Annotated in this window: 53 protein-coding genes, 2 tRNA genes and 1 other RNA gene (2 of these 56 only partly in view); 34 read left to right on the top strand and 22 right to left on the bottom strand. The window is 53.6% G+C overall.

The annotated features are described in order from the left end of the window. Together RZA33_RS02720 and folE are read right to left on the bottom strand one after the other, a co-directional pair. A protein-coding gene (locus RZA33_RS02720) for an NAD-dependent succinate-semialdehyde dehydrogenase (RefSeq protein ID WP_317506313.1) crosses the window boundary here: on the bottom strand, positions 1-515 show its 5' end (the start). The gene continues 943 nt to the left of window position 1, outside the view; 515 of the gene's 1,458 nt are visible here — the first part of the coding sequence; it begins with the start codon at positions 513-515; its stop codon lies beyond the left edge, outside the window. Between the two features lie 118 nt (positions 516-633). Beyond that, on the bottom strand, positions 634-1,185 hold the full coding sequence (folE, locus tag RZA33_RS02715) for a GTP cyclohydrolase I FolE (RefSeq protein ID WP_317506312.1): 552 nt from the start codon (positions 1,183-1,185) through the stop codon (positions 634-636). A gap of 284 nt (positions 1,186-1,469) precedes the next feature. Between folE and RZA33_RS02710 the strand changes: the two genes are divergently transcribed. Then, on the top strand, positions 1,470-2,024 hold the full coding sequence (locus tag RZA33_RS02710; protein ID WP_317506311.1) for a hypothetical protein: 555 nt from the start codon (positions 1,470-1,472) through the stop codon (positions 2,022-2,024). A 62-nt stretch (positions 2,025-2,086) separates the two neighbouring features. Here the strand turns inward: RZA33_RS02710 and RZA33_RS02705 are convergent, their stop codons facing one another. Together RZA33_RS02705 and RZA33_RS02700 are read right to left on the bottom strand one after the other, a co-directional pair. Further along, positions 2,087-3,061, bottom strand: coding sequence for a serine/threonine protein kinase (locus tag RZA33_RS02705; protein WP_317506310.1), 975 nt, complete (start codon positions 3,059-3,061; stop codon positions 2,087-2,089). 54 nt (positions 3,062-3,115) lie between these two features. Then, positions 3,116-3,820 carry a ComF family protein gene (locus RZA33_RS02700; protein WP_317506309.1) on the bottom strand — a complete coding sequence of 235 codons (705 nt, stop codon included), beginning with the start codon at positions 3,818-3,820 and terminating at the stop codon, positions 3,116-3,118. 97 nt (positions 3,821-3,917) lie between these two features. Between RZA33_RS02700 and RZA33_RS02695 the strand changes: the two genes are divergently transcribed. From RZA33_RS02695 to RZA33_RS02685, 3 genes are all read left to right on the top strand, one after another. Further along, positions 3,918-4,002 (top strand) — tRNA-Leu (locus RZA33_RS02695). A 303-nt stretch (positions 4,003-4,305) separates the two neighbouring features. Beyond that, entirely contained in the window at positions 4,306-4,935 is a 630-nt protein-coding gene (locus RZA33_RS02690; protein WP_317506308.1) for a hypothetical protein, read from the top strand. Between the two features lie 96 nt (positions 4,936-5,031). Then, complete coding sequence (locus RZA33_RS02685; RefSeq protein ID WP_416337836.1) at positions 5,032-5,973, top strand: hypothetical protein; 942 nt, start codon at positions 5,032-5,034, stop codon at positions 5,971-5,973. A gap of 158 nt (positions 5,974-6,131) precedes the next feature. Here RZA33_RS02685 and RZA33_RS02680 read toward each other — a convergent pair whose 3' ends face one another. Continuing rightward, positions 6,132-6,893 (bottom strand): SDR family oxidoreductase, encoded by a 762-nt coding sequence (locus RZA33_RS02680; protein ID WP_317506306.1) that lies wholly within the window; start codon positions 6,891-6,893, stop codon positions 6,132-6,134. Positions 6,894-7,084: 191 nt separating this feature from the next. Here RZA33_RS02680 and RZA33_RS02675 point away from each other — a divergent pair, with 191 nt between their 5' ends. The 4 genes from RZA33_RS02675 (at position 7,085) to RZA33_RS02660 (ending at position 10,800) form a co-directional block, all read left to right on the top strand. Beyond that, entirely contained in the window at positions 7,085-7,594 is a 510-nt protein-coding gene (locus RZA33_RS02675; protein ID WP_317506305.1) for an FxsA family protein, read from the top strand. A 235-nt stretch (positions 7,595-7,829) separates the two neighbouring features. After that, the gene (locus RZA33_RS02670; protein WP_008956441.1) at positions 7,830-8,123 is read left to right on the top strand and encodes a co-chaperone GroES; all 294 of its coding nucleotides are present in this window, start codon (positions 7,830-7,832) and stop codon (positions 8,121-8,123) included. A gap of 84 nt (positions 8,124-8,207) precedes the next feature. Beyond that, positions 8,208-9,851 (top strand): chaperonin GroEL, encoded by a 1,644-nt coding sequence (groL, locus tag RZA33_RS02665; RefSeq protein WP_317506304.1) that lies wholly within the window; start codon positions 8,208-8,210, stop codon positions 9,849-9,851. 217 nt (positions 9,852-10,068) lie between these two features. Then, positions 10,069-10,800 carry an RNA methyltransferase gene (locus tag RZA33_RS02660; protein ID WP_317506303.1) on the top strand — a complete coding sequence of 244 codons (732 nt, stop codon included), beginning with the start codon at positions 10,069-10,071 and terminating at the stop codon, positions 10,798-10,800. A 68-nt stretch (positions 10,801-10,868) separates the two neighbouring features. Here the strand turns inward: RZA33_RS02660 and RZA33_RS02655 are convergent, their stop codons facing one another. Further along, positions 10,869-12,218 carry a Na+/H+ antiporter family protein gene (locus RZA33_RS02655; RefSeq protein WP_317506302.1) on the bottom strand — a complete coding sequence of 450 codons (1,350 nt, stop codon included), beginning with the start codon at positions 12,216-12,218 and terminating at the stop codon, positions 10,869-10,871. 249 nt (positions 12,219-12,467) lie between these two features. Between RZA33_RS02655 and RZA33_RS02650 the strand changes: the two genes are divergently transcribed. Then, a complete protein-coding gene (locus RZA33_RS02650; RefSeq protein ID WP_317506301.1) occupies positions 12,468-12,917 on the top strand; it encodes a potassium channel family protein in 450 nt (149 codons plus the stop codon). 31 nt (positions 12,918-12,948) lie between these two features. Next, the gene (locus tag RZA33_RS02645) at positions 12,949-14,490 is read left to right on the top strand and encodes a cation:proton antiporter (RefSeq protein ID WP_317506300.1); all 1,542 of its coding nucleotides are present in this window, start codon (positions 12,949-12,951) and stop codon (positions 14,488-14,490) included. Here the strand turns inward: RZA33_RS02645 and RZA33_RS02640 are convergent. After that, positions 14,415-14,732: a metal ABC transporter permease gene (locus RZA33_RS02640; protein ID WP_317506299.1), complete on the bottom strand. Its 318-nt coding sequence runs from the start codon at positions 14,730-14,732 to the stop codon at positions 14,415-14,417. The genes RZA33_RS02645 and RZA33_RS02640 overlap by 76 nt on opposite strands. 159 nt (positions 14,733-14,891) lie before the next feature. Here RZA33_RS02640 and mntR point away from each other — a divergent pair, with 159 nt between their 5' ends. Beyond that, complete coding sequence (gene mntR / locus RZA33_RS02635; protein WP_317506298.1) at positions 14,892-15,371, top strand: manganese-binding transcriptional regulator MntR; 480 nt, start codon at positions 14,892-14,894, stop codon at positions 15,369-15,371. Between the two features lie 12 nt (positions 15,372-15,383). Here mntR and RZA33_RS02630 read toward each other — a convergent pair whose 3' ends face one another. From RZA33_RS02630 to RZA33_RS02600, 7 genes are all read right to left on the bottom strand, one after another. Next, positions 15,384-16,061: an RES family NAD+ phosphorylase gene (locus RZA33_RS02630; RefSeq protein WP_317506297.1), complete on the bottom strand. Its 678-nt coding sequence runs from the start codon at positions 16,059-16,061 to the stop codon at positions 15,384-15,386. 11 nt (positions 16,062-16,072) lie between these two features. Beyond that, entirely contained in the window at positions 16,073-16,471 is a 399-nt protein-coding gene (locus RZA33_RS02625) for a hypothetical protein (RefSeq protein WP_317506296.1), read from the bottom strand. A 92-nt stretch (positions 16,472-16,563) separates the two neighbouring features. After that, positions 16,564-17,322, bottom strand: a complete 759-nt coding sequence (locus RZA33_RS02620) for a DUF3750 domain-containing protein (protein WP_317506295.1) — start codon at positions 17,320-17,322, stop codon at positions 16,564-16,566. A 195-nt stretch (positions 17,323-17,517) separates the two neighbouring features. Then, positions 17,518-18,018 carry a hypothetical protein gene (locus RZA33_RS02615; protein WP_317506294.1) on the bottom strand — a complete coding sequence of 167 codons (501 nt, stop codon included), beginning with the start codon at positions 18,016-18,018 and terminating at the stop codon, positions 17,518-17,520. 489 nt (positions 18,019-18,507) lie between these two features. Beyond that, positions 18,508-18,604, bottom strand: an RNA gene (gene ffs, locus RZA33_RS02610) — signal recognition particle sRNA small type. 52 nt (positions 18,605-18,656) lie between these two features. Beyond that, a tRNA-Met gene (locus RZA33_RS02605) sits at positions 18,657-18,733 on the bottom strand. An 89-nt stretch (positions 18,734-18,822) separates the two neighbouring features. Further along, the gene (locus tag RZA33_RS02600; RefSeq protein WP_416337835.1) at positions 18,823-19,758 is read right to left on the bottom strand and encodes a choline ABC transporter substrate-binding protein; all 936 of its coding nucleotides are present in this window, start codon (positions 19,756-19,758) and stop codon (positions 18,823-18,825) included. 193 nt (positions 19,759-19,951) lie between these two features. Between RZA33_RS02600 and betI the strand changes: the two genes are divergently transcribed. From betI to RZA33_RS02545, 11 genes are all read left to right on the top strand, one after another. Next, complete coding sequence (gene betI, locus RZA33_RS02595) at positions 19,952-20,569, top strand: transcriptional regulator BetI (protein ID WP_317506292.1); 618 nt, start codon at positions 19,952-19,954, stop codon at positions 20,567-20,569. Positions 20,570-20,601: 32 nt separating this feature from the next. Next, positions 20,602-22,071 (top strand): betaine-aldehyde dehydrogenase, encoded by a 1,470-nt coding sequence (gene betB / locus RZA33_RS02590; RefSeq protein WP_317506291.1) that lies wholly within the window; start codon positions 20,602-20,604, stop codon positions 22,069-22,071. A gap of 9 nt (positions 22,072-22,080) precedes the next feature. Then, positions 22,081-23,754 carry a choline dehydrogenase gene (gene betA / locus RZA33_RS02585; RefSeq protein WP_317506290.1) on the top strand — a complete coding sequence of 558 codons (1,674 nt, stop codon included), beginning with the start codon at positions 22,081-22,083 and terminating at the stop codon, positions 23,752-23,754. Between the two features lie 229 nt (positions 23,755-23,983). After that, positions 23,984-26,470, top strand: a complete 2,487-nt coding sequence (locus RZA33_RS02580; RefSeq protein WP_317506289.1) for an acyl-CoA dehydrogenase — start codon at positions 23,984-23,986, stop codon at positions 26,468-26,470. A 223-nt stretch (positions 26,471-26,693) separates the two neighbouring features. Next, positions 26,694-27,791, top strand: a complete 1,098-nt coding sequence (locus tag RZA33_RS02575; RefSeq protein WP_317506288.1) for an ABC transporter ATP-binding protein — start codon at positions 26,694-26,696, stop codon at positions 27,789-27,791. Beyond that, positions 27,784-28,884, top strand: coding sequence for an ABC transporter ATP-binding protein (locus RZA33_RS02570; protein WP_317506287.1), 1,101 nt, complete (start codon positions 27,784-27,786; stop codon positions 28,882-28,884). Before RZA33_RS02575 ends, RZA33_RS02570 begins: the two co-directional genes overlap by 8 nt. After that, positions 28,877-29,764 carry a sugar ABC transporter permease gene (locus RZA33_RS02565; protein WP_317506286.1) on the top strand — a complete coding sequence of 296 codons (888 nt, stop codon included), beginning with the start codon at positions 28,877-28,879 and terminating at the stop codon, positions 29,762-29,764. The genes RZA33_RS02570 and RZA33_RS02565 overlap by 8 nt, the downstream gene beginning before the upstream one ends. 1 nt (position 29,765) lies before the next feature. After that, positions 29,766-30,662 (top strand): carbohydrate ABC transporter permease, encoded by an 897-nt coding sequence (locus tag RZA33_RS02560; protein ID WP_317506285.1) that lies wholly within the window; start codon positions 29,766-29,768, stop codon positions 30,660-30,662. Between the two features lie 11 nt (positions 30,663-30,673). Beyond that, entirely contained in the window at positions 30,674-30,946 is a 273-nt protein-coding gene (locus tag RZA33_RS02555; protein ID WP_317506284.1) for a DUF2160 domain-containing protein, read from the top strand. 99 nt (positions 30,947-31,045) lie between these two features. After that, positions 31,046-32,791: an ABC transporter substrate-binding protein gene (locus RZA33_RS02550; RefSeq protein ID WP_317506283.1), complete on the top strand. Its 1,746-nt coding sequence runs from the start codon at positions 31,046-31,048 to the stop codon at positions 32,789-32,791. A 116-nt stretch (positions 32,792-32,907) separates the two neighbouring features. Next, complete coding sequence (locus RZA33_RS02545; protein ID WP_317506282.1) at positions 32,908-34,551, top strand: glycerol-3-phosphate dehydrogenase/oxidase; 1,644 nt, start codon at positions 32,908-32,910, stop codon at positions 34,549-34,551. A gap of 133 nt (positions 34,552-34,684) precedes the next feature. Here the strand turns inward: RZA33_RS02545 and RZA33_RS02540 are convergent, their stop codons facing one another. The 4 genes from RZA33_RS02540 to RZA33_RS02525 all read right to left on the bottom strand — a co-directional run bounded on the left by RZA33_RS02540 (position 34,685) and on the right by RZA33_RS02525 (position 39,627). Beyond that, positions 34,685-34,909 (bottom strand): hypothetical protein, encoded by a 225-nt coding sequence (locus tag RZA33_RS02540; protein WP_317506281.1) that lies wholly within the window; start codon positions 34,907-34,909, stop codon positions 34,685-34,687. Between the two features lie 387 nt (positions 34,910-35,296). Then, complete coding sequence (glpK, locus tag RZA33_RS02535) at positions 35,297-36,784, bottom strand: glycerol kinase GlpK (protein WP_317506280.1); 1,488 nt, start codon at positions 36,782-36,784, stop codon at positions 35,297-35,299. 110 nt (positions 36,785-36,894) lie between these two features. Further along, positions 36,895-37,653: a DeoR/GlpR family transcriptional regulator gene (locus tag RZA33_RS02530; protein WP_317506279.1), complete on the bottom strand. Its 759-nt coding sequence runs from the start codon at positions 37,651-37,653 to the stop codon at positions 36,895-36,897. A 111-nt stretch (positions 37,654-37,764) separates the two neighbouring features. Then, positions 37,765-39,627 carry an SLC13 family permease gene (locus RZA33_RS02525; protein WP_317506278.1) on the bottom strand — a complete coding sequence of 621 codons (1,863 nt, stop codon included), beginning with the start codon at positions 39,625-39,627 and terminating at the stop codon, positions 37,765-37,767. A gap of 309 nt (positions 39,628-39,936) precedes the next feature. On the opposite strand from RZA33_RS02525, the gene dctP reads away from it, so the two are divergent. Beyond that, entirely contained in the window at positions 39,937-41,112 is a 1,176-nt protein-coding gene (dctP, locus tag RZA33_RS02520; protein ID WP_317506277.1) for a TRAP transporter substrate-binding protein DctP, read from the top strand. Positions 41,113-41,269: 157 nt separating this feature from the next. Beyond that, positions 41,270-43,468 carry a TRAP transporter large permease subunit gene (locus tag RZA33_RS02515; RefSeq protein WP_317506276.1) on the top strand — a complete coding sequence of 733 codons (2,199 nt, stop codon included), beginning with the start codon at positions 41,270-41,272 and terminating at the stop codon, positions 43,466-43,468. Between the two features lie 143 nt (positions 43,469-43,611). Here RZA33_RS02515 and RZA33_RS02510 read toward each other — a convergent pair whose 3' ends face one another. Then, on the bottom strand, positions 43,612-44,589 hold the full coding sequence (locus tag RZA33_RS02510) for an NADPH:quinone reductase (RefSeq protein ID WP_317506275.1): 978 nt from the start codon (positions 44,587-44,589) through the stop codon (positions 43,612-43,614). Between the two features lie 285 nt (positions 44,590-44,874). On the opposite strand from RZA33_RS02510, the gene RZA33_RS02505 reads away from it, so the two are divergent. From RZA33_RS02505 to RZA33_RS02495, 3 genes are all read left to right on the top strand, one after another. Continuing rightward, a complete protein-coding gene (locus RZA33_RS02505; protein ID WP_317506274.1) occupies positions 44,875-45,633 on the top strand; it encodes a glycerophosphodiester phosphodiesterase family protein in 759 nt (252 codons plus the stop codon). A gap of 14 nt (positions 45,634-45,647) precedes the next feature. Next, entirely contained in the window at positions 45,648-46,505 is an 858-nt protein-coding gene (gene nfo / locus RZA33_RS02500) for a deoxyribonuclease IV (RefSeq protein WP_317506273.1), read from the top strand. Between the two features lie 89 nt (positions 46,506-46,594). Then, positions 46,595-48,010, top strand: coding sequence for an amidase (locus RZA33_RS02495; RefSeq protein ID WP_317506272.1), 1,416 nt, complete (start codon positions 46,595-46,597; stop codon positions 48,008-48,010). Positions 48,011-48,140: 130 nt separating this feature from the next. On the opposite strand, the gene RZA33_RS02490 is transcribed toward RZA33_RS02495, so the two are convergent. Then, on the bottom strand, positions 48,141-48,575 hold the full coding sequence (locus RZA33_RS02490; RefSeq protein ID WP_317506271.1) for a hypothetical protein: 435 nt from the start codon (positions 48,573-48,575) through the stop codon (positions 48,141-48,143). 251 nt (positions 48,576-48,826) lie between these two features. On the opposite strand from RZA33_RS02490, the gene RZA33_RS02485 reads away from it, so the two are divergent. The 6 genes from RZA33_RS02485 (at position 48,827) to RZA33_RS02460 (ending at position 55,746) form a co-directional block, all read left to right on the top strand. Then, complete coding sequence (locus tag RZA33_RS02485) at positions 48,827-50,545, top strand: proline--tRNA ligase (protein WP_317506270.1); 1,719 nt, start codon at positions 48,827-48,829, stop codon at positions 50,543-50,545. Between the two features lie 55 nt (positions 50,546-50,600). Further along, positions 50,601-51,119 carry a transglycosylase SLT domain-containing protein gene (locus RZA33_RS02480; RefSeq protein ID WP_317506269.1) on the top strand — a complete coding sequence of 173 codons (519 nt, stop codon included), beginning with the start codon at positions 50,601-50,603 and terminating at the stop codon, positions 51,117-51,119. 173 nt (positions 51,120-51,292) lie between these two features. After that, the gene (locus RZA33_RS02475; protein ID WP_317506268.1) at positions 51,293-51,964 is read left to right on the top strand and encodes a Cupredoxin; all 672 of its coding nucleotides are present in this window, start codon (positions 51,293-51,295) and stop codon (positions 51,962-51,964) included. Positions 51,965-52,011: 47 nt separating this feature from the next. Beyond that, positions 52,012-54,381: a putative bifunctional diguanylate cyclase/phosphodiesterase gene (locus tag RZA33_RS02470; RefSeq protein ID WP_317506267.1), complete on the top strand. Its 2,370-nt coding sequence runs from the start codon at positions 52,012-52,014 to the stop codon at positions 54,379-54,381. Then, complete coding sequence (locus tag RZA33_RS02465) at positions 54,378-55,274, top strand: DUF3034 family protein (protein ID WP_317506266.1); 897 nt, start codon at positions 54,378-54,380, stop codon at positions 55,272-55,274. Before RZA33_RS02470 ends, RZA33_RS02465 begins: the two co-directional genes overlap by 4 nt. A gap of 10 nt (positions 55,275-55,284) precedes the next feature. Continuing rightward, entirely contained in the window at positions 55,285-55,746 is a 462-nt protein-coding gene (locus RZA33_RS02460) for a group 1 truncated hemoglobin (protein ID WP_317506265.1), read from the top strand. A 162-nt stretch (positions 55,747-55,908) separates the two neighbouring features. Here the strand turns inward: RZA33_RS02460 and ccoM are convergent, their stop codons facing one another. Both ccoM and RZA33_RS02450 read right to left on the bottom strand, forming a co-directional pair. Then, positions 55,909-56,034, bottom strand: coding sequence for a cytochrome c oxidase subunit CcoM (gene ccoM, locus RZA33_RS02455; protein WP_317506264.1), 126 nt, complete (start codon positions 56,032-56,034; stop codon positions 55,909-55,911). Positions 56,035-56,186: 152 nt separating this feature from the next. After that, complete coding sequence (locus RZA33_RS02450; protein ID WP_317506263.1) at positions 56,187-56,705, bottom strand: peptidylprolyl isomerase; 519 nt, start codon at positions 56,703-56,705, stop codon at positions 56,187-56,189. A gap of 98 nt (positions 56,706-56,803) precedes the next feature. Here RZA33_RS02450 and RZA33_RS02445 point away from each other — a divergent pair, with 98 nt between their 5' ends. Then, positions 56,804-57,244: the beginning of an AmpG family muropeptide MFS transporter gene (locus RZA33_RS02445; RefSeq protein ID WP_317506262.1), read on the top strand. Its footprint extends 921 nt past the window's final position; 441 of the gene's 1,362 nt are visible here — the first part of the coding sequence; its start codon is at positions 56,804-56,806; its stop codon lies beyond the right edge, outside the window.

Below are 57,244 nucleotides of genomic sequence, written 5' to 3'. Positions count from 1 at the left end.
AATGCTGCCCCTGCTTTACGGGTAATCATCGCTGCGGGGAAATTCCACGGCGTAATCGCACCCACTACGCCCACCGGCTGCTTAGTCACCACGATGCGCTGATTGGCCTTTGCAGCCGGAATCGTTTCACCGTAAACACGCCGCGCTTCTTCGGCAAACCAGCGTAAGAAGCTGGCCGCATAAGCAATTTCGCCCGCTGCTTCTTTTAGCGGCTTGCCCTGCTCAAACGTCATTAGCATGGCAAGATCGTCTTGATGCTCCAGCATCAAATCGTGCCATTTTAACAACAAATCAGCACGTTCTTGAGCGGTAAGGGCACGCCATGCCGGTAAGGCGGCATCCGCAGCGTCGATCGCACGTTCGGTTTCGGCCTTACCCAAGCGGGGAATATCGCCAATTGCTTCACCGGTCGCTGGGTTCAGTACCTTGATCTGCTCACCGCTATCTGCTGCTACCCAACTCCCATCAATGTAGGCGAAGGGGCAATACAGCTGTGTCTCTTGAAGCGCTTCCATGACGGACTCCTGACCAAATGATGGCCTTATGGGCTCATTAACACCTTCATGCTAAGACGAAATCCCCCTTTACACCAAGTTTGTGACCTGTGTTATTGGTCAACAACCAACGTCTGGATTAATTAATCAGCGTTAAAAACTCTTGCCGAGTCGCTTGGTTGCTGCGAAATCCGCCTAACATCACCGACGACGTCATACTCGAATTCTGTTTCTCTACACCACGCATCATCATACATAGGTGGCGTGCCTCAATGACCACTGCCACCCCCTTGGCCTGAGTCACTTCCTGCACTGCCTCGGCAATCTCGCGGGTTAGGTTCTCTTGTATCTGCATACGACGGGCAAACATATCGACGATGCGAGCAAATTTAGACAGCCCTAACACCTTACCGTTGGGCAAATAGGCGATATGACACTTACCAATAAACGGCAATAGGTGGTGTTCACACATTGAATAAAGCTCAATGTCTTTTACCAGTACCATTTCATCAGTTTGCGACTCGAATACCGCACCGTTGACAATTCCTTCCAGCGACTGGGAGTAGCCGGCATTCAAAAACTGCATGGCTTTGGCGGCACGTTGGGGGGTATCTCTCAACCCTTCACGATCGGGATCTTCCCCAAGCGCTGAAATTATCTGGCGGTAGTGATGGGCGATATCGTCGGACATGTTAAGCCTCTTCAAAATCTATGCGCAGTCGCGTTCAGTTATTTCTTAGCACAACTACTTTTTGCGTAGTGGGTAATTTAAGCCTATTTAGAAGGAGCGCACTCAATGCCCTCCGATCACAACTGTACAAAAACTATACTTAAATAAAAATATGCACAACAATTATTAAGCTGAAAACGTATCTTAACCTACCTGCCCGGCCTGTGGCAGAGCGCCGCGTCGCCCTCTTCGCAAATAGGTACCCTGTGATATGATAAATTAATTACCAACATTGAGAGTTCGCCATGTCATTTAAACACTCAGCGCTGCGGCTGACCGCCCTCGTGGCTCCCTTGTTTGCCACAGCAATTTACGCCTCAGATGCCACGCTTTCATTGCCCAACGAAGCCACTGTAGGCGTTGAAGTCGTTGAAGAGTTGACCTTCGATTCGGGCCAGGCGCGGCTAAGCGAAATTTTGTTGCACCCCACTCAAGCCGCTGACGCTACGCATTCGTTGCCCGAATATTGTGTGATTATCGGCAATGCGCAACTGACCGATGAGCGAATTCGCATAACCACGCAAGAAGCTACCTGTATCGAAACCCATGATGCAGACAGTAATATTTTTTCAGGTGAATTTAGCGCAGGCGCTTACGGTGAAGACGGGCGTTACGGCATCGCCTGCGAAGGGTCCCCCTGCACGCTTGCTCCTGGGCAGACTTTCCTGCTCACCCTGAATGACAAGGTTGAAATCGAGGAGCTTGAGAACCCCTCTGCAGAACTCAACCGCCAACGCCGTGAGGTAAATGGAGAAGGCGTTGCCAACCCCGTGCCGCGTGAAGAAGCCGTTCCCGATTAAGCCAGTCGCTCGATTAAGTCCCGCCACATAAGTCAGTCACATTCGTCCCGGCTTGGCTAGCTCTACGCTAGCCAGCGGGGGTTGTCTAACAGCAGACACTGCTGCTCTAACTGACGGATATGTTGGTCCCAATAGCCGCTATCGTCCAGCCATGGAAACGCACGCGGAAAGGCGGGGTCATCCCAGCGTGAAACCAGCCACGCTGTGTGCCGAATCAGCCGATAGCTTCTCAACGGCTCGATTAAGGCCATCTGCTCAGTAGGAAACGGACGCGTTTCTTCATATCCTTCAGTGATTTCATTTAAATACGCCCGCCAGCCCTGAGGGTCGTCGGTGGGCAGTAGCATCCAGATATCCTGGATGGCGGGCGCCATGGTGCAATCGTCAAAGTCGACCAGCGTAAACTGCTCATCGCGCCCCAGTACATTGCCCAAGTGGCAGTCCCCGTGGCAACGGATAATGCTGCTATCAGGCACATCGTGTTTTATAAGCTGCCGATGCACTTTTTGAATCACCTGCTCATAGGCCCGGCGCTGATGGCGGCTTAACCTTTCACTAGTCAACACGCGCTGCTGAGCCTCAAGGACACCGCTCGCCATTGCTAACCGCGGGCGATGCTGAAAGGCTTTTTTAGCCGAAACTTGATGTAAACGTCCAAGCACCTCCCCCATGGCAAACAGGTGGGCTGGGTTATCCAACTCAGGCGCCTGCCCAGGACAATGGGGGAAAAGGGCAAAACTAAACGCTTTATAGTGATGCAGTGATAGCCCTTGATTATTACGCCAAGGCGCAACGACCGGCACCTGCTGGTTAACTAGCTCTTGCAAAAAATCGTGTTCTTCTTGAATGACCGCATCTGACCAGCGGTCGGGCCGGTAAAACTTAACAATCCAGTTTTTGCCATCGTCATCGCGAAACATCAGCACACGGTTCTCATAACTATTGAGTGCGAAGGGCTCGCCTGCCGGCCAAATATCCAGTGATTCGATGGCAGACATCACTAAATCAGGCGAAAGCAAGCTAAACGGGTGTGACATCGGTCACTCCTGGGTTGGCTAAACAACGATGGGATTCATTAGGCGACTAGTCTATCAATCCTTGCCCAACGGTGTCCGCGCTATCGCCCAGATGTCGACTCTTTCAGCACCAGCTTCTAAAGCAGCACTGGCTAGCGCATGCCCTGTGGCGCCAGTGGTGACCACATCATCAATGATAACGATATGCTCTGGAGGCTGAGCTTCCAATCTAAACGCACCGGCCAGGTTTGCTGCCCGCTCGCGACGGTTCAAGGCGCGCTGGGAAAAACTATCCTTAACACGCTTTGCGTTAACCAATGGCACACCAAGCGTCTCACTCAACTGCTTTGCAAGCCAGTACGATTGATTAAAGCCCCGCTCGCGGGCATGGCTAGGATGCATGGGCACCGCAAGCAACGTCGCGCCATTCAAATAGAGAGGCGTCTTTAGCATCAGCTCGTATAGCAGTATTCCTGCTCGCGGAGATGCCTGAAATTTAAAATCGCGCAGCAACTCTTTAATAGCGCCCTGATACAGCAATCCCGCCTGCGTACGCGTAAAGGCCGGGGGGTCAGTAAGACAATGCCCGCACAGTGGTTGCCCTTGAGAGACAGGATCGCCGCACTGCTCGCAGGCGTGGCGATTCCAGGGCAGGTCCCCTAGGCAGCTGGCGCACCATCCTTGCCCTGGCTCTGTAGGCGCTAAACAAAAAGCGCAATAGCCAGGCATGGCTCGCTTTAACCAGAGACTGCCCTGCTGCAACCATCGCTTTCGTGGCATACTGATTCCTTACTGATAGGCCATACAAATTCAGTGCACAAATGCCCAATCGCTTATTGACTTCTCCGCAAAAAATGATAACATACGTCTCGTCTTTGCGGATGTGGTGGAATTGGTAGACACGCTAGATTTAGGTTCTAGTGCCGTAAGGTGTGGGAGTTCGAGTCTCCCCATCCGCACCAATGACTTGTTAACTTCAGCTTCTTTTTAGCCTATTTTTTTCCCTCCTGTTTTTGAAACCATCCTGTCTCTGCACATAATGCAGCTAATCTATATGATTGACCACGGTTGGCCACTAGCGTTAATTTCCTCTCTTCACTAAAATCATCCAAATTGTGAATATGTAAAGCCATCAGCCTATTGCTGTTGTTTTACTGCGTCTGGCATTTTGTCTTTTAATAGCTATCAGTAAACAGCAATACTGACTTACCTGGGCTTTTTCGATAGATTATCGCTAATCAGAACGATGAGAAGGATCTCAACGAATGGAATGGCTCAACGATAACGCTCAAGCCATCTCAGCTGTAGCGAGCGTTTGTACGCTTTTTATATGGGTATTTTATGCTCAGCTGCTCTACAACGGCTATGTGCGTCAGCGCCGCCCGAGGGTGATCATTAATCGCGGCAAAGGAATCGGCATGGACTCCATCTGCTTAATCAGCAATATGAGCAGCGAAGCGATCTATGTTCAACATCTAGTAGCAGTTCTACACACTTCAAAGCATCGTTACTCACTAGACGTCGTGGAGTACAAACAACACGGCAGTGAACAGCGGGAAAACCGCTTCCACACCCATCAAGGCCCGCTGGCTTCTGGTGATTACCTGAACATTCAATCATTTGGCACCATCGTGAACCAAGTCACAGGGTATTGGGGAATTGATGATAATGTGCTGCACGAGCAAAATATCCAACTTGAAATCCGCGTCATTGCCATTTATGGATCCGAGGACATGCCGACAGGCGCATCGCGCACCTTTAACCTCTCCATAAACGCTTCACCCAATCACCAGCTTATTCCGGCGAGCGTGGATACGAAACGACTCAATAGCCGTGGCCAACGTAAGCGTATACTGGAGTGGGTGAAAGAGATCGAGACCCACAAGGCACGCTGAATCAACTCTGATGCGAAGCAGCGACGCGCCCCATTACCGAGACGACCGACGATGCATAAACTTTTAGCACTCTGCTGGCTTGGCATAATCACGACAATGACGACGAATGTGTATGCCGAAGAGGATGACAGTGACTTACCTAACTGGGCGGAAGAACACGTTGAACCGTTTCGCGCAAGCGTAGGCAATTGGATAGATAATACGTCGCGCCGCATTGACGGGTTCTTTGGTAGCGACGATTATATGCAGATTAACAACGAGTCTTACCTGCGCTTTGGCCAAGAAACAGATTGGATGGAGGGCGACGGTATGCATGGCGACACCACGCTGCGTTACCGTATCGACCTACCCACCTCAGAAGAACGCTTACGCCTAGTGATTGAGAGTGATCCCGAAGAGTCCCAAGGCACGTTAGAAGAGCAAGGTTCTGGTCGTCTTGCTAATGATCAGCGTGACCGGCGCACCTCAACATTAGGCCTTGATTGGCTAGAAAGCCGCGATAAACGCGAAAACTGGAGCAATCGCGTGGGCGCAGGTGTACGCCTACGACTGCCCCTGGACCCTTATGCACGCTTCACCAGCGAGCGACTGTGGCAACTGGGTGAAGGCCCCTGGCAACTTGAGTCAAATAACCGCGTCTCGTGGTTCAATAATGAAGGTTACTCAGCCCGAACTCGCTGGGATATAGGTCGTCCTTTAAGCGACAGTCGGCATTTGCGCTTTATCTCTAATGTTCAGTGGCGCGAAGAAGAAGATACTCTTGAGTACAGTGAAATTGCCGAACTCAACCATCGCATAAACCGACGCAGCGCTCTGCGCTACTCCGCCATTGCGCTGGGGGAAAGCGCCTCTAACCCGCGCATCACGAATTATTACCTGCAAACGCGCTATCGCCGCGATATTCACAAAGGGATTTTATTCGCCGACGTCATTCCTGAGCTGCACTTTCAGCGCGAGGTTAGTTACGACCCCCGCTGGGCTATGACGCTACGCCTGGAAATGTATTTTCAGCGTGAAATTAGCCGCGACTACTTTTAGCGCAATACCCTCCTGCTAACATCGGTGGGAGGCAGCCCTGGCTCGCGAGCACTTAAGTTGCGGTTTGGTTACCTCTGAATGGTGCTTCAAAAGATTTAACCGCTGCTAAAACTGCTTCCCACAAAAAATCAGTTATTGGTGCTCTCATCAAAGCCCCATTAGAGCCGCAATCCCCCATCGCATTCAATGATGCGTCCAGTGAAGTAGTCGTTCTCCATTATGAAAGCAACGCTTTGGGCAATATTATCAGGCTCACCCAAACGTTTAAGCGGCACGCTAGATGAGATGCGTTCTAACATATCGGGCCGCATCGCGGCGGTCATTTCGGTAGCGATAAACCCCGGTGCGACAGTACCCGTACGAATACCATAGCGCACTAGCTCTTCGCTCCACGTCACGGTTAATGCATGAATACCCGCTTTCGCGGCGGCGTAGTTACTCTGCCCCATATTTCCTGCCCGGGAAATGCTGGAAATGTTGACGATCACTCCCTCATGCCCGGCTTCAACCATCTGAGTCGCGGCTTCTCGACCGCACAAGAACACACCAGTTAAGTTCACATTAATGACGTTTTGCCAGTTCTCCAGCGACATGCGTTTTTCCACGCGACCCTCTTTTGCCTTGACCAGCAGCGCATCCTGGGTGATCCCGGCGTTATTCACACAGCCACTAATGGGGCCCATTCTTTCGGCAATATCGGCAAACGCTTGTATGACTGAGCTTTCATCAGTCACGTCAACCACAAACGCCTGGGCCTCTACGCCATCAGCCGATAGCTGAGAAACAGCCTCGTCAAGTGCTTCGGCATTCATGTCTAACAGGGCCATCCGGGCACCCTGCTTACCCAAGCGCAAAGCCATGGCATAACCCAATCCACGCGCCCCGCCAGTGACAGCAATTACTTTATCGGCAACTATCATTATTGACTCCTTACGATGGATAAATTTAGCCTATTGTGCGTTGCAGCATAGAAGAGTTCGCGGCATAAATCGAGCCATAACATCGCATCGAGATGCTTCTTTAGGACTGGATAAGCAGCTTGTTTTTTGCAATTCTGTCACCATATCCAATCGCTTAGTCCGTTACGGAGACGCCTTTCCTGGAGCAAACCATGCCCGTTCTTATTTTTATCTCGCTGTTTACCCTACTTGATTTTGTTATCTTATTTTCTATCGGCAGTCATATTGGTTTGCTGACTACCCTCCTGCTTGTGCTGGGCACGGGTTTTGCTGGACTTCATCTAATTCGCAAAGAAGGGGTTGCTACCCTGGCACGCGCTCGCCAGCGGATGCAGGCAGGCGAACTCCCCTCCAGCGAACTATTCACGGGGGCTGCGCTTATCTTTGGCGGTGCGTTATTGATGGCCCCAGGCTTCTTATCGGATGCGCTCGGCTTGGCTTGCTTGGTGCCTAGCGCCCGGCAATTAATGTTTAAAGCGCTCACCTGGCTGGGCCTCAAAACGGTCGCTGATCAACAGCCAGGGGCCAACCCGTCGTCTAAACGGTCAAGTGAGCACCATGAACGCTTTGAAGAGTCCTTCAAAGACGATCATTCCTCTCGCAAGGAAGGCCCTATCGAGGGCGACTTTATTAGCCGTGATGAAGCATCCCGCCGACGCTAGGTCGAAGAGTTGGCAAGAAATAGGCAAAAAAGCAATTTTTTATTGTCCCCCCCCTTGAAAGGCCATCAGCAGCCCCCATTTTTGAGCCAGCATACAAATTCGGCGGCTAGCTAATTTAGTAGCTGCCATTAACAATGAAGACCGAAAGGTCTTCACCTCTCGCGGGGCTTTCCCACGAGAAAATTTTTAGCTAACCGCCCTTTTCAGGGCTTCAACCATACTCAGGAGAACGTGAATGAATATCCGTCCTTTGCACGATCGTGTCATCGTCCGTCGCGTTGAAGAAGAACAAAAAACCGCAGGCGGCATCGTGCTTCCGGGCAATGCAGCAGAAAAGCCGACGCGTGGCGAAATCCTTGCTGTCGGTAACGGCCGTATTCTCGAAAATGGCGATGTCCGTCCGCTAGACGTAAAAGTCGGCGATAACGTGATCTTTAAAGATGGCTACGGCGTCGAGAAACAAAAAGTCGATGGCGAAGAAGTCTTGATCATGAGTGAAGCCGATATTCTTGCGGTTGTCGAAGGTTAAGTACCCTTGCAGTTCACGCTTATTGAATAAGCGCTTCGACTATTTACTTTCACGTTTTTGCATACAATTTAGGAAGTAGCCATTATGTCAGCTAAACAAGTTAAGTTCTCAGATGATGCCCGTAAACGCATGGCGCGTGGCGTTGACATTCTTGCCAACGCGGTAAAAGTCACTCTCGGCCCGAAAGGCCGTAACGTGGTGCTGGAAAAATCTTTCGGCTCACCTACTGTGACTAAAGACGGCGTTTCTGTCGCCAAAGAGATCGAACTGAAAGACAAGTTTGAAAACATGGGCGCCCAGATGGTGAAAGAAGTTGCTTCTCAAACTTCTGACGTCGCTGGCGACGGCACCACCACTGCCACAGTCTTGGCCCAAGCCATCATCGCTGAAGGCCTGAAAGGCGTGACCGCCGGCATGAACCCGATGGACCTTAAGCGCGGCATCGACCAAGCCGTTGCAGCTGCCGTTAAAGAAATTCAGGCGATGTCAGTGCCCTGCACCGACACAAAATCCATCGCCCAGGTAGGTACGATTTCTGCCAATGGTGACAAGCGCATCGGTGAAATCATCGCTGAAGCGATGGAAAAAGTCGGTAAAGAAGGCGTGATTACCGTCGACGAAGGCCGTGGCTTTGAAGATGAGCTGGAAGTCGTTGAAGGCATGCAGTTCGACCGTGGTTATCTGTCGCCTTACTTCGTGACCAACCAAGACACCATGTCCGTTGAACTGGAAGATCCTTACATCCTGTTAGTGGATAAAAAGATCTCCAACATTCGCGAGCTGCTGCCGGTGCTAGAAGCCGTTGCTAAGCAAGGCAAGCCGCTGGCCATCATCGCTGAAGATATCGAAGGCGAAGCGCTGGCAACACTGGTCGTCAACAACATGCGCGGTATCGTTAAAGTGGCTGCTGTTAAAGCACCTGGCTTTGGCGACCGTCGTAAATCCATGCTGCAGGATATCGCTATCCTGACCAATGGCACGGTCATTTCTGAAGAAGTTGGCCTAACGCTTGAACAAGCAAACCTGGATCACCTGGGTACCGCTAAGCGTATGACCATGTCCAAAGAAAACACCACCATCATTGATGGCGCTGGTGCAGAAGCCGATATCGAAGCGCGCGTTGGCCAGATCCGCACGCAAATCGAAGACACTTCGTCTGATTACGATAAAGAGAAGCTGCAAGAGCGCGTTGCCAAACTGGCAGGCGGTGTTGCCGTTATCCGCGTCGGTGCTGCCACCGAGGTAGAAATGAAAGAGAAGAAAGCCCGCGTTGAAGATGCGCTGCACTCAACTCGCGCCGCCGTTGAAGAAGGCGTTGTGCCTGGTGGTGGTACCGCACTGGTTCGCGTTATGGCGAAAGTACAAGGCCTGACCGGCGATAACGAAGACCAGAACCACGGCATCAACATGGCGCTGCGTGCCCTGCAGGCACCGCTACGTCAAATCGTTTCCAACGCTGGTGTAGAGCCAGCCGTGGTCATCAACCGCGTGAAAGATGAGACCGGCAACTTCGGTTACAACGCACAAACGGGTGAGTACGGCGACCTGTTCGAAATGGGCGTTCTAGACCCAGCGAAAGTAACGCGTAGTGCGCTGCAATCTGCTGGTTCTGTTGCGGGCCTAATGATCACCACCGAGTGCATGATTGCCGAAGACCCGGAAGAGAAAGAAGCCGCACCGGACATGGGTGGCATGGGCGGAATGGGTGGCATGGGCGGCATGATGTAATGCACCCCTGAGCCCTCTGCTCAAGACTGCTGGCTGTTACTAGCTAATAAAAGCAGTCACCAACAACCCCGCCCCGTGCGGGGTTGTTGCGTTTTAAACCCTTGCTCAAGCGCAGGCGCAGCGCTGCAAAGTGTGGCGCCGCCCCATTACGCTGGGCTAACGTGCTATTATCTGCGCGATTTTTTTAAGCTATTTTTTAACTACTGGGCACCGGCGCATGTTGCAGCATATCCGTATCGTACTCGTTCAGACCTACCACCCCGGCAATATCGGCGCTGCGGCACGAGCCATGAAAACCATGGGCTTAACCGAGCTGGTACTGGTAAATCCGCGCCTGTTCCCCGATGAAGAGGCGACCCGACTAGCGGCGGGCGCGACTGATGTGGTGGAGAGTGCGCGTGTGGTTAGCTCGCTGGAGGAAGCCGTTAACGATTGCGTGCAGGTTGTTGGTGCCAGTGCCCGCTTACGCACCCTACCCTTGCCCCACTTTGACGAACCCGATGACATGGCGGCAAACGTCATTCAGAATGCGCAATCGGCGCCAGTGGCGCTGGTGTTTGGGCGTGAACGTTCCGGACTGACTAACGATGAGATTCGCTGCTGCACGCACCAGGTAAGCATTCCTGCCAATCCTGATTACGGCATTCTCAATTTATCCCAGGCGGTACAAATACTGGCTTATGAAGTGCATCGCGCTTGGCGTAAAGGTGAGGATAGTGGCTTTACTTATCAGCGCCCGCTGGAGGCAACGCCGCCCAGCCGCGAACAGTTCTTACACTTTCAGGCGCATCTGGGCCGCTTAATGCAGGAGAGCGGCTTTTTAACCCAACCCCACGCTCGCACCGAAGAGCAACTGCAGGCCCTTTTCGCTCGCGCTCAGCCCAGCCGCAAGGAGCTTTCGCTTCTACGTGGGCTATTAAGCGCGTTTGAAAGCCATCTGCCTAGGTAGCGATACAATCAAGGCCACTCAAAAAGGGACAACCAAGTTGTCCCTTTTTTAATTTGAAGATAGAGCTTTTAGAGCATCATTGCCGCTAGCCAGCCAAAGCCCACTAACGGAATGTTGTAGTGCAGAAACGTCGGCACTACGCTGTCCCACATGTGATCGTGCTGACGGTCAACGTTAAGGCCTGAAGTGGGGCCCAGGGTAGAGTCAGAGGCGGGTGAGCCAGCATCACCCAATGCCGCTGCCGTGCCCACCAGCACTACCGTGGCCATAGGCGAAAAGCCAAACTGTACCGCCAAGGGCACGAAGATAGCGGCGATAATCGGAATGGTTGAGAACGACGAGCCGATCCCCAGAGTAATAAATAGCCCGACCAGTAACATCGCCAGCGCAGCTAAGCCCCGGCTGTCGCCGAATAGCGCAAAGGCACCCGACACCAAAGCATCAATCTCCCCCGTGGTTTTCATCACTTCAGCAAAGCCCGCCGCAGAAATCATGATAAAACCGATCAGCGCCATCATCCGCATACCACTGGTAAATAGATCGTCAGCTTCGCGCCACTTAAAGATGCCGCCCATGGAAAGCAGCCCAATCCCTACCAGGCCACCCAGGATCATTGAGCCACTGTAAAGCTGAAGGCCGAGTGCTGCGACAATAGCCACGCCAGACATCACAAGCCCCAGCCTATGCGGTTTGGCGGGCGTATGACCTTCAGCAGCGTTGACGCTAGCGATATTTTCACCCTGGTAGTCACGCGGACGGCGGTAACTCCAAAACAGCGCAACGATTAGCCCTAACGCCATACCTCCTACCGGTACTGCCATGGCTAACGGCACCATACCACGGGTAATCTCTAACCCTAGCGGTTCCCCAGCGCTGTTTAAGTTGGCCAAGAGAATATCGTTTAGAAAGATTGCCCCAAACCCTACCGGCAGCAGCATGTAGGGGGCCGTTAAACCAAAGGTGAGCGCACAGGCCACCGCGCGTCGATCCAGCTTTAAGCGGTTCATCAAGGTCAACAGCGGCGGAATCAACACCGGTATAAAGGCAATGTGTACCGGAATAGCGTTCTGAGAAGAGATAGCCACCAATAATACAGCCGTTAGTAACAGCATTTTGACCCGCGCCTGGTGCGCAACGGTGGCTTCTTCTTTGCCCAGCAGCTTAATCAAACGATTAGCCAGCATATCCGGTAACCCAGAGCGGGAAATCGCCACCGCAAAAGCCCCCAAGGTAGCGTATGCCAGCGCCACTTGAGCCCCACCGCCAACGCCCTCGTTAAAGGCGTCCAGGGTTTGCTCTAGTGACAACCCGCCCACTAAGCCGCCGACTAAAGCGCCTACCACTAAAGCAAAAACCACTGAGACACGCGCCAGCGATAGTGCCACCATCACCAGCACCGCAAGAATTACTGCATTCATGAAAATCCCTAGAGCAATTGAAAGGTCATTAACGGCAAAGGGGGCGGATTTTAGCAGATTAAACGTGGAAAACTAAAATTACCGGGCTTGGCTAGCCTGACGACGCCCAGATGCTTCTAAAAGCGCCCAGCCCGTGCGATAGTAAACAAACAATAAGTTGGCAAAAAGCTCACTTGGCCCCTACTTTACCGATGATGAACCCCTTGTATGCTAGCGAGCAAAGGCCGATTAAGTTGATGACTGGTTAAGATGACTATTCCCTACCCTGAGCATATCGCTGTTGTGGTAACAACCTTTGTTACCGTGGTCATTGCGGTACTGCTCCACTATGAAGCCTTGTGGCTTATTTCACGCCAAATAGAAAAATCTCGAAGGCCCCACCGTCAACGCATCCTGGGGATGACGTTTGGGGTATTGGTGGCACATATTGTCGAAATTTGGCTGTTCGGGATCACTGGCTGGTGGCTTGTCGAGCAGTTAAGCATTGGTGCTTTAGAAGGATACGACAGCTTCAACGTTTTTGATTATATTTTCTTCTCTGCGGTGACCTATACCACCGTGGGCTATGGCGATATTTATGCCATTGGTCCGGTGCGCTTTTTATACGGCACCCTGGCATTAACAGGCTTCGTACTGATCACTTGGTCAGCATCGTTCACTTTTATAGAAATGCAAAAACACTGGCGGGTTGGAAGATAATCAGCACCGTTATTCGCACAAGGGATTCGGCATGTTTGAAGTGGTTATTCTATCGGTCGCGTTTATCTTTGGCATCGCTGCGCGACAGCTAAGTTTACCGCCACTCGTGGGGTTCTTGGCAGCAGGGTTTGCACTCAATGCCTTTGCCCCCAGCATTGGCCTACCCAGCGATGCGGGCCCGCTACTTGAGCACCTTGCCCATCTAGGTGTGCTACTACTGCTGTTTACTATCGGCCTTAAACTCAATATACGCAGTTTGGCTGAACCCGTTGTGCTGGGAAGCGCTTTTATACACTTGGCGATTACCTGCCTGTTGTTTACGGCAGGTTTTGTTATTTTCCTATCGCTGCCCCTTGATAAAGCGATCCTGCTGGCCATTTCGCTGTCTTTTTCAAGCACAGTATTAGCGGCCAAAGTACTCGAAAGCAAACGCGAATTACGCGCCCTGCACGGTCGAATTGCGATTGGCATATTAATCATTCAGGATCTAGTTGCTTTAGTGGTTCTTAGCGTTTATGGCGGGCATTCCCCCAGCCCCTGGGCCATGCTGGTTTTCCTGCTACCCCTATTAAGGCCAGTCCTTTATTGGCTTATGAACGCGGCACAGCATGATGAGCTATTGGTGCTGTTAGGGGCCGTATTAGCCATTGCCGTTGGCGGTATGGGCTTTGAAGCCGTTGGTTTAAGCTCCGAAGTAGGAGCCCTGGTCATGGGACTACTGCTGGCCAAGCACCCACGTGCGCAAGAGCTATCCAAGGCGCTATGGGGGCTGAAAGAAGTGTTGTTAATCAGCTTTTTTTTACAAATTGGCATGGCAGGCTTACCCGATCAAGACGCACTTTTGTTTGCAGTGTTCCTGGCGATACTGCTACCAATTAAAGGCGTGCTTTTTTTTGCACTACTCATTGCTTTCCGTATCAGAGCACGCAACGCCTTTCTGGGTGGCTTGAGCCTGACGGCCTATAGTGAGTTTGGTCTGATTGTCGCTGCGAGCATTTTGCCAGAGTGGCTTGTTCCGTTGGCGATTACTGTTGCCCTATCCTTTGTTATCGCTGCACCGCTTAACCGCATCGCCCATCAACTTTTTGATCGCTGGGAGAAACACCTGCTCCGTTTTGAGCGGCTTTCTCAGCACCCTGACAAGCAGCCTGTGGATTTAGGTAGCGCCACCATCCTAGTACTGGGCATGGGGCGAACCGGTAAAGCCGCCTACGACTTTTTTACCGACAAAGGCTTGTCTGCCGTAGGCATCGATTCAGACCCCAATAAAATAGACACACAACGACATATGTTTTATGGCGATATCGAAGATGTGGGTTTTTGGCATCACCTAAATATTGCGAAAATAACCGCAGTCACGCTAGCCACCCCGGAGCTTGAAAGCAAGTTAATTGCTACCCGCGAACTGCGCAAAGCAGGTTTCAACAGCCACATTATTGCGGGCATCCACTTCCAGGATGAAGCCGAGCCGCTGCATACCGCTGGGGTAGATCAAACTTATTTGCTGATGACCGGTGCCGGCATCGGTATTGCCGAGAAAACGTGGGAAAGCCTGCAGTCACCACCGTCGTAAACGCTTGAGTAGATGGCGCTAACCAATTTGACCATGGCGCCGCCAGAGGCAACGTCCAGCACCGCCGAAAGCCACCGCCCAATAACTGCCGAGCTAACCCCAACGCCCATGGAAATCAGCATCATGGTTCTAAAACGGTCGGTCAGCATATGCGCGTTGGCACCAGAGGTAATCAGCATGGGCCATTGCATCACCCAGCCAGAGCAGCAGGCTGAAGGCCATACAAAGATTACGCTTGTCATGGTGTCTCTATCCGTTTACTTCACCGCTACTGGAACTGCAGCGCAGAATAAAGCATTGTGCAAATAGTTTAGCCTTAGCTAACAATGTTGTTTTAAGGTACGCTACCATGCCAAGGAGTATCCAATGATTCTTACCACTGCTTTCGATATAATTTACCAATGACTGATTCTAATCCGACCGCTTCATTGTCCGCCCCAAGCATTCACGGTGATGCCCTACCGCCCGTGGAGCAGCATGCTCAGCAGTATGCAACGGTGCGTAATGCCCATGAAACTGAGCTAATTGAAGACTATGTTGAGCTGATCGGCGATTTACTAACGCACCGTGGCGAAGCGCGCGCTGCGGATATTGCCTCCCGCATGGCGGTCAGTCAAGCGACGGTTTCGAAAATGATTCGGCGCCTAAATGAGTTGGAACTGGTGACGAGCAAACCCTACCGCTCTCTATTTTTGACTGAGGCAGGCCAAAAAATGGCGGAAATCTCACGCGCCCGCCACGATATTGTTCTGAATTTTTTACGTACCCTTGGGGTTAGGGATTCCACGGCGCGAATTGACGCCGAAGGCATGGAACACCACGTGAGCGATGAAACACTCGCCATCATGCAGCGCTTTACCGAGCAGCAGCAAAGCAACTAAACCTGCTGCTCGTCACCGGTGGGAAAAACGCAGATGATTCACCTGGGTAATGGCACCATTCCAAATCATTTCCAGATGAGTAGTTTGAATAATGTCAGCCACACAGCTTGGTGTCATTAGTGCCCAACAGTTGGCATTAAACTTGCGCACAGAGTGGTAGCGAAGCCCACCGCCACTCCGGCGTATGTCGGCACCAAAGGGCTGCGAGGCCGAGTAATCATCGGGCGTGTAAATAGCGTGCTCAAGGGGTAAAGCGAGTGCATCGTAAAAGCCGCCCTGACCGAAAGTGGCTTTTAAACCACGAAAGACAAACCGTTCGTAGTGCAATCCTGGCACATTTTGCCAATACACCTGCTGGTGGTGCTTTACTTCGGCAATCGCCGTTTCAAGCGTATCGGCAAAATAGAGCACGCCAAAACTGCCATCGCTAAAGCGCGAACCTTGCGGGTTCACATGGGTAAAAGGCGCTACCGCATAAGAGCAGCCCCGAATTCCAAATGGAATTTGTTCTTGGGATAGAAGCGCTAAATTACCCACTTCATTTTGTAAACGCGGATTGGTTAATGCCTGAAGTGCGTGGAGTGCGGCAAACTCTTCAACGCTCGCCACATCATCGAACAGATCAATCGGCGGAAACTTACTATTGACTAAGCGATAACCGGTGACGTTTTCAGAGGGCAGGGTCTGCAAAGCAGCGGCCTTTACCACTGGCTCCCCCGCAAGCTATTGATACGCTTAAAGGTTTCATAGAGTGCCGCAAAATCACCTGAGCCAATAATTTCGAGCGGCGTGCGGCCATTAAAGTAGGGATTGTGATTCACCAAATTGACGAACCCATAAAGATTCTCTGGGTTATCAAATATCATCCTCAACGCAGCGTGGATGTTGAGTAAGTAGCTGATCCGAGTCAGCTGATCGCTATCTAATTTGATCTCGACAAGATCCCCTCGCCGGGCACGCGCGTAAGTGCTATGCGAAACGCGCAGGATCGCTTCACCCTGCTCGCCAGAAGCTTGCCACTTATCCAGAATGCACACAGCCGCTTTCAAGCCTGCCGCCGCCGCTGCCCTGTTTTGGGAAATATCGTGTGCCGTTTGCATAGCTACCCTCTTAGCGTTCTACTTGCACCTACAGATACTAGTTGAATAAAAAAGTATCTGCAAATATATCAACGCAGCTTTTACTCTTAGGGTCAGCCTCCCAACACTTTTGCGGGCATACCCAACCGTCCTATGCCCGGCAGCTTCAAAGCAGGTCGCATAACGTCGATACCAAAGCTCAAGCCAAGGAGATTGAGTTCAATACCCTCCTCCAGCGCCACCATTAAGCCCACCACCCCACCCAATGAGAGCTGATAACCAGTGCCGCTGGGCGCAGCCGCAAAAACGCCATTAAAAATATAGTCTTTGCCGATAGCAGTGACCGGGAGCGCCACTTCAAAACCGGGTACTTCGCGTATTACCCAAGCGATAAAACTATTGCTGTTAGGGCCTGGCCATAAGCGATAAAGGTCGGCATGGGGGTAGGCGACAGCAGCAGCTTCTATCTGCGGTATCATGCCCTCTGCCGCGCCGCCACGGTAGTCGGCAAGCAAGGTGGGGGGATTGCCAAACCAGGAACGGTCAGGCGTATCGATAGAGGACACCACTGTTGGGCGCCGCCAGCTCAGTACTTGATGCAGCCGGTAGCTATGGGCATTTTCCGCCTTGGTCGCGATCCAAACATGTTCACCAAAGGCACCTCGCCAGCTATAAGCACGGGCGGAATAGACCTGCACAACGGCTTCAGAACGCACCGCTGGGTCTGGAGCGATGCCCGCTGATGACCGGTCAAGCGTCGACCAGTGCCCATCGGTCACCACCTGATTGCTTGCCAATATCCATACTGGGCCAGCCAGCAGCAGCGCCAAAAGCGCCACTATGCTGAGCAGCCATCGCAGTAGCGTTTTCATGGTGATGTCCGTAGCGATCGTTACCTGTTAATAACGCGATAGCAGACGAAGCGCAAGTTTAGTTGCCAACGGCTAATACTCTGCTAAACAGATGGCCGTCCCGGCTCACTGAGCTAGCCCTGTAGGCTTTTTCATCTTATTCCCCGTGAGGTATCAAGTAACGACAAAGCGCAGACCTATAAATTTTTATTTTATTTACATTGCTAGCCGGGACTTAGTTAAGCCTATATTCCACTGCTCACCACACTCGAAAAGCACCTGATATTCATTGTTTTTCTGCTTTAAAAAATCAAATAACGGCTGATGTAATTCAGGAGTGGCATTCGTTTCAAGCAGCCAGCTAAAAAGCAGGCACGACGATTTAGCAGCCTCCTCAGCACTAACCAGCGCTTTTCGACCCATGGTCTCATCCACCACAAAGAAGTGCTCATTGTTTATATTCAAAAGAGCAGGCTCCCTCATCGCGCAAGCGTCAACGCATGCGTCAAGCTCCATCCGCTTAGCCACTTCTTGCAGATTGTGAAGGCGGCACTCGCACTCCATAGCAATAGCGTTCATTAAACGGCTAACCGACGGATCAAACGGCAGGAAGCTAAGCGATAATCTTCGATAGCGACTTAGCTCAACTACCTCGTATGCATATGCTAAGTTGAGCTGATCATGAGGCAAAAATGTAAGTTTTGTTAAGTTATCCATGAGCAAGTCCCCTAATCGTAATCAGATGCAGGCAAGCATCTAAGAGGACATCCTAGAGAAATAAATCCGGCTCTCCATGATCTGGGTTAACTTTTTTAAAGGGATGAGAAAGATCAGAACGCATAAAACCCTTAGCTCAGCCTTTAGCATTAAGCCGAGCAATCACTATGCACTGATTTTTATTCTCATGTTAACAAAGAAAGTTTGTTAAAAATTCTTAGGCTTTAAAATCTTACATAATAAGAAAAGGCTTATTTAAAATCACTAATAAAATAGTCTTCTGGCTGGACAACAAAAATACCTGCCTTATCGGCATGCTCAAAATGAGAGCAATTTTGGGGCTAGCAAACTTGTAATTTTTATAAGGTGGGAGTAGCTAAGCTTGCGGCGATACATTGCATCACCATTTATCGTAGTAATGCTACGAATAAACAGTCTGCGCCAAGCTCTTTGCGAATTAAGCTGGAACGATCCTATAAATGGTGGTGGCCCCAAAAGCCACATCCCGGCACACGCAGCCACCACTACCGTTGCTCCCTTCCGGGCCTGGCGGGGTTCGCAGTTTAGCGTTGCGGGAGGACCTAAGGGGCCACCATAACGGCACACTCTGTTGTTTATTAAGTGTGCTAACGCTGATGTGGTGGCTACGCCCTGATTTGAACAGGGGACCCCATCATTATGAGTGATGTGCTCTAACCAGCTGAGCTACGTAGCCTTTCCCTCATCAACGGGTGCAGATTATGCCTATCTTGATAACGAAAGGCAAGCCGGATTCCGGCCTGCCCTTCCTCACTTAAAGCGATATTACTGAATGGCAGCTCGCACTGCGGGCGCGCCAGGCTCACCGTCGCGAGTGGTAACACCTTCTAACCACTCATCTAGCACGTCATCATTGGCCTTCAAATAATCACGCGCAGCATCACGCGGGTCTTCGCCATCGTCCATGATCGAGCTCATCAGTTGGTTTTCCATTTCCAACGTAAAGGTCATATTGCGTAATAGCTCACCCACATTCGGGCACTCATCTACAAAGCCAGCACGAGTATTGGTGTGCACTGTTGCGCCGCCTAAATCCGGGCCAAAGTAATCATCCGCACCGGAAAGATAGGCCATATCAAAGTTAGAGTTCATGGGGTGCGGCTCCCAGCCTAAAAACACCATCCAGTCCTCATTGGGCACCCGAGCCCGCAGTTCCGCCAACATACCTGCTTCACTTGAATCAATCACCTGCCAATCGCTTAATCCGTAGGCGTTATCATCAATCATTTGTTCGATCAGCTCATTGCCATCGTTACCCGCTTCGATGCCATGAATACTACGATCAAACTGTTCGGCGTGCTCGGCCAAATCGTTCACCGATGTCACTCCAGCGTCGTAAACATACTGCGGCACCGCCAGGGTGTACTTCGCCCCTTCCAGGTTGATCGCCAAACGCTCGACTTCGCCGCGTTCAATATACGGGTCGCTGATAGACGCCATGGAAGGCATCCAGTTACCTAAAAAGACATCAAAATCGTTATTCTTCATACCCGCGTAGGCAATCGGTACGGATACAGTGTCAACTCGCGGCTCATAGCCAAGGCCTGCGAGTACTTCGCTAGCTAGCGCAGTGGTGGCGGTAATATCCGTCCAGCCTACTTCAGCAAAACGTACGGTGCTGCACTCATTGGCGTAAGCCGCCGTTGGCAAGCCAGCGGCTAGTAACAAGGCACCTGCATAGCGTGAATAATGTGTTTTCATCATTGTCCCCTTAGATCATTTGAAGCGAACACCCTATTTCAAGAGCGATCACAGCGAATTTAACGTATCGCCATCTTTTTATTGATTGAACGTTCAATAAAAAGATGCCACCATGATTAGGTAATCATGCCTAACGCTTAGTTTCAAGCATTGGCGCAAGTTAGGCATTCAACGTGATTCGTAGGAGAACGCTGTGCCAAAGGTGGGAATGGAACCAATACGCCGCCAGCAGTTAATTAACGCGACGATGGCCTCAATTGATGAAGTCGGCCTGGCCGAGACAACGGTGATGCGCATTGCGCGCCATGCTGGCGTTTCAGCTGGCATCATTAGCCACTACTTCGGCGGCAAGGATGACCTGCTGGAAGCGACTATGCGGCAAATACTCACCGACCTGTCAGATGCTGTCGCGGTGCGCCGCCATGCGTTGAAAGACAGCTCACCGCGAGCCCACATTGGGGCCATTATTGAAGGCAATTTTGATCGTACCCAGGTCACCGGCCCCGCCGCCAAAACCTGGCTGGCGTTCTGGGCCAGCAGCATGCACAAGCCCATGCTACAGCGGTTGCAAAACGTCAACGACCGGCGCCTTTACGCTAATTTATGTCATCAGTTCCGCCGCGTAATGACCCGTTCTGATGCCCGCAACGCTGCCCGCGGTTTGGCAGCCATGATCGATGGCCTATGGTTACGTGGTGCATTAACGCCAGAAGGGCTTGATGCTGAGGAAGCTCGACTCCTCGCAAGTAACTATCTTGATCAGCTTTTTGCTCATCATGGATGCCCTCAGAACGCATCCAACACGTACTAGCTAAAATTTTCACCTCACTGGAGGAGACCTACATGACCACTCAAAACGTACAACCGCTTTATATTGATGGTCGCCAAGTAGACGCCACTTCAGGCGATACTTTTACCGTTACCAATCCGTTTGATGGCAGCCTGCTGGCCACTATCGGCCAAGCGAGCCAAGCCGATGTTGACACCGCCGTTGCCGCTGCTCAGCGAGGCCAGCGCGAGTGGGCCGCGATGACTGGCATGCAGCGCTCGCGCATCATGTTGCGCGCCGTCGCGCTATTAAGAGAGCGTAATGACGAGCTGGCCGAGCTGGAAACCCGCAATACCGGTAAGCCGATCAGCGAAACCTCCAGTGTTGATATCGTGACCGGTGCAGATGCGCTGGAGTACTACGCTGGCTTGGCACCGGCCATTGAAGGCAGCCAGATTCCCCTGCGCGACAGCTCGTTTGTGTACACCCGCCGCGAGCCGCTGGGCGTGATCGGCGCAATCGGCGCCTGGAACTACCCGATTCAAATCGCCTGCTGGAAAGCCGCCCCGGCGCTGGCAGCAGGCAACGCGATTGTTTTCAAACCCAGTGAAGTCACGCCGCTTACCACCATAAAGCTGGCTGAAATCTTCATTGAAGCAGGCCTGCCCAACGGCGTATTCAACGTAGTACAAGGCGATGGGCGCGTCGGCGCAATGCTCACCGAGCATCCCGGCATCGATAAAATCTCGTTCACCGGCGAAGCGGGTACTGGCAAAAAGGTCATGTCCGCCGCCGCCAGCTCGACGTTAAAAGACGTCACCATGGAGCTAGGCGGCAAATCACCGCTGCTGGTGTTCGCCGATGCCGACCTTGATCGCGCAGCCGATGCCGCCATGATGGCCAATTTCTACTCTAGCGGGCAAATTTGCACCAACGGCACGCGTGTGTTTATCGAGCGCAGCGTTAAAGACGCCTTTGAAGCCAAGCTGGTTGAGCGCGTTAAGCGCATCAAAGCAGGCGACCCCATGGACCCCAGCGTCAACTTTGGCCCGCTGGTCAGTTTTGAGCATCAGGAGAAAGTGCTTTCCTATATTGCACTGGGTAAAGAACAAGGTGCTCGTTTACTGGTAGGTGGTGAGGACTGGAACAGCGGTAGCTTTGCAGACGGCGCCTGGGCCGCTCCCACCGTGTTCACCGACTGCACCGATGATATGCGTATCGTGCGCGAAGAGATTTTCGGCCCAGTGATGTCGGTGCTCGCTTTTGATGACGAAGCAGAAGTGATTCGTCGTGCCAACGACACACCCTATGGCCTGGCCGCCGGTGTCTTCAGCGAAAGCCTGAACCGCGCCCACCGCGTGATTCATCAATTGGAAGCGGGTATTTGCTGGATCAACACCTGGGGCGAGTCACCTTCCGAAATGCCGGTAGGTGGCTACAAAGAGTCCGGTATTGGTCGCGAAAACGGTGTTGAGACGCTTAATCACTATACCCAAACCAAATCAGTTCAGATTGAAATGGGCCCGTTTGAGTCAGTGTTTTAAGGAGCTTTTATGCCGCAACCACGCGAATTTGATTACATCATTATCGGTGCAGGTTCGGCGGGCAATGTGCTCGCCACGCGCCTCACCGAAGACAGCAACGTCAGCGTACTGCTGCTGGAAGCTGGCGGCCCTGACTACCGCTTCGATTTCCGCACCCAAATGCCCGCTGCCTTGGCATTTCCACTACAGGGCAAGCGCTACAACTGGGCGTTTGAAACCGACCCCGAGCCGTATATGGATGGCCGCCATATGGAATGTGGCCGCGGCAAAGGCCTTGGCGGCTCTTCGCTGATTAACGGCATGTGCTACATCCGCGGCAACGCCCTGGATTATGACAACTGGGCCAAGCAGCCCGGTCTCGAAGATTGGGACTACCTGAGCTGCCTGCCCTACTTCAAAAAGTGTGAAAGCCGCGATATTGGTGCCAATAGCTACCACGGCGGCGACGGCCCGGTGAGCGTGACCACGCCAAAAGCTGATAATAATCCGCTTTACCGCACCTTCATTGAAGCAGGCAAGCAGGCTGGCTACCCGGAAACCGAAGACGTTAACGGCTACCAGCAAGAAGGCTTTGGCCCCATGGACCGTTTCGTCACGCCAAAAGGACGCCGTTCTTCTACTGCCCGAGGCTACCTGGATACCGCCAAGCAGCGCCACAACCTGACCATCGAAACCCATGCCGTTACCGACGTGATTGAGTTTGAAGGCAAGCGTGCGGTGGGCGTTCGCTATGAGCAGAAAGGCGAAAAAAAGCAGGCCTACGCCCGCCGTGAAGTACTCCTGTGCGGTGGCGCCATCGCTTCCCCGCAAATTCTGCAGCGCTCAGGCATCGGCAACCCTGAACTGCTGAAGGAACTGGGTATCGAGACGATTCACGCTCTTCCCGGCGTGGGTGAAAACCTCCAGGATCACCTGGAGATGTACATCCAATACGAGTGTAAAGAACCCATCTCGCTCTACCCCGCGCTGAAGTGGTACAACCAGCCCAAAATTGGCGCCGAGTGGCTGTTTAAGGGCACCGGCGTGGGGGCCAGTAACCAGTTTGAGTCCTGTGGTTTTATCCGCAGCCGCGACGAAGAGGAGTGGCCCAATCTGCAATACCACTTCCTGCCCATTGCCATTAGCTACAACGGCAAGAGCGCGGTACAGGCTCACGGCTTCCAGGCCCACGTTGGCTCGATGCGTTCAGAAAGCCGCGGTCGTATCCGTCTGACGTCAAAGGATCCACACGCGGCGCCCAGCATCCTGTTTAACTACATGGCCAAGCAGAAAGACTGGGAAGAGTTCCGCGACGCCATTCGCCTCACTCGCGATATCATCGCCCAGCCAGCGTTTGATAAGTACCGCGGCCGCGAAATAGCCCCCGGCCCCGATGTGCAGACGGATGCCGAACTTGATGCCTTCGTCAAGCACCACGCCGAAACCGCCTACCACCCCTGCGGTAGCTGCCGGATGGGTGAAGATGAAATGTCGGTTACCGACGGCCAGGGTCGCGTCCATGGCGTTGAAGGCCTTCGCGTTGTAGACGCTTCACTCTTCCCGGTGATTCCCACCGGCAACCTAAACGCGCCGACCATTATGTTGGCCGAGAAAATCGCCGACCGCATTAAAGGTAACGAACCGCTACCTCGGGCAAGCGTTGACTACTATGTCGCCAACGGCGCACCGGCTAAACGCGCCTGAACATTGAGTCTGTTTTTTACTCCAAACGCCATGGCTTGCTGCCATGGCGTTTTTTTTGCAATGCCAACGGCAGTCGCAAGCAAAACAAGCCTAAATACTTGCGTAAAGCGCCACCTATCTGCCAATATTCAAACAAGTGTTCGACTAGCGGCTTTACAGGCGTTTTTCGATAGCATGTTTACTAACAACAGCAGGTCATTGCACACGGCCTGAAACAGAGAGAAATCCTATGCTCACCCTACTCCTTATCGTGCTCGCCGTTGTTGGCTTGCTCGTGGTTATGCGTCGCGAGGCTGGCGCCCCAGCCGCGCTGGCCGTACTTGGCGTGCTGGGCCTTGTTGGCCTGCTGTTCGATGCAACGCTGATTGGCGTGCTGCTGCTCATCGGCGCAGCCGCCGTTGCCGTGGCCGGGCTGCCCGCACTGCGTCGCAGATGGCTAACGCCGCGCCTGTTCGCAATGTTTAAGAAAGTGGCGCCAAAAGTGTCGGCCACCGAGCGCACCGCCCTTGAAGCTGGCAGCGTTTCCTGGGATGGCGAGTTATTTTCAGGCAAGCCTCAGTGGGAAAAACTGCTTGCCTTTAAAGACACTGGTCTACGCGACGATGAAAAAGCCTTTTTAGCCAACCAGTGTGCGAAAGCCGCTGGCATGTGCAACGCCTGGGATATCGCCCAGGAACGTGCCGACCTGCCCCAGCAGCTGTGGGATTTCCTGAAGAAAGAAGGCTTCTTCGGCATGATTATTCCCAAGGAGTACGGCGGCCTGGGATTCTCAGCCAAAGCGCAGTCCATGGTGTTACAGAAGCTCTCTGCCAACGAAACCATGATGGTCACTGTGGGCGTACCCAACTCCCTCGGCCCTGGCGAACTGCTGCTTAAATACGGCACCCAAGAGCAGAAAGATCACTACCTGCCGCGCTTATCAGATGGCCGCGAGATTCCCTGCTTCGGCCTCACCGGTCCGCGCGCTGGTTCGGATGCCACCTCGTTGCCCGATACCGGCGTTGTGTGTAAGCAAACCATTGATGGCGAAGAAGTACTCGGCCTGCGCCTGAACTTTGAAAAACGCTGGATCACGCTAGCCCCTATCGCCACCGTCGTGGGCTTAGCATTTCGTCTGTTTGACCCAGAAAAACTATTGAGCGACGAAGAAGACCGCGGCATCACCCTGGCACTGATCCCCCGCGATACTGCCGGCATGGACATTGGCCGTCGCCACCATCCCATCGGCAGTCCGTTTATGAACGGGCCGATTATCGGCAAAGACGTCTTTGTACCGCTGGATACTATTATCGGTGGCCCAGACATGATCGGCCAAGGCTGGCGGATGCTGGTCGAGTGCTTATCGATTGGCCGCTGCATCACGCTGCCATCGGGCGCTACCGGCACTGCGCGCTACGCCCTGGGCTGGAGCGGCGGTTTCACACGCGTGCGTCGCCAGTTCAACGTACCGGTAGCCGAAATGGAAGGTGTACAAGAGCCCCTCGCTCGCATGGCCGGGCTGGCGTATATCTCTCAGGCGACCGTCTATCAAACCGCTAATATGATTGATCACGGCGAAAAGCCTGCGGTGCCCTCGGCGATCCTTAAAAGTCAGCTGACCGAGTTCCAGCGCGTTTTGCTCAGCGATGCGATGGACGTTCACGGCGGCAAGGCGGTCACTCTTGGCCCGCGCAACTACTTAGGTATCGGCTACAGTGCCAACCCGGTAGCGATTACCGTGGAAGGCGCCAACATCATGACCCGCAACCTGATGATCTTTGGCCAGGGCGCTATCCGCTGCCACCCTTACGTGCTTGACGAGCTGGCCGCAAAAGACGCCAACGATATGAAGGCGTTCGATAAAGCCTTCTTCGGCCACGCGGGCTTAATTTTTGGCAACGCGGCGCGTGCCTTTACCCTAGCCTTTGGCATCGGCAAAGCCAGCGTTCCCTTTGATGGCCCTGCCGCTGTGTACGCCAAGGACATTGCCCGCCTCTCCGCTGGCTTTGGCCTGTGCGCCGACGCCGCCATGGCAAGCTTGGGTTCAGCGCTTAAGAAGCGTGAAATGATCTCTGCGCGTCTGGGGGATGTGCTGTCTAACCTTTACCTCGCTTCGATGGTACTCAAGCAGTGGCAGGCAGGCAGTAAAGTAGAAGGCGAAGAAGCGCTGCTGCACTACAGCTGCCGCTTCTTACTCCAGCGTGCCGAGCAGGCATTTGTAGAGATTTTTGATAATCTACCCAACCGTGCCCTGGGTAAAACCTTAAAAGTTGTTGTGATGCCCACAGGCCGCCGTTGGGATAAGCCCCACGACGACTTTGCCCGCGACATCGCCACGCGCGTTTCCACGCACAGCGCTCTACGTACCAAGCTACTGGAAAACACCTGGGACGCTGACGATGGCGAAGAGCGCAATCCGCTGGCACGTTACAATGCCTTGCTGGTCGATTATGACCGCGCCGAAGCAATCTACCGCACGCTGAACAAAGCCTATGCAAAAGGCGAGCTACCGAAAACGGCGTTGCACCCTGAAGCGCGCGTTGAGGCTGGCTTAGAGAAAGGTCTGATTAGTAGCGAAGATGCCGACTTCATGCGCACCTTTGAGGCCGAAGTGCTGGAAATGCTCACCGTTGACGACTTTGCCTACGACGCCTTTGCCAAGAACAAGACCACATTGATCGACCACAACCGCCAAACGGCACCTGCCGCTAAGCAGGAAGAGGAAAGCGTCAAGTAACACGTCTTTAAAAGCATTACTATTAACGTTAGCCGGCTTCTGCACACCAGGAGCCGGCTTTTTTGTCACTGTTCAAATTTTCAATTTCTACGCCTAAAAGCGTAGTCCGAGAGGCCAAATACGCGTTGCAAGTTCGCAAACGATCAACTAGCCTTTCGTAAACGAAAACGATCTAGACTATCCAACAACCTTACCCAACAACAATGACGCTAGCGAGATCGGCATGTCCTTACATTTGCAAAATATCGATCACATCGTCAACGGTGTGCCGCATATCAGCGGAATAGACCTAGCCCTCGAACCAGGCTCCTTCAACGTGCTACTAGGGAGAACGCTGGCGGGAAAAACCACCCTGATGCGCCTAATGGCGGGGCTTGAACCGCCTACCCGTGGCAAAATCATCATGGACGGCAAAGACGTAACCAATGTCTCCGTGCGCAAGCGCAATGTCTCCATGGTGTATCAACAATTTATCAACTACCCCAGCCTCACCGTTTACGACAATATCGCCTCGCCGCTTAAACTGGCTAAACACCCGAAAAGCGAAATCGATAAGCGAGTAGGCGAAATTGCTGAAATGCTGCATATCGAACATTTATTAAAGCGCTTTCCCCAAGAGTTATCCGGGGGCCAGCAGCAGCGTACTGCCATGGGCCGAGCGCTCGTTAAAGACGCCGACTTAATTCTGTTTGATGAGCCACTGGTCAACCTGGACTACAAACTCCGCGAAGAACTCCGCGATGAACTGCGTGAGCTGTTTAAGGCGCGAAACTGTATTGCCGTTTATGCCACCACCGAGCCCAATGAAGCGCTAGCGCTGGGCGGTAATACCGCAGTACTCCACGAAGGCAAATTACTCCAGTACGGCCCCACCGAGCAGGTCTATCGCCAGCCCAACGGTCGTCATAGCGCAGAAATGTTTTCCGAACCTCCGATTAATATCGTTCCCGGCCAGCTTACCGACAGCGAGATCACCTTCGACCAAAACCTGCACTTCCCCTGCGACGATAAGCTAAAACGCCTTGAACCGGGTGATTACGACTTTGGCGTGCGCGCTTCACACCTGACTCTGCAACCGCAGCAGGCCGATGATTTAGCGCTGGATGTGCACGTGGATGTAGCGGAAATCAGCGGTTCTGAAACCTTCCTGCACGTTCATCACGAACGTTTCCCTCTAGTGCTTCACCTGGTTGGCATCCACCAGTTTAGCGTCGACGAGCCGCTGAAAGTCTACTTCCCTACCCACCAGCTTTACGCTTTCGACAAGCAGGGCCACACCGTGCATATACCCGCCCGTCAGGGAGACGCTGCCCATGGCTGAAATCACGTTAAAGGGCCTGGCGCACTGCTACGAAAAAGCGCCCAAGAGCGCAGCGGATTACGCCATTCGCCAAATGGATCACGTTTGGCACCAGGGCGGCGCCTATGCCCTGCTAGGTCCTTCCGGCTGCGGTAAATCTACCCTCTTGAATATTATTTCCGGGCTGCTTGAACCCTCGGATGGCGATGTTTTGTTTGACGGCCAACGAGTTAATGAGCTGCCGCCCGAAGAGCGCAATATCGCCCAGGTGTTTCAGTTCCCGGTGATCTACGACACCATGACGGTGTTCGATAACCTCGCCTTCCCCCTGCGCAATATGAATACGCCTGAGTACCGGGTTAAACCCAAGGTACTCGAAGTCGCCGATATTCTAGATCTGACGCCGCTGTTAGATCGCAAAGCCAAAAATTTAACCGCCGATGAGAAGCAGAAGGTTTCCATGGGGCGAGGCTTAGTACGCGATGACGTCACCGCGATTTTGTTTGACGAACCGCTGACCGTCATCGACCCGCAGCTCAAGTGGAAACTGCGCCGCAAGCTCAAAGAAATTCACGAACGCTTCAACATCACCATGATTTACGTCACCCACGATCAACTGGAAGCCTCTACCTTTGCGGATAAGATCGCCGTGATGTATGGCGGTCAGGTGGTGCAATTTGGCACGCCACAAGAGCTATTTGAGCGTCCGGCGCATACGTTCGTGGGTTACTTTATCGGTAGCCCCGGTATGAATTTTATGGCCGTCGATTACCGCAACGATCAAGTAATGTTCGGTGATCAGCCACTGCCGGTTAGCGAGCCATTGAAACGTGCGGTTGCCAATGCCCCTTCGACCAACATCAAGCTAGGCATCCGCCCCGAGTTTATTGCTATTTCCTCAAGCCAGACGGCCGATAGCGTATCAATTCAAGTGGTTAGCGTGCAGGACCTGGGCACCTATTCGCTGTTGACTTACAAACTCAATGGGCAAACTTTTAAAGCACGCCTACCCGAAGGCCAACCGCCAGTAAGTGAAGCGGCATTTGCGCATTTCGATGCTGACAAGGTGGCGCTGTATATCGATGAGTACTTGGTGGAGACCGGCCATGAATAACAAAGTGCCCAACAACAGAGCCTGGCTACTCGTGCTACCCATGCTGGTACTGGTGGCGTTTTCGGCGATCATCCCGCTAATGACCGTGGTGAACTACTCGGTGCAGGACGTGCTCGGCCCTAACGCGAGCTTTTTTACCGGCACCGAGTGGTTTAAAAGCACGCTCAACGACGAAGCATTACAGGCAGCATTTCTGCGCCAAATTTCGTTCTCAATGATCATTCTGGCCATTCAGATTCCGTTAGGCATTGGCATTGCGCTCATTATGCCCAAACGCGGCTGGCAAGCCTCGGCGGTACTGATCCTGATCACCCTACCGCTGCTGATTCCTTGGAACGTGGTGGGTAGCATTTGGCAGATTTTTACCCGTGGCGATATTGGGTTAATGGGCTGGGGGCTACGTGAGTTAGGCGTCAACTACAACATTACCCGCAATGCGGGCGACGCCTGGGTAACGATCGTTTTAATGGACGTGTGGCACTGGACCCCACTGGTAGCCATGCTCTGCTACAGCGGCCTGCGCTCGATTCCCGAAGCGTATTACCAGGCAGCGCGTATCGACCGTGCCTCTAAATGGGCGGTGTTCCGCTATATCCAGCTACCGAAGCTGACCAATGTGCTGGTCATCGCTGTACTGTTGCGCTTTATGCACTCCTTTATGATTTATGCCGAGCCCTTTGTACTAACCGGCGGCGGTCCAGGAAGCTCGACAACGTTTCTGAGTCAGTCGCTCGCCACCATGGCGATCGGCCAGCAGGACTTAGGCCCCTCTGCCGCTTTCTCGCTTATCTACTTCCTGGTCATTCTGCTGGTGAGCTGGGTCTTCTACACCACCATTATGAATATGCAGAAAGACAAACCGCCGCACGGAGGTGCTTAACATGAGCTATCAACTCGAAAACACCCAGCGTGGCGAGAAGTACAACACGATTTTTAGCAAGGTTACTCCTGCCCAACGGCGCAATCGTACTGCCCGTGCACACTGGCGTTCGCGTCTTTTGCTTGGCGTCTATTTAGTGCTAATGATTTTGCCCATCTACTGGCTGATCAATATGTCACTACAGACCAATAGCGAAATTCTTGGCTCAATGACGCTGTGGCCACAAAACCTGACCTTTGATAACTACATCGGCATTTTCAGCGACTCAAGCTGGTACATGGGCTACGTCAACTCGATGCTCTACGTGGCGATGAACATGCTTATCACTATCTGCGTCGCGCTGCCCGCCGCTTACGCCTTTAGTCGCTACAGCTTTATTGGGGATAAGCATCTTTTCTTCTGGCTGCTGACCAATTTAATGGCGCCGCCCGCGGTGTTTTTACTGCCTTACTTTCAGCTCTACTACTCGGTGGGTTTGTTTGACACCCACATTGCCGTGGCGCTGGCCCACTGCCTGTTCAATATCCCGCTGGCGATTTGGATTCTGGAAGGCTTTATGAGCAGCGTGCCTAAAGAAATCGACGAAACCGCCTACATCGACGGCTATAGCTTTCCACGCTTTTTCGTCAAGATTTTTATCCCCATGATCCGCTCAGGCATCGGCGTCACGCTGTTTTTCCTGTTCATGTTCTCCTGGGTGGAGCTACTGCTGGCGCGCACGCTGACGGCCACCGATGCCCAGCCTATCGGCATGATCATGACGCGTACCTCTACGGCCTCAGGGATTGACTGGGGCACCTTGGCCGCCGCCGGTGTGTTGACGATTATCCCCGGCATTTTAGTGGTCTACTTCGTTCGCAACCATATCGCCAAGGGCTTTGCCCTGGGCCGCACCTAAGGAGAGCCGCTATGTCTTGGATGGTATGGACAGTGCCCACCGCCGTATTCTTTTCGTCAATTGCGGCCATGCTGGCGGGAATGACGGTTTGGGAAATTTTGTCACCGACGATTGAGCGCAAAGGGTTTTTACCCATTGCCACCACTCGCGGAGATCGGCTGTTTATCGGCCTACTCTCGGCGGCCTATATCCACCTGGGAGTGATAGGTTTCACTTCATTATCCATTTGGATTGCACTAGCGGTATCAGCCGTATGGCTGCTGGTTTTAATGCGCTGGGGATAGCCCTTAGGGCTGGACTAGCCCTTGGGAATGCCGCCAGCGTTTAATCGGTATCAAGGACGGCCAAATCATCAAGGAAGAACACAACAAAACGAGGTCAATATGCAAAAGCACGACAAAAAATTCAAACTGACCACCCTCGCCGCGGGCTTAATGCTGGCATCGGGGACGCTGTCAGCGCAGGAAGAAGATGCCCGCACCATCGCTGAACGCCTGGTCGATGAGCACTTCCAGAACTCGACGCTAAGCCGTGAAGAACAGATAGAAGAGCTGATGTGGTTTGCAGAAGCCGCCGAGCCGTTTCGTGGCATGAATATTCAAACCGTTGCCGAAGGCCTGACCACCCACGTTTATGAAAGCGAAGTGTTGGCGGAAGCGTTCAGTGAGCTTACCGGTATCAATCTGACCCACAACATCATCGGCGAAGGTGACGTGGTGGACACCATGCAGAACCAGATGCAGTCGGGTAATAGCATCTATGACGGTTTTGTGAACGATACCGACGCCATCGGCACGCATATCCGTTACGGCACCACGATAAACCTCACCGAGGCGATGGAAAACGAGTGGGCCGACTACACGCTGCCGACGCTCGATCTGGACGACTTTATTGGTCTGCAATACGGCACCGGGCCAGACGGTAGCGTCTACCAACTGCCGACCCAGCAGTTTGCCAACCTCTACTGGTTCCGTCATGACTGGTTCCAACGCGAAGACCTACAGGAGCAATTCCGGGAGATTTACGGCTACGACTTAGGCGTGCCCACTAACTGGACCGCCTACGAAGACATTGCCGAGTTCTTCTCCGTGCATGTGGGTGAGATAGACGGCACCACGGTGTATGGCCATATGGATTACGGCCGCCGCGATCCCTCACTGGGCTGGCGTTTCCATGACTCCTGGCTTTCAATGGCGGGCATGGGTAGTCCTGGTGTCCCCTCCGGCAACCCGGTGGACGACTGGGGTATCCGGGTTAATGAAGACAGCCAGCCGGTAGGCGCCAGCGTCAGCCGCGGCGGTGCTACCAACTCCCCGGCATCGGTATTTGCGATGCAAAAGGCGGTAGATTGGCTTCGTGACTTCGCCCCGCCTGAAGCCCAGGGCATGACCTTTGGTGAAGCGGGTCCGGTGCCTTCGCAAGGCCACATTGCCCAGCAAATCTTCTGGTACACCGCGTTCACCGCCGACATGACTGACCCTGCGGTCGCAGTGACCGATGATGAAGGCAACCCCCTATGGCGGATGGCACCTTCCCCCACCGGCCCCTACTGGGAAGAGGGTATGAAAGTTGGCTATCAGGACGTGGGGGCTTGGACTTTCTTTGACTCAACACCTGAGGATCGCCGCACCGCCGCGTGGCTGTTTGGTCAGTTTACCGTGTCAAAAACGGTGTCGCTGGAAAAACTCATGCACGGTCTAACGCCGATTCGTGAATCTGACATTTTCTCTGAGCAGATGACCGAAATGGCGCCAAAGCTAGGCGGTTTGGTGGAATTTTACCGCAGTCCCAACGAGTCAAACTGGACACCGACAGGCACCAACGTACCTGACTACCCACGCATGGCGCCACTTTGGTGGCAAAATCTGGCACCGGTCATGAGCGGTGATGTCACCCCGCAGGAAGGTCTCGACAAGCTGGCAGCGGATATGGACAGCACCATGAATCGTCTCGCCCGCGCCAACGTCTTCGACAGCTATGCGCCCGTGCTCAACGAAGAGCGTGACCCGCAGTACTGGCTGGACCAAGACGGCGCACCGAAGGCCAAGTTGGACGATGAAATGCCGCAAGGCACCACCGTTCCTTACGATGAAATGATGGAAGCCTGGATGGAAGCCGGCACCCGCTAACGCTGGAAAGCCAGGCGGGCCAAAAGCCCGCCTGGTGCGTTTCATTGGCGGCAAGCCATAGCACAAGAGAAAACACCCACCGCAACAGGGCTATTTATTTGTTAACTGGATCCGCTATGAAACTGCGCAATCGAAACATTGAACAATTATCGACCGAGACCTTTGACGCCCTGGTGATTGGGGGCGGCATTAATGGCGCTGCCACGGCGGCGGCGTTAGCAGGCAAAGGTGCCAGCGTCGCGCTGATTGATCGCGGCGACTTCGCTGGAAGTACCAGCATGCACTCCTCCAACCTGGTATGGGGAGGCATTAAGTACATGGAAAGTAAGGATTTTGCACTGGTTCGCAAATTGTGCAAAAGCCGCAACCACCTGATCAAAAGCTATCCTTCCACGGTGCAGGAAATTCGTTTCCTGACCACTATTTCTAAAGGTTTCCGCCACTCACCGCGTTATTTGTGGGCGGGCACCTGGCTTTACTGGTTGATGGGTAACGGCTTTACCAAGTTGCCGACATTACTGTCACCCAAAAAAATTAAGCAACAAGAACCGATTATTGATGTTGAGGGCGCCGTTGGCGGCTTTGAGTACTCCGACGCTTATCTTCACGATAACGACGCCCGATTTGTATTCAACTTTGTGCGCCACGCGCTTGACTACGGCGCTATTGCCACCAACTACGTTGAATCACAGGGCGCCGAACGCGAAGGTAATCTGTGGGTGACCAAGGCGCGCGACGTAATGGATGGGCGCACCTTCGATATTCGTGCCAAGGTACTGATTAACGCCGCAGGCCCCTGGGTAGATCAGCATAACGAGTTGACCGGGCAGAAAACCACCCACCATCACATGTACTCCAAGGGCATCCACCTTATTGTCCCGCAGCTAACCGATAAAAAGCGGGTGCTGGCGTTTTTTGCCGACGATGGTCGGCTGTTTTTTGTTATTCCCATGGGTAATCGCACCTGTATCGGCACCACCGACACCCATATGGAACAGCCGGAAGTCGATGTGACCGCTGACGATATCGCCTTTGTGTTGGAAAATATCAATAAGCGCCTTACCTTGGCTAAACCGCTCACCCAGGACGACATTATCTCAACCCGCTGCGGGGTGCGTCCGCTTGCCATTAAGGCTGACCAAGGCGAGGATCGCGACTTTCTCCAGCTATCGCGCAAGCACGTGGTAGACACCAATATCGAAAGCGCGCATGTCAGCATCTTTGGCGGTAAGCTGACCGACTGCTTAAACGTAGGCGACGAAATTGCTGACGAGATCAGCCGCCTGGGCGTCACGCTCTCAGCGCCTGATTTTCAGTGGTACGGCGAGCCCCCAGCGTCGGTGAAGCGCCAATTTATGGATCAAGCCAAACAGATGGATTTGGATGCAATGACCGCACCCACCTCCTCAGAGCCGCTTTCTTCACGGCTTTGGCGGCGCTACGCCGATCAGGCTATTACCATGCTAGAGAAAATTCGTCAGGACCCTGCTCAGGGCGAAATCTTGATCGAAGGCACCGAGTACATCCGCTGCGAGATTGAGCATGCCCGCGATCATGAGATGATCACTCAGCTTGAAGATTTTCTGCGCCGCCGTGCCAAGGTATCGCTGGTGGTCCCTCATGAGGAGCTGCGCCAATCCGCAGGTTTAAAAGAGGCTTGCCGTGTGCTATTTGGCGACGACGCTGACGAGCGTTTTAACCATTACTTTGAGCAAAACCGCGATACGGCGTTACCGCCCGGTTCAGCCGTAGAGGTTTAAAGTCCAGAGATAAGTTTAAAGTTAAAATATAGGTTTAAAGCCCAGGGATTTACCCTAAAAAAGCCCCCGCAATGTAACGGGGGCTAATAGAGTCTTATTTACGTAGAGTCTTATTCATGAATAAGCACTTACCCTATTCTTCATCTTCAATGCGCATCTGAGAATCTCCAGCTAGCACTTCATCCCACGCTTCTTGCAGTGTGTAGCCTGAACGACTGTCCACGGTGTCGATGACTTCAACGGCATGCTGCAGTGATTCACGGTTGCTCTTCAGCGCCACGACCAATCGGGCGAGGTCCTGCTTGCTGAAAGTGCTGGCGATGCTGTTGGCTTGTTGGCTCAGTTCGATGCAGTTCATTAGTAATACCTCATGGTATGGTCATCCGCTGCCTAACCGCCTATCGGTTTAAAAACAGCCATCTTAATTAACGACGTATGGTGACGTTGCTACTCATGCTGGGCCAGGTAAGTGCCCAGTTCGGTAACTGCGAAACGGTCACAAGCGTTACAAGACCTTCGCCTTTAGCGCTTGGGTAATACTGAAGCGCTATGGTTCTGTAGCAGGGATTAGGAGGGTGACCCGGGATAACGAAGCACCCGCCTGATCCATGACTTGACTATGGTTCACTGCAGCAAAACGCACAATGCATCATTGGCCGCAGGCGGGGTTGTAACTCAACTACATAAACGTTGATTGGGCGCTATCGGTGTTAAAGACTTTCAGGAGGAGCATTAAATAAGCACTTTAGGGCGTAGAACGTACTCTTGATACCGCATCTAACCAGCCCTGGTAGAGTTGCTCGCGGGTGGCTTCTTCCATAGCGGGCATAAAGCTTTTTTCGCAGCGCCATAGCTGTTCAATTTCTTCCAAGGTTTGATACCAACCGAGTCGCAGCCCTGCTAAATAGGCGGCCCCCAGCGCAGTGGTTTCCAAAATAGTCGGACGGTCCACCTGGACACCCAGCATATCGGCAAGAAACTGCATTACCCAGCTGTTCTTCACCATACCACCGTCGACGCGCAGATTTCCCGGCGTGGCCTCCATATCGTCGTTCATGCAGTGCTGCAAGTCGCGGGTTTGGTAGCAAACCGCCTGCAGGCCAGCAGCGACTATCTCGGCGATGCCTGTATCGCGAGTTAACCCCAAAATAGCCCCACGGGCTTTCGGGTCCCAATGCGGGGCGCCTAAGCCGGTAAAGGCCGGCACCAGATAAACGCTATGGCCGCTACGGGTCTCTTGGGCCAAGGCTTCGGTTTCCGAGGCATCGGCAAATAGGTTAAGGCCATCGCGCAGCCACTGTACCGTCGCGCCCGCCACGAAAATACTGCCTTCCATGGCGTAGGTTGGCTTGCCGTTAAGCCGGTAGCCAATAGTGGTTAGCAAGCGATTACGCGAGAGCGACGGCGTTTCACCGGTGTTCACAATCATAAAGCAGCCGGTGCCGTAAGTGCTTTTACCCATCCCGGGTTGAAAACACGCTTGGCCAACCAGTGCCGCCTGCTGATCTCCGGCGACCCCGGCAATCGGCAGCGCGACGCCCAACCAGTGCGGTTCAGTGGTGCCAAAGTCATCGCTGGAGTCTTTCACATCGGGCATTAGATTGGCGGGTATATTAAACAGCGTCAGCAGCTCTTCATCCCACTCCTGGGTATGAATATTAAACAGCGCCGTCCGCGAAGCGTTGGTGGCGTCGGTCACGTGCTGCTGGCCACCGGTTAGCCGCCAGATTAAAAAGCTATCCACCGTGCCAAACGCCAGCTCACCCTGCTCGGCTCGCTGCCGAACGCCTTCAACATTATCCAGTATCCAGGCAAGCTTGGTGGCTGAAAAGTAGGGGTCAATCAACAGGCCCGTTTTGGCTTGAACGGTATCGGTATAGCCTTGATCGCGCAGCGACTGACACAGATCTGAAGTGCGACGATCCTGCCAAACAATGGCGTTATAGAGTGGTTTACCGGTGTTGCGGTCCCACACAATGGTGGTTTCCCGCTGATTGGTAATGCCGATACCGGCGATTTGGTCAGCGGTAATTGCCGCTTTTGCAATCACCTCTCGGCAAGTGGCGACAACGGTCTCCCAAATATCCTCAGGGTTGTGCTCTATCCAACCGTCATGAGGAAAGTGTTGGGTAAATTCACTTTGTGCAACGGCGGTCACCTGGCCTTGGCGGTTAAACAGAATCGCGCGCGAGCTGGTAGTACCTTGATCGATGGCGAGAATAAAAGAGGACATATCGAGTTCGCTTTGTTGTATTGTCTTTCGATTTTGTATACTTACTTTCGCATTTTTATCATCCAAGGCTACTCCAGGCGCTTAAAATGCTCAAGGATGAAACAACTTCATTAAGCGATGTAAAGCGCCACATCGTGTTGGGTCAGCAAACGCTGAATTGCTTCGGGCGGTTTGCGATCGGTAAATAGCGCATCCAGCTGCGCCAAATTACCTTGCCGCACCACCGGGTTACGGTGGAATTTAGAGTAGTCTGCCGCCAAAAAGATGCGCCGCGAATTAGCAATAATTGCCTGGGCAACGCGCACTTCCTGGTAGTCAAACTCCAGCAGCGAGCCATCCTCATCGATACCACTAATGCCGATAATGCCGTAATCGACTTTGAACTGATTGATAAAGTCGATAGTCGCTTCACCAATAATACCGCCATCACGGGAACGCACCTGTCCGCCAGCAACAATCACTGTGAAATCCTCTTTGCGCTGCAAAATAGCGGCAACATTAAGGTTATTAGTAATAATCTCAAGGCCTTGGTGCTTTAAAAGCGCATGCGCAATGACTTCATTGCTGGTGCCGATATTAATAAATAGTGAAGAATGATTAGGAATATACTGGGCTAGACAGTAGGCAATACGCTCTTTTTCTTCCAGGTGGAGGGTCTTGCGCGTGCTGTAGGCGGTATTCACCGTGCTTGACTCAATGCCTACCCCGCCATGTACCCGCCGCACCCGATCTTCATCGGCCAAGGTGTTCAAATCGCGGCGGATAGTTTGCGGCGTCACTTCAAAGTGTTCGGTGAGCTGTTCAATACTCATATAGCCGTGCTGACGAACCAGCTCGACAATGGCGTCCTGACGACGTTGTTGATTCATGGGCCCAGCCTGTTCTATTTTTAACGCTATCTGAACATAATCTAGCAAAATTTTCGAAATCTAATAGTTTTCTAGCACTCACCTGCCTGGTAACGCCAGCGTATTTCCGCGTTAAAGCGGCCACGACCATAAAATCATGGGGATCGCCACGACCAGTACCACAAGAGAAAGCGGCAGACCCAGCTTCCAGTAATCACCAAAGCGATACCCGCCAGGCCCCAACACCAGCGTGTTCGATTGATGCCCGATAGGGGTTAGAAAGGCACAGGAAGCGCTGACGGCCACCACCATCAAGAAAGGGTCGAGTGAGACATCGAAGCCTTCGGCTAAGCTTACTGCAATCGGTGCCATCAGCAGCGCAGCGGCGGCATTGTTGACCACGTTAGAAAGCACCATGGAAAGTAAAAACAGGCCAATCATGGTTACCACTACCGGCCAGTCACTGCCAAAACTCAGCAGCGCGTTGGCGATCAAGTCCGCCCCACCGCTGGTTTCCAATGCTTCGCCCACGGGTAGCATCGCCCCTAGCAACACGATCACTGGGCCATCAATGGCTTGATACCCTTCGCGCAGCGGCAGCACGCCAATCAGCAGCGACACCACCGCGGCAGTGCTCATGGCCACAGCGGCAGGGAGTAGATCAAACAGCATGGCCATAATCGCTAAGGCAAAGATGGCAATCGACATGGCCAGCTTGCGTGGCTGCCCAAGGTGCAAATCTCGTTTGGCTAGCGGTAGGCAGCCTAACGCGGCTAGGCTTTCCGAGATTTCGTTTTCACTGCCCTGGAGCAGCAAAACATCGCCATTTCGAAAGCGAATATCTCTCAGCCGTTGTTTTAAGCGCCCACCATCGCGGGCTACCGCCACTAAGTGGAGACCATACTGCTGGTTCAATCGCAACTCTCGCACACTACGGTTAATCATCATGGAGTCGTTGCGCACCACGGCTTCGATGAGCTGCAAACCCTCTGTATCGAGCGCTCGGCGATCTTCTTCCTCCGTTTGGCTATGCTCGCTCTCGTCGTCACTATCGCTAACCGGATGTTCGGCGTTGCCTTGTTCGTCCAACTCGGCAATTGCGCTAAGGCCCACTTTATCTTCTAACAACTGAAGTTCTTCGGGACCGGCTTCCAAAAGGAGAATATCGCCCTCTTCCAAGGCACCGTGAAAGTTATAGCCTGCACGACGATCATCATCGCGCACCACTGCCAGTACAGGGATCGTCTCTTCTAGTTCATCGCCTAGCTGCTGCAGCGTTAGCCCTTTGGCCTTCGATTCTTCACCAACCTTTAGCTCCACTAGATAGTTAGCGGTATCAAACATCTCTTCGGTAGAGGCTTGCCCGCTACGCTGGGGTGTTAATCGCCATCCAATTAGCACAATGAACGCTAACCCCGCTAACGCCACCGCCACCCCGACGGGTGAAAAACTGAACATACTAAAATTATCGCCGGTTACGCTGCCTCGGTAACTGGCAATAATAATATTGGGGGGAGTGCCAATTAACGTCGTCAGGCCCCCAAGCAAAGACCCAAACGCCAGTGGCATCAACAGTAAAGAAGGCGAGGTGTTATGCTCACGGGCTAAGCGCATGGCCACTGGTAGAAGTAACGCTAAGGCGCCTACGTTATTCATTATCCCCGACAAAACAACGACAGTTCCCACTAAGAAAAATAACTGGAGTAGCAGGTTGTCGCCTACTTTGAGCACTTGACTGGCAATAATATCGACAACGCCGGAGCGCTCAAACCCTCGGCTTAGTACCAGTACGGCGGCCACGGTAATCACCGCCGGGTGGCCGAAGCCCGTAAAGGCGTTCTCGGCAGGCACAAGCCCAAGCATGACCGACCCCAGTAACGCTGCCAATGCGACTAAATCATAGCGAAACCGACCCCAGATAAAAGCGGCGAGTGTGAGCCCAAGCACAATAAACACCAGGGTGCTGGGCGCAAGCGCCATGTCTTCGATTGCCATGCTTACATCACCTCCCTATGAATCGACGCCGCCACCTTCGTGAATGGCTCACAACACTAGCCGCTAGACAGCCGCAATGGAAACCTTCGAGATGTTAAGATTGGTACCTTAGCTCTTCGCGTGACTATTGCTTGCGTTGAAAATATTAATTGGCTCTTAGCTCAGAGGTAGCTAAATTTTGTTGATGTAATGTGATGCTTTGAAACGCAGCATTGCCTTGCCGGCGCCACTGGGAACCGACAGTGGTGCATTATGCATATGGGACTACAACAACAACCTGTGGCATAGACCACTGCTGGAGTTTTCAAGATGCCTAACGACAAGCAAAACGTAACGTCAACATCGTTAATAACCACTTCCACTACCTTGCCTTCCTCGCTGACAAGCGCTCCGTCTACCCGGCGTAATTTCCTGAAAACCGCCGCGGCAGGTTCAGCGGCCGTCGTCGCCGCCCCGTGGATAGGCAATGTCCAGGCCCAGGAAGGCATTCGAATCCGCATGCAGTCTTCCTGGCAGCCAGGTACTACGGGCTACCGTATTTTCGAGGAGTGGGCTGCCGGTGTCGCCGAGGCGACAAGTGGCGAAGTACGCATTGAGCCCTTCCCCGCCGGTGCCGTAGCGGGTGCTTTCGAAGTTGCCGATGCGGTGCGCAACGGTGTACTCGACGGTCAGAACTGGTTCACCGTCTACTGGCCCGGCAAAATGCCCGCCGGTGTGTTCCTTACCGCCTATCCAATGGGCCTGTCCGTACCTCATCAGTGGGATATGATGTTTGGCGCCTATGGCGGCTTCGGCATTGCCAAGGATCTGTACCGTAAGCAGGGCCAGGAGCTACTCGGCTACGTTCACCACGACCTTAACCTGATCCACTCCAAGATTCCGCTACGCAGTTTTGACGACTTTAAAGGCGTTAAAATCCGCATGCCCGGGGGCATTGTGGCGGAAACCTTCGCCTCTATCGGTGCGCAGACGACTCTGCTTCCGGGGTCCGAAGTCTATCCAGCGCTCGAGAAAGGTACCATCGACGCGGCCGACTACACAGGCGCTGCCGTCAACTTCGAGTTAGGCTTCTGGCAGGTCGCCGACTACATCATCATGGGGCCGCCTTCGACGCCTTGTCTGCACCAAGCTGTCGACTTGATGGATATTTCCGTCAACCGGCGCGTGTTCGAGCGCATGTCGCCCCAGACCCAGGATCTGATGCACGACCTAGTGGCCGCCTACTCCCGCGAGCACTATGCGGCGATCCAGAAGGCCAACGCTGAAGCTTGGCCCAAGTACCGTGAAAAAGGCGTGGAGATCATCCACCTTACCGAAAACGATGCCAGCCGCTTCCGTGATGCCGCCATCCCGCTGTGGTTCAAGTGGGCCAACAAGGATCCTGACGCTGCTCGCCTGTTTAGAGCTCACCTCAACACCATGATGGATCCTGCAGTGGGACTGATCACCGACGAAGACATCCAGGGCTACGAGCTTAACGCCTGATGCTCAACGTCTGACTAATTTGCTCAACAATAGCGGATGTTGCGATCGACATCGCAACATCCGATTTGGCTAGAGTAATCACTTTTTGTTCCGCATCCCGTCAGCTTGATGATCCGGAACCATCGCCAGGAGGCGATGGTGTCACGGAGGAGTGCCCATGAATCTTGATATCGAATTCGTTCTCCCACATTGGCTTTACTGGTCGGTGTTGCTGCTTTTGCCACTGGTGGTGATGTTTTTCGTCGATCGCAGTTTCCGGCGTGGCGCTACCATCGACGGCGGGGAAATTGCCGAAGTGCCCCCCGGCGAAGAGGTCGAGGTCGCTTACCTGCCACCTGGCAACTTATTTACAACCATTGTCGACCGCCTTTCAGGCTTTTCCGGCCGCTACGTGGCGTACTGGGCGCTGGTTGCGCCTTTCATCTTCGCCTACGAAGTGCTTGTACGCTATGCCTTCAACTCGCCGACTAACTGGGCACACGAGTCGATGACGTTGATGTTCGGCATGCAGTATCTGATTGCGGGGGCTTATGCGCTTCGCGAAGGGGGACATGTCCGCGTCGACATTCTGTACAGTCGGGCCAAGCCACTTAACAGAGCGGCACTGGACATTTTCACCTCAATATTCTTCTTTATCTTTACCCTCGCGTTGCTTTCGACCGGCTGGACGTTTTTCTCACAGTCGGTGAGCGACGCGTACTTCTTTGGCTCTAGCTATTCCAACGAGACCTCTTTCACCGAATGGGCCATCCAGTTCTATCCGGTGAAGTTCATGCTCTTCTTTGGCGCGCTACTATTGCTGCTACAGGGGTTTGGTCAACTGATTCGGGACATCCAGGCGTACCGTTACCACTGGCGCCTGCATGAAGGTAGTCGAACCTTCGCCCGCGCGATGCTGATCATCGCCGTCTTCCTTGCTGCCTGGCTAACGTTTGAGATTGCCAATATCGCAGTCACCGACTACGAGAGTTTAGCCGGTAGCATTTCGGGTAGTCTTAGCTCAGTCGGTATCGGCGCACTGACCCTAGTGATGTTTGGCACTCTGATGGTGGTGCTGGTGGCGGGTCTGCCACTAGCCTTTGTTACCGGGGGCCTGGGGGTCATATTCCTCTATACGGTCGGCGACCAGGCGATGCTCAACCTGATGCCGTCGCGCATCTTCCCGATGATGACCAACTACCAGCTCTCGGCCATACCGCTGTTCATTTTCATGGCCTCGGTGCTGGAAAAAGCCGGGATTATCGAAGAGCTGTTCGACGTCGTTTATAAGTGGATGGGCGGCCTCAAGGCCGGACTGGCCATCGCCACGGTGATTGCATCCACGCTGCTCGCCGCCATGGTCGGTGTGATTGGTGCGGCGGTGGTCACCATGGGCCTGATCGCCCTACCGGCGATGCTCAAACGCAACTACGACCCGGAAATTGCCATTGGCTCGATCATGGCCGGCGGCACCCTGGGCATTCTTATCCCGCCCTCGATCCTGGCGATCATCTACGGCGTTATCGCTCAGCAATCGGTGGGTGAGCTCTACCTCGGCTCGCTGATTCCTGGTTTACTGCTGGCCTTCATGTACGGCTTCTACTGCTGGATGCGCGGCACCCTGAACATCAAGATGGCCCCGCCGATGCCAGTGGAAGACCGGGTCGACATGAAGGAGAAGCTACGCCTGCTGCGCAACATGCTGGCGCCCATTGTGCTGGTGATACTGGTACTTGGCATCATCTTCACCGGCATCGCCACCCCGGTGGAAGCGGCGGGTATCGGCACCTTTGGTGCCCTGGTGGTAGCGGCCATGCACAAGCGTCTGACCTGGCCCAACCTGCACGCGGCCTGCATGACCACGCTGGTCGCCTCGGCGATGGTGATGTGGATTATCTTCGGCGCCAGCATCTTCGTCGGCTTCTATATCCTGCAGGGCGGCCAGACGTTCGTACAGGAACTGATCTCCGGCGCGGGCCTTGGCCCCTATGCGGTGCTGTTGCTGATGATGGTATTGCTGGTGGCGCTGGGGATGTTCCTCGACTGGGTGGGCATCTTGCTGCTGGCGGTGCCGATCTTTGTTCCGCTGATCAAGGGAATGACCTTTGACGGCGTGCTTGGATTACCCGGTGTAGACCCGACTGATGTATCGCTGTGGTTCGGCGTTATCTATCTGGTCAATATGCAAATGTCGTTTCTCAGTCCGCCGTTCGGCTATGCGCTGTTCTATATCAAGGGGGTCTGCCCGCCGCATATCACCATGGCGCAGATATTTCGTTCATCCTTCCCGTTCCTGGGCATCCAGGCGCTGGGGCTACTGCTGGTGATACTCTTCCCAGCGTTGGTCACTTGGCTGCCTAACCTGGCCTACGGCTAGCCAGACACCTCATCATGCATAACGTGTAACACCCTCGCCTAGCGAGGGTGTTTTTCGATTTGACTAAGCAATGCATTAGGACAACATTTTCTTTTGAGACCCTGGGTCGAGAATAGCGGCCTATCGATTGGCGCTCGGATACTTCATGGTTTTAATATGGACGAACCCGTCGTCTTGCGGTTTTGAAGCGCATCCTGAGCTTTGCCCGCTTCCGCCAGCGGGTAACGATGGGCGATATCGACTTTGATCTTGCCGCTTTCTATCATGGCGAAGAATTCTTCGCACATCGCTTCTAGACGCTGGCGGGTGTCGGCGTAACCGTTCAGGCTGGGGCGAGTCACGTAGAGCGAGCCCTTCTTGTTAAGAATACCGATATTAACGCCTTCTACCGGGCCAGAGGCGTTGCCAAAACTCACCATTAACGCGCGGGGTTTTAAGCAGTCTAGCGATGTTTCCCAAGTATCTTTACCCACCGAATCGTAGACCACATCACACATCTCGCCGTTGGTGAGCTCGCGCACGCGCTCAACTACGTTTTCTTCGCTGTAGTTGATAGTCGCCCAGGCGCCGTTAGCCATGGCAAGATCAGCTTTCGCTTGTGAGCTAACCGTACCAATCAGCTTAACGCCTAATGATTTTGCCCATTGGCAGGCAATCGAACCGACGCCACCGGCAGCGGCGTGAAATAGAATGGTTTCGCCACCTTTAAGCCCAAAAGTTTGGCGCAGCAGATACTGCACGGTAAGGCCTTTGAGCATACTTGCCGCCGCCGTTTCAAAGTCGATGGCGTCGGGTAATTTCACCACCTTGGCAGCGGGCAGCGTGTGCATTTGCGCATAGGCGCCTAACGGGCCCTGCGCATAGGCCACACGATCACCTACGTTTAAGTGGGTGACACCTTCGCCCACGGCATCGACCAGACCGGCGCCTTCGGTACCCAGGCCAGAAGGCATGGAAGGTGCCGGATAAAGACCGGTACGGAAATAAATATCAATAAAATTAAGGCCTACGGCCTTGTTGGCAATACGTACCTCGCCCTGGCCGGGGTCAGCAGGGGTAACATCGGCCAATTCCAGCACTTCAGCACCACCGGTACGGGCAAATTGCATGCGTTGAGACATTAAAGGCTCCTTATCGCTTATTGAGGCAGTTTTTGAGATCGTTTGTGGAGACAGGTTATTCAGTATCATCAAGCAATGCTATCCAACAGCGTCGCGGCGTTTATATCAAGCTGGCAGGCAAGCGGATTTTTGCGCCCGCTTCATTGCAAGCGGTGTTTGTTGTAAGAAGCGATGCCTGTTGCAAAAAATATTTAAGCGCAGCAGCACGAAAGCACTGAAACCCAGTTGTCATACCCCCATGCTAAAATTTAGCTTTGTTTAACGTCTAAGGCTTAGAGAATTGTCATGACGCATCCCGCCATTCAAGTCCCTGCAGTGATTGCCCATCGCGGCTACTCCGTAGCCGCCCCCGAAAACACTCTGGCGGCAGTGCGCGCCGCCCATCAGGCCGGGGCTACATGGGTAGAGCTGGATGTGCAGCTTCTCGGCGACGGCACGCCCGTGATTTGGCACGATGCCAGTGTCACACGCTGCTCCAGTGGCCGGGGTAATCTACGTGATTTAAGCTGGGAAAAGGCACGAATCCTGGATGCAGGCAGCTGGTTTGGCGATCACTTTGCGGGCGAAAAAATGGCCAGCCTTGAGGCCATGATCAGCTTACTCAACGAGCTGGAAATGGGCGTCAATATGGAATTCAAGGTTAACCGAGGCCGCGACCCGATTGCCCTGGTTGATCGCGCTCTACCCGAAATGCTCGACACCTTGCCGCCTGAACGCTTAATCATCTCGTCTTTCAATGCCAGCGCGCTGAGCCACTGCCGTCAGTTCGCCAGCCGTGAGCGGTTGGCGCTGGGCCTGCTGTTCGGCAGTATCCCCAAAACTTGGCGCGCGCAGTGCGAAGCTATTGAGGCTTTCAGCGTGCACGCCGACTGGTCACGCTTAAAACGCCCCCAAGCTGCTGCGATACAGCGTGATGGCTACCACTTAATGTGCTATACCGCCAATGACCCCAGCGCCTTTCACAACCGCTGGGCGTGGGGCATTTCCAGTGTCATTACCGACGAGCCCGCCGCTTTTAAGCGCTATTTAGATAGCCACTCATAATGACGGAGTCTAGCGTGAAGTATTTGGGAGCCCACGTAAGCGCCGCTGGTGGTGCAGACCAAGCTGTTCAACGCGCGGTGGAAATCGGGGCTGATGCTTTCGCCCTGTTTACTAAAAATCAGCGCCAATGGCAGGGAAAACCGCTAACCGATGAAGCTATTCAAGCGTTTCTCGACGCCTGCGCCGAACACAATTTTGCGCCTGAGCAGATTCTACCTCACGACAGCTACCTGATTAATCTTGGCCATCCAGAGCAGAAAGGCCTAGATAAATCCCGTGTCGCCTTTTTAGATGAAATGCAGCGCTGCGAGCAACTCGGGCTGACCTTGCTAAATTTTCACCCCGGCAGCCACTTAAATAAAATTAGCGAAGATGACTGTTTAAAGCGCATTGCTGAATCCGTTAATGAAGCGATATCGCATACCAAAAATGTTACCGCAGTGATTGAAAACACCGCTGGGCAAGGCACTAACCTGGGTTGGCGCTTCGAGCATTTAGCTGAAATCATTGACCACGTGGATGATAAAAGTCGTGTAGGCGTATGTATTGATACCTGCCACGCCTTTGCGGCTGGCTATGATTTGCGCAGCGCAGAGACCACCCAAGCAACACTGGATGAACTCGGCAGCGTGGTGGGCTTTGAGTACCTGCGCGGCATGCACTTAAACGACGCGAAGAGCAACTTTGCCAGCCGTGTAGACCGCCACCACAGCCTGGGTAAAGGCAACATCGGCCTACCCGCTTTCACTACTATCATGCAAGACGCACGCATTAACGGTATTCCGATGATACTGGAGACAGTCGAGCCCGAGATATGGGCTGAGGAGATTAGTTGGCTTCGCGCTCAGGCACACGCCGTTCAAGGTAAATAATTCGACTCGTGGTTTTTTGCACGTAGGGCGATGCTTGCCTACTCTTAAGCTCCTTATACCCAAGCCTCAGCCTACATAAGGAGTGTGTAATGAGCGATACCGATCTCGGCAATTTGGACGCCCAGACGTTAGCTCGTTTGTTTACGCGCAGAGAAGCTTCTCCGCTAGAAGTGACCCGCGCGGCCCTTGGGCGGATTGAGCGCTTCAACCCAGACGTTAACGCTTATGTGCATATCGACGCTGAAGGCGCAGAGTCAGCGGCGAAAGCCTCGGCCCGGCGCTGGGGGCAAGGCAACCCGCTAAGCCCTATTGATGGGGTTCCGGTATCGCTCAAGGACCTAACCCAGGTAGCCGGCATGCCTTGCCGCGAAGGGTCGCTAACCTCTTCTGAAGCGTTGTGCGACACTGATGCGCCACCCGCACGCATGCTGCGCGAAGCGGGCGCTATCATTCTCGGTAAAACCAACACGCCCGAATTTGGCTGGAAAGCGGTCACTGATAACCGAGTCTTTGGCGCCACGGCCAACCCCTGGGATACGCGGTTAACTCCCGGCGGCTCTTCCGGCGGGGCCGCCGCCGCAGCCGCGCTTAATATGGGGGTACTGCACCAGGGTGGCGACTCAGGCGGTTCCATACGCATCCCCGCCGCGTTTACCGGTGTATTTGGCTTTAAGCCCACCTATGGCTGGGTACCCCAATGGCCGCCCGCCAAAGAACCCAGCCTTTCACACTTGGGGCCTTTGACTCGCACCGTGCGCGATGCCGTCAGCATGCTAAACGTGATAGGTCGCTACGATTACCGTGACCCCTACGCCACCCGCGGGCAGCCTGATTGCTGGGGAGTGGATTTAGATAAAGGCTTAACCGGCTTAAAGATTGGCTACTCTGCAGACCTTGGCTATGCCAAAGTGGACCCGCAAATTGCCGAACGCGTGCGGGAGGCGGCCGATAAGTTAGAGGCGTTAGGGGCAGAAATAGTTGAAGTCAATCCAGGCTTTTCGTCACCCATCGAAATATTTCGCAAGCTGTGGTTTACCGCCTCTCTAGAGCAGTGGTCACAAATGGATCAGCATCAGCGCACCCTATTAGATCCTGGCATGGTGGCCAATGCCCGTGCAGCGGAGCCCTGGAAAGCCGTTGATTTATTCCGTGCCTTGACCGATCGTGCGGAATTAACGCTGGGTCTGGAACATTTCAATCAAACATATCATTTGTTAATGACGCCGTCGGTGTCGATATCGCCGTTTGAAATCAATCAGGAAGTTCCTCCCGGTAGTGACATGCAGGATTGGGAAGAATGGGCGCCCTTCAGCTACCCCTTTAATCTCAGCCAGCAACCCGCCGCGTCGGTGCCTTGTGGGTTTACCGACAATGGCTTGCCGGTAGGCTTTCAGTTGGCCGGCGGTAAGTTTGATGATGTGCGTGTTCTGCGCGTCTGCCACGCCTACATGGAAGCGCATCCACCGCGCTTTCCCAGCGTCCCTAACCCTGCCCAGTATGCTTAACCCAGTCTTCTTAAAATTAGTCTGGGCATGAAAAAACCCAGCGGGGCTTGACGCCCCCGGCTGGGTTTTCGTATGCGGTTATACGCGCATAGCGCGGTTAGCTTTTAACGCTCCATGATGAACATTAACGTTACATCGCCGACAGCTTTTCTTCGTCCAATACGCCCGACATACGCACCATCGCAAGCGCTTCATCTAAGCTGCCCACTTCTTCGATCATTAGCAGTTCGGTTGCTAAACTGACTGGCTGTCCGGCTTTTTCAGATAGCAGTCTTTCCAGGGAAGCCACATCCGTCGCGTTGTCTAAATGATGGACATCGACTGAGGCGCTACTTCGGCTCGGCAGGTAAATGGTGCCATTAGAAAAATCGACGGCATAGGCAATCACCCCCGGAACGATAAAGAACAGCAACCCTACGCCGTTAGCGATGGCAACAACCGGGTCAATATCACCGCTTAACTGGCCTTTGCGTTCAGGATAAAAAAGCGTACCGCAACCACTTAATGACACAACGGAAACGCCAACTACGGCGCCTGTCAACCAGCGACGAACTGCTTGATGCATGAAGATTTCCTCAATCGAAAAGACGTAACAGTAATCGGTATACAACATTGTGAGATAGTGATTTTTTGCCGACTAACGCAGCTTAATTTTTCATTAGTTTAGCACAACCGGCCAGAAGTATAGGCGATGCAACGTTACGGCATATTTTGCCGCTTTAACCACTAAGCCGTACAATGCGCATATTCAACGCTAACGGGGCATGTGCTCAGGTACGATGCCCTACTATTACGCACTAAGGAATGCTCACGCCCATGCGCGCCAGCCAATTATTGATTGCCACTTTAAAAGAAACTCCGGCCGACGCTGAGGTCATCAGCCATCAGCTGATGCTACGCGCAGGCATGATTCGTCGCTTAACATCGGGCCTTTATACGTGGCTGCCCCTTGGCCTGCGCACGCTTCGTAAAGTAGAAGCCATTGTGCGCGAAGAGATGGACCGCGCAGGCGCTCAAGAAGTCTTGATGCCCGCCGTTCAGCCCGCTGAGCTTTGGCAGGAGTCTGGCCGTTGGGAGCAGTATGGCCCGGAGCTTTTACGCCTCAAGGATCGCCACGACCGCGACTACTGCGTCGGGCCTACCCACGAAGAAGTGATCACCGATCTGGTGCGTAAAGAGATTGCCAGCTACAAGCAGCTGCCAATGAACTTCTATCAGATTCAAACCAAGTTCCGCGACGAGATTCGTCCGCGCTTTGGGGTGATGCGCTCGCGCGAGTTCATCATGAAAGACGCCTACTCCTTTCACCTTGATGAAGCCTCGCTGAAACAGACCTACCAGGATATGTACGACGCCTACACACGCATTTTCACCCGTTTAGGCCTCGACTTTCGCCCCGTTATCGCTGACAACGGCGCCATCGGTGGCACCGGCTCCCACGAATTCCACGTACTCGCGGCGTCAGGCGAAGACGATATCGTGTTCTCCACTTCCTCCGACTACGCGGCCAACATGGAGAAAGCCGAAGCCATGCCCGCGCCACTCGGTAGCCAACCGACGCGGGCCGAACCCAGCGAAGAACTGCGCCTGGTCGACACCCCCGACACGAAAACCATCGCGACACTGGTTAAACAATTCAATCTTCCGATTGAGAAAACCATCAAAACGTTGATGGTACACGCCGCCGAGGGCGGGCTAATCGCGCTATTGATTCGCGGTGACCATGAATTGAATGAAGTTAAAGCAGAAAACCTGGCCGCCGTCGCCGCACCGCTGACCATGGCGAGCGAAGAAGAGATTCGCGCCGCAGTAGGTGCCGGCCCTGGCTCGCTGGGCCCTGTAGGCCTAAAAATGCCGATTATCATTGATCATAGCGTAGCGCTCATCAGCGACTTCGGCGCCGGTGCCAATGTCGATGATAAACACTATTTCGGCATTAACTGGGAGCGTGACGCCCCCCTGCCCGACGTTGCTGACCTGCGTAATGTGGTAGAGGGCGATCCATCTCCAGATGGCCAAGGCACACTCTCAATTAAACGCGGCATAGAAGTGGGACACGTTTTCCAGCTCGGCCAAAAGTACTCCCAGGCAATGAACGCCAACGTACTCGGCGACAACGGCAAAACAAGCCACCCCTGGATGGGCTGCTACGGTATCGGCGTGACCCGCGTGGTCGCCGCGGCCATTGAACAAAACCACGATGAATCCGGCATTATTTGGCCTAACGCGATCGCGCCATTCCAAGTAGCGCTAGTGCCCATGAACGCGCACAAATCGCAGCGTGTTCGCGAAGAATCAGAGCGTCTCTACCAAGCGCTTAGCGCCGCGGGTTTAGATGTATTACTGGATGATCGTGATATCCGCCCGGGAGTTAAATTTGCCGACCTTGAGCTGATGGGCATTCCTCACCGCTTGGTGATTGGCGACCGCGGCCTGGATAACGCTGAATTAGAATATAAGGGTCGCCGCGATAGCGAAGCCACCATGGTACCTGCGGATCAAATCATCGACTTTTTGCGTGAGAAGGCTAGCTAAAGCAGTAACGCTTGGCGGAGTATTGCTGAGCGGCGCAGGGGTAGGGGTTGGGATAATGGCGTCAGGCACGGTCGTTGCTCAGCCACTACCCCAAACCCTGCGGCCTACGCTTGAGTCTGCCAATCAGAACCATCAAACAACCCAGCAGCAGCGGGCTAGCCGGCAGTGGCGTGCGCGTATGGACGCGCCCCTGGCGAGTTTTATCAATGATCCCGATCAGCGCCAAATGCTATTAACTCGGGTCTATCAAGAGGCCCGACTGGCGGGCTTGCCGCCGGAATTAGTTTTAGCGCTGATTCAAGTCGAAAGCGCCTTCAAAGCCGATGCTATTTCGTCGGCGGGCGCAGTGGGGCTGATGCAAATTATGCCTTTCTGGGTGAGCGAGCTAGGCCTGCCAATGGACGATTTGACCCACCCGCCGCGCAATCTGCGCTATGGCTGCACGATTTTGGCGCACTACCTGGCCATTGAGAATGGCGACTTTACCCGTGCCCTAGCGCGCTACAATGGCAGTTTGGGTGAAACCTGGTACCCGGAACGAGTCATGCATGCCTGGAGGGATACGTGGCGTTAGCCTAAAAAGCTACCCTTCAATCGCCTACTGTTAAATTTCGCGACCACCTTTTCAACGCTGTTTTTGCATTTTTTTACATTTGTGAGAGTGTGCCGTTAAGACAATTGGATGACTTTTCTGCATACTCGTAAACTCTTAATTCATTAATTTTCTCGCTATCGATAGGGTCACTAATGCTAAAACAACAACACCGTCCTATCAGTAGCCTTACCCGTGTGTGCCACGCGCTATTATTGATGCTGCTAAGTACTTCAGCGCACGCCGCCCAGGTCACAGTTACCAGCGCCGCCGGGCTGCCACTTGAAAAGGCAGTGGTAGAGGTCTATTACGACACCGCTGCCGCGACGCAGTTATCGCCTGAAAACAATATTTATCAACGCGATGCCGCCTTCCACCCAACCGTGCTGACGGTACCCACTGGCAGCGACGTGGCCTTCCCCAATCAAGACAATACACGCCATCACGTTTATTCGTTTTCACCGGCCAAGACCTTTGATTTAAACCTCTACCTACGCGAAACACCGCCGCCGGTGCGTTTTGGCCAAGCAGGCGTTGTTGTGTTGGGGTGCAATATCCATGACCACATGCGGGCGTTTATTGTCGTGAGTGATGCCCCTTACGCGGCAACCACCAACGCCCAGGGCGAACTTGCGTTACCCCCATTACCCGCCGGCCAGCACCGCGTTCGTGTTTGGCATTCTGGCGTTGATGATAGCCATCAAGTCTGGTGGGAGGGCACCATCAGCCAAAGCGACTTATTGGAAGTAACCTTGGAGCTAAACGCATTACCACCCCCGGCGCCAACCGTGTCGCCCCTTCAGCAGCGCTTTAAAGATGCCACCTAAGCGCTACCCGGTATTGACGTGATGCTGCGCCACTTGATGAGGTTGCAATGCGCTTTCGAACACGCCTAATGATCGTTCTTCTGACGGTGGTGATCGTCTCGCAGCTTGCCACCGGGATCGCTTTTTTACGCGCTACGCAAAATGACGTGTTGGCCAAGGGCTCCCAGCGTTTAGAAGTCGGTGCCCGAGTCTTGACCCAGCTATTGGAAACCCGCGGCGAACAGCTGCGCGATAACGTCGCCATTCTGGCTGATGATTTTGGCTTTAAAAGCGCCGTCTCGACGCAAGATACCGACACGCTGTATTCGGTACTGGCTAACCATGGTGACCGCACCGATGCCGATATCGTGCTCCTTAATAACCTTGAAGGACGCATTCTAGCCAGCAGCCATCACGCGCAAGACAGCGCAATGCCTTTTCCAGAGCTTTTCGAGCGTGCCCGCCAAGAGGGCTCGGCCGTCGGCGTTGTGATTGCCGACGGCCAGCCTTACGAATTTGTGATGCTGCCCGTCCGTGCGCCCAACTTAATCGGCTGGGTGGGCATGGGGTTTTTAATTGACGAAGCGGTAACCGCTGAAATAAATGCACTCACCGGGCTGGATATCAGCGTGGTTAACTACCGCGATAACGGTGAAATCAGCTACCTGGCCAGCTCGCAAAATGAACAGCTGGCAACACGCCTGCTAAGCGGCAACGGCAATGCCTTAATGGAGACTGCTGTCTCACCGAGCAGCCAGATGACCCCTGATGACGAGTACCTTTCCTTTGCCAGCCTACTGTATGCCGATGCAGCCAATCACACCTATGCACTGCTGCAGCTTTCACGCCGTGAACTCTTAGGAGCTTACCGCTCATTGCAGTGGCAATTGCTGGGCATTGTCGCGCTGATTTTGCTGTTTACCATCGCGGTAGCTATGTGGAGTGCCCGCAGCATGAGTAAGCCATTGATGGTACTCGCCAACGCTGCTCAGCGTATTGGCAAAGGCGAACGCATTCACACCTTGCCAGTGGACGCAGAGCGCAGCGAAACTGGCTTGCTTGCCTCCACGCTGCTGTCTATGCAGGAAGGTATTGCCCAGCGTGAAGCTGTTCTGCAGCATCAATCACGGCATGATTTGTTAACTGACCTTCCCAACCGGTTTAGCGCGCAGGAGGACATTAGCCAATTAATTTTGCGTGATGAGCCGTTTACCCTACTACGCTTGGCCGTCAATAATTTCCGCGATATCAATGACACTTTTGGCTATGCGCTTGGCGACCATATGCTGGTAACGCTTGCCAAACGTTTGCAGCAGTTGCCTGGCCCTGAGAGCAAAGCCTACCGGCTGGACGGCGATGAACTGCTACTGCTGATCAAACAACCGAGTAGCGATTTTGCTTGGCGTGCCCGCGCGTTTACTACGCTACAAACCCCCATCGATCTCGACAAATCGCCGATCACGCCGTTTATTTCTACCGGTGAAAGTAACTATCCTGACCATGGCGATAGCCCGCAATTACTGCTTCGACGTGCTGACATTGCTCTGGATATAGCACGCCGCCAACGCCATCCCCACCAGCGCTATATAGAGGGTCAAGACGAGCGCCATCTGCGCCAGCTGATGCTGATTCGTGACTTGCAGGAAGCAGTGAGCAACGCTGAGCTATGGATGGCGTATCAGCCTAAGGTGGACACCCACACCGGCCTAGTTTGCCAGTTTGAGGCGCTAATGCGTTGGCGACATCCCTCCCTAGGCTTCGTACCGCCCGATGAATTTATCGAACTTGCCGAACGTTCAGGCAATATCCGTATGCTTAGCCAATGGATGTTAACCCACGTCTGCGAACAGCTACATGCTTGGCAGCGCCGTGGTTACAACGTGTCAGTCGCGGTAAACCTATCAGCCAGCGATGTCACAGACCGCCAGTTAGTGACTCATCTCTCAAGCCTACTCGAACGCTATCAGCTCACTCCCGACCAACTGAGCTTAGAAGTGACCGAGAGTGCGGTAATGCAAGACGTCGATGTGGCCAAAGCCACATTGCTAGAACTCAATCAGTTAGGCCTACGTATCGCGATTGACGATTACGGCACCGGTCACTCGTCCTTGGCGCAAATGAAACGCCTACCGGTCGATGAACTGAAAATCGATAAATCCTTTGTGCTTGCGATCGACTCTCAACACGATGATGCCACCATCGTCCGATCGACAATTGATATGGGCCATAGCCTGGGCCTGAAGTTAGTCGCCGAAGGAGTTGAAAACCACGCCAGTGCCATACTGCTAAGCCAGCTCGGCTGTGACTATCTGCAAGGCTATTGGATCGCCAAACCGATGCCAAGTGAGGCGGTCCCCGCCTGGCTGGATAGCTTTTCGCCGCTTGATTTACCGCATCCCCAAACGGCCGCGCTTACCACCGCCCAGAGAACGCCATGACGTTATGCCAACCCTGCTTATTGCCCGCCGGGGCTTTGCCCTCGTTAATCCCGCGTGTTCGTTACCTCCTGGCCGCCTGCCTTGCGGTAACGCTACTCGTCAATGCGCCCCCCTCGCTTGCCGGTAGTCGGATTTTAGCCACCGGCGCCGTCACTGCTATCGAAGGGGCCGCAGGTGGCGGGCTATCCCCCTGGGCGGTACTCTCAAGCACCGCTAGCGATCAGGAGATAGGCGTAACGGCTGCCGCAACCCGCGCGTGGGTAGATGATTATCGGCTCACCGTAACAGGCGCCAGCATCAATCTTTATGATCGTACTGAGCTCTCTGTAGCCCGCCAAACGCTTGATTTAGAGACATTAGGTGGCGAGTTAGGCCAAGATATTTACGCCGCCAAAATACGTTTATTCGGCGATGTCCTTTATCATCCTTGGGGCATTGTCAGTGTTGGCTTACAGCACAAGCGGCTAGTCGATGGCGCTATACCTACTGCCCTGGGTGCTGATGAGACACGCGGCACCGATGTGTACCTTAGCGCCAGCAAACTGCTTTTCAGTGCCGTGGCTGGGCGCAATGTGCTGCTCAACGCCACCTTGCGTAATACCGATGCCAACCAGGGCGGCCTGCTCGGCTTTGGTGGTGACCAGGGCGATCGCACGTGGGTAGCAGAAGGCAGCGTCGGCATTTTTATCACCCCACGGTGGATAGTAGGCGCCGAGTATCGTCAAAAACCCGACAATCTCAGCGTGGCCAAAGAGGATGACTGGCAAAGCTTCTACAGCGCCTACTTCTTCAATAAGCACCTATCCCTGACGGGTGCCTGGTTGGATTTGGGCGACATCGCTGGCTTGCCATCGCAGCATGGTGGGTATCTTTCACTTCAGGCAGCTTTTTAAGCGGAGTGCTATGAGTTTTCAACGCCAACACATGTCTAAACGCCATGCTTTAATAGCGCTTATTTTTGCAGTGGTCGTGTTTTCGCTCGCAGGCTGTGCGCACCAGACAACCTCGGCACCGCTCTATGAGCGCCTGGGTGGTAAAGCATCGATTGATGCGGTGGTCGAGAACCTTTTATACAGGATTGCCGATGATCCCGATGTAGTGGTGTTTTTTGCCAACACTAACATTGACTTATTTGCCGAATCACTGGCCAGCCAGTTGTGTGATGTGAGCGGCGGCCCCTGCCGCTATGAAGGTCCACCAATGGATCGTGCTCACCAACATATGGGGCTAACGGACGTGCATTTTAATCGCGTGGTAGAACATCTTGATGCGGCAATGCAGGAGGAAGGCATTGCCCTTGGCGCTCGTAATGAGCTGCTGGGTCGGTTAGCCCCAATGTATTCAGATATTATGCGTCTTCAGTAACTTGCCAGCCGTCACGCCCGGTTGTTTTTACCCGATAAAGAGTCTTATCAGCAGTCTCGTAGGCAAGCCAGACAAAAAAAAGCCAGCCCAAATTGGGCTGGCAACAGGAGGCTTACTAATGCAAACCCCCTCCCCTGACAAGGTTGACAGGCGCTGGCTCGGCTATTTCTCGCGGTCATCTTTTTTACGTAGATGATCGCGGATCACGAAGCCGACCCAACCCACCATGAAAGCGATAACTAAAGCGACGGTGGCCAAACCGAAAATAATTGTGTCATCCCAATACATGGTGTTTCCTCCCGCCGTGATGTATGCGTTCATACTAGCCACTCAGCGGCGGGAGAAAGCTGACCTGGGTCAAGTTACGTAGGGTGGGGGAAAGCGGTTAAACAAGAAATTGATTCGGGTCAATTTTGGGGATTACCCGCAGTGTTTCGACCCTATAGCACCTTGCGGTCCTCAACTTTACTGTGCTCGGTGCCCGGCGGTAATGGATGGCCTTTGGCCAGTTCCGCTCGGGTCGCGTCGCGAACGTCCAAAACGGTTACTTTATAGTTCAGCGTGCGCCCGGCAAGCGGGTGATTGGTATCGACCGTTACACGGCCTCCGTCGATGGCTAAAACGGTGACAATTTGCGGGCCAGCCTCGCCTTCGGTTTGAAAACGACTGCCGGGAGTCAACTCAGCCCCGCCGAAAGAGCCGCGGCTAACCTCTTGAACCAGATCTTCGTTACGCACACCATAAGCATCGGCGGGCATTAGTTGAACGCTTAGCTCGGCGCCTGCCTCTTGACCCGCTAATGCATGCTCTAATCCTGAAACAATATTGTCGTGGCCGTGCAGATACTCCAGCGGCTTGTCGCGCGCCTGGGAGTCATCCAATACCTGCTTGCTGCCATCGTTGAGCACGTCGCTAAGGACATAGTGCAAGGTAACGACCTGATGCGCCGTAATCGACATGGAAAACTCCTCTCCGGTAAGCTATCGGCTTTGTGATGGATCACATACCTAGCTTATCACTTGCCTGTTGCTAACGTCTTTCCCTGGAGTAGCGCTTAATGCTCAGCCCCACCCCCCAGCGCAGTTGGTTTGCCGCGCTGGCTATTTACTGTCGTGCCCCGGTTATTACCATGCTGTTTTTGGGCTTTTCCGCCGGCTTGCCGTTTCTGCTGGTGTTTTCAACGCTATCCGCTTGGCTGCGCAGCGATGGCGTTGAAGTTGCGGCAATTGGCTTTTTCGCCTGGATCGGCATGCTCTATTCGATTAAGTTTTTCTGGGCGCCGGTGGTGGATCGGTTAGCGCTTCCACTTTTGACCCGCGCTTTTGGCCAACGCCGCAGCTGGATGCTACTGGCCCAAACAATGATTGCGGCGGGCCTTGTCGGGCTTGCCGGTGTCAGCCCGGTGGGCAACCTGGGGTGGGTGGCCATTTTCGCGCTATGCATCGCCTTTGGCTCGGCTACCCAAGATATCGCAATAGACGCCTATCGCATTGAGTCT

Origin of the sequence: Halovibrio sp. HP20-59 (genome assembly GCF_033052795.2) — a bacterium.
GTDB lineage: Bacteria > Pseudomonadota > Gammaproteobacteria > Pseudomonadales > Halomonadaceae > Vreelandella.
This window is presented reverse-complemented; position numbering and strand designations above follow the sequence as displayed.

Coding starts and splice junctions, on each gene's coding strand:
- folE (WP_317506312.1), bottom strand. CDS start 1,185: ATGTCCGACGATATCGCCCATCACTACCGCCAGATAATTTCAGCGCTT.
- RZA33_RS02710 (WP_317506311.1), top strand. CDS start 1,470: ATGTCATTTAAACACTCAGCGCTGCGGCTGACCGCCCTCGTGGCTCCC.
- RZA33_RS02705 (WP_317506310.1), bottom strand. CDS start 3,061: ATGTCACACCCGTTTAGCTTGCTTTCGCCTGATTTAGTGATGTCTGCC.
- RZA33_RS02700 (WP_317506309.1), bottom strand. CDS start 3,820: ATGCCACGAAAGCGATGGTTGCAGCAGGGCAGTCTCTGGTTAAAGCGA.
- RZA33_RS02690 (WP_317506308.1), top strand. CDS start 4,306: ATGGAATGGCTCAACGATAACGCTCAAGCCATCTCAGCTGTAGCGAGC.
- RZA33_RS02685 (WP_416337836.1), top strand. CDS start 5,032: ATGACGACGAATGTGTATGCCGAAGAGGATGACAGTGACTTACCTAAC.
- RZA33_RS02680 (WP_317506306.1), bottom strand. CDS start 6,893: ATGATAGTTGCCGATAAAGTAATTGCTGTCACTGGCGGGGCGCGTGGA.
- RZA33_RS02675 (WP_317506305.1), top strand. CDS start 7,085: ATGCCCGTTCTTATTTTTATCTCGCTGTTTACCCTACTTGATTTTGTT.
- RZA33_RS02670 (WP_008956441.1), top strand. CDS start 7,830: ATGAATATCCGTCCTTTGCACGATCGTGTCATCGTCCGTCGCGTTGAA.
- groL (WP_317506304.1), top strand. CDS start 8,208: ATGTCAGCTAAACAAGTTAAGTTCTCAGATGATGCCCGTAAACGCATG.
- RZA33_RS02660 (WP_317506303.1), top strand. CDS start 10,069: ATGTTGCAGCATATCCGTATCGTACTCGTTCAGACCTACCACCCCGGC.
- RZA33_RS02655 (WP_317506302.1), bottom strand. CDS start 12,218: ATGAATGCAGTAATTCTTGCGGTGCTGGTGATGGTGGCACTATCGCTG.
- RZA33_RS02650 (WP_317506301.1), top strand. CDS start 12,468: ATGACTATTCCCTACCCTGAGCATATCGCTGTTGTGGTAACAACCTTT.
- RZA33_RS02645 (WP_317506300.1), top strand. CDS start 12,949: ATGTTTGAAGTGGTTATTCTATCGGTCGCGTTTATCTTTGGCATCGCT.
- RZA33_RS02640 (WP_317506299.1), bottom strand. CDS start 14,732: ATGACAAGCGTAATCTTTGTATGGCCTTCAGCCTGCTGCTCTGGCTGG.
- mntR (WP_317506298.1), top strand. CDS start 14,892: ATGACTGATTCTAATCCGACCGCTTCATTGTCCGCCCCAAGCATTCAC.
- RZA33_RS02625 (WP_317506296.1), bottom strand. CDS start 16,471: ATGCAAACGGCACACGATATTTCCCAAAACAGGGCAGCGGCGGCGGCA.
- RZA33_RS02620 (WP_317506295.1), bottom strand. CDS start 17,322: ATGAAAACGCTACTGCGATGGCTGCTCAGCATAGTGGCGCTTTTGGCG.
- RZA33_RS02615 (WP_317506294.1), bottom strand. CDS start 18,018: ATGGATAACTTAACAAAACTTACATTTTTGCCTCATGATCAGCTCAAC.
- RZA33_RS02600 (WP_416337835.1), bottom strand. CDS start 19,758: ATGAAAACACATTATTCACGCTATGCAGGTGCCTTGTTACTAGCCGCT.
- betB (WP_317506291.1), top strand. CDS start 20,602: ATGACCACTCAAAACGTACAACCGCTTTATATTGATGGTCGCCAAGTA.
- betA (WP_317506290.1), top strand. CDS start 22,081: ATGCCGCAACCACGCGAATTTGATTACATCATTATCGGTGCAGGTTCG.
- RZA33_RS02580 (WP_317506289.1), top strand. CDS start 23,984: ATGCTCACCCTACTCCTTATCGTGCTCGCCGTTGTTGGCTTGCTCGTG.
- RZA33_RS02575 (WP_317506288.1), top strand. CDS start 26,694: ATGTCCTTACATTTGCAAAATATCGATCACATCGTCAACGGTGTGCCG.
- RZA33_RS02570 (WP_317506287.1), top strand. CDS start 27,784: ATGGCTGAAATCACGTTAAAGGGCCTGGCGCACTGCTACGAAAAAGCG.
- RZA33_RS02565 (WP_317506286.1), top strand. CDS start 28,877: ATGAATAACAAAGTGCCCAACAACAGAGCCTGGCTACTCGTGCTACCC.
- RZA33_RS02560 (WP_317506285.1), top strand. CDS start 29,766: ATGAGCTATCAACTCGAAAACACCCAGCGTGGCGAGAAGTACAACACG.
- RZA33_RS02555 (WP_317506284.1), top strand. CDS start 30,674: ATGTCTTGGATGGTATGGACAGTGCCCACCGCCGTATTCTTTTCGTCA.
- RZA33_RS02550 (WP_317506283.1), top strand. CDS start 31,046: ATGCAAAAGCACGACAAAAAATTCAAACTGACCACCCTCGCCGCGGGC.
- RZA33_RS02545 (WP_317506282.1), top strand. CDS start 32,908: ATGAAACTGCGCAATCGAAACATTGAACAATTATCGACCGAGACCTTT.
- RZA33_RS02540 (WP_317506281.1), bottom strand. CDS start 34,909: ATGAACTGCATCGAACTGAGCCAACAAGCCAACAGCATCGCCAGCACT.
- glpK (WP_317506280.1), bottom strand. CDS start 36,784: ATGTCCTCTTTTATTCTCGCCATCGATCAAGGTACTACCAGCTCGCGC.
- RZA33_RS02530 (WP_317506279.1), bottom strand. CDS start 37,653: ATGAATCAACAACGTCGTCAGGACGCCATTGTCGAGCTGGTTCGTCAG.
- RZA33_RS02525 (WP_317506278.1), bottom strand. CDS start 39,627: ATGGCAATCGAAGACATGGCGCTTGCGCCCAGCACCCTGGTGTTTATT.
- dctP (WP_317506277.1), top strand. CDS start 39,937: ATGCCTAACGACAAGCAAAACGTAACGTCAACATCGTTAATAACCACT.
- RZA33_RS02515 (WP_317506276.1), top strand. CDS start 41,270: ATGAATCTTGATATCGAATTCGTTCTCCCACATTGGCTTTACTGGTCG.
- RZA33_RS02510 (WP_317506275.1), bottom strand. CDS start 44,589: ATGTCTCAACGCATGCAATTTGCCCGTACCGGTGGTGCTGAAGTGCTG.
- RZA33_RS02505 (WP_317506274.1), top strand. CDS start 44,875: ATGACGCATCCCGCCATTCAAGTCCCTGCAGTGATTGCCCATCGCGGC.
- RZA33_RS02495 (WP_317506272.1), top strand. CDS start 46,595: ATGAGCGATACCGATCTCGGCAATTTGGACGCCCAGACGTTAGCTCGT.
- RZA33_RS02490 (WP_317506271.1), bottom strand. CDS start 48,575: ATGCATCAAGCAGTTCGTCGCTGGTTGACAGGCGCCGTAGTTGGCGTT.
- RZA33_RS02485 (WP_317506270.1), top strand. CDS start 48,827: ATGCGCGCCAGCCAATTATTGATTGCCACTTTAAAAGAAACTCCGGCC.
- RZA33_RS02480 (WP_317506269.1), top strand. CDS start 50,601: ATGGCGTCAGGCACGGTCGTTGCTCAGCCACTACCCCAAACCCTGCGG.
- RZA33_RS02475 (WP_317506268.1), top strand. CDS start 51,293: ATGCTAAAACAACAACACCGTCCTATCAGTAGCCTTACCCGTGTGTGC.
- RZA33_RS02470 (WP_317506267.1), top strand. CDS start 52,012: ATGCGCTTTCGAACACGCCTAATGATCGTTCTTCTGACGGTGGTGATC.
- RZA33_RS02465 (WP_317506266.1), top strand. CDS start 54,378: ATGACGTTATGCCAACCCTGCTTATTGCCCGCCGGGGCTTTGCCCTCG.
- RZA33_RS02460 (WP_317506265.1), top strand. CDS start 55,285: ATGAGTTTTCAACGCCAACACATGTCTAAACGCCATGCTTTAATAGCG.
- ccoM (WP_317506264.1), bottom strand. CDS start 56,034: ATGTATTGGGATGACACAATTATTTTCGGTTTGGCCACCGTCGCTTTA.
- RZA33_RS02450 (WP_317506263.1), bottom strand. CDS start 56,705: ATGTCGATTACGGCGCATCAGGTCGTTACCTTGCACTATGTCCTTAGC.